This is a genomic window from Massilia agrisoli (genome assembly GCF_020831365.1).
GTDB classification, from domain to species: Bacteria; Pseudomonadota; Gammaproteobacteria; order Burkholderiales; family Burkholderiaceae_D; genus Telluria_A; species Telluria_A agrisoli.
In genome coordinates this window covers 1071139-1127564 of record NZ_JAJHPV010000013.1, presented here as the reverse complement: position 1 = coordinate 1127564, position 56426 = coordinate 1071139, and the positions used below count along the sequence as shown (strand labels likewise).

The following is a 56426-nucleotide window of genomic DNA, read 5'->3' as shown; positions in this document are numbered from 1 at the left end:
CACCGGGTGGATGCCGCCCTTCGAGCGGCCGCGCCCAGGCAGGGTGATGTCGATCGCTTCGGCGTTCAGGCGCGCTTCGAGCTGGGCGTTGGCGAGGGCGTCACGGCGCGCGGTCAGCGCGGTCTCGATCTGCACCTTGGCCGCATTGATCAGCGCGCCCTGGGCCTTCTTCTGTTCTGGCTCGAGCTTGCCAAGGCCCTTCATCAGCTCGGTGACCTGGCCGGTCTTGCCCAGGTATTTGGCTTTGGCGTTTTCAAGGGCGGCAGCGTCTTGGGCGGCGATAAAGTCAGCCTGCGCCGTGACGACGAGTTCTTCCAGGGAGTTCATGCGTTTTTGTTTTCCTGAGTCGTTCCACAATCAAAAACGGGGCACAGGTTTGCACCTTGCCCCGCTCTTTTCGCGCCGCCTGTGACAGCGGCGCTAGCTTGCATGCATCAAACGTTGCTTACGCAGCGATCTTTGCTTTAACAGCGGCGACAATCGCAGCGAACGCTGGCTTGTCCATCACTGCCATATCGGCCAGGACTTTACGGTCCAGTTCGATAGCTGCCTTCTTCAGGCCGTTCATGAATACGCTGTACGTCACGCCATGCTCACGGGAAGCGGCGTTGATACGGGCGATCCACAGGCGGCGGAAGACGCGCTTCTTGTTACGGCGGTCACGGTAGGCGTACTGGCCAGCGCGCATGACTGCTTGCTTGGCAATACGGTATACCTTGCTGCGGCGACCACGGTAGCCTTTAGCTTGTACAAGAATCTTTTTATGACGGGCACGAGCTGTAACCCCACGTTTTACTCTAGGCATAGTAACTCCTTAGTTGTGAGATTAAGCGGTTGGCATCATGCGCATGACGGACGTGACGTCGGACGCATTGATGTTACGGGTACCACGCAGTTGACGCTTGTTTTTGGTGGTCTTCTTGGTCAGGATGTGGCGCTTGAAAGCCATACCCGACTTAACGGTACCACCTGGACGCACGCGAAAACGTTTCTTCGCGGAGCTTTTGGTCTTCATTTTTGGCATGCTAGTTCTGCCTGTTCAGGGCAGCTCCAAATAAAAGGATTGCAGGTGGCAGCAACTCGCTGCGCTTAGATGCCTGCTTTCTCAGTTGTTTTCCCAACCCGGAGGCAGGAAACCGCAGATTCTAACACGAATCCACGTAGAAAAACACAGGGGCGGGTGAGGAAACCCCACCCGCCCCTGCGCTGTGCGCCGATACGACGCTTACTTCTTCTTTTTCGGCGACAGGATCATGATCATCTGGCGGCCTTCCATCTTCGGGAACTGCTCGACCTGGCCGTACGGCTCGAGGTCGGCTTTCAGGCGTTCCAGCATGCGGAAGCCGATATCCTGGTGGGCCATCTCACGGCCGCGGAAACGCAGCGTGATCTTGGTTTTGTCGCCCTCGTCGAGGAACTTGATCAGGTTACGCAGCTTGATATTGTAGTCACCATCATCGGTGCCCGGACGGAATTTAACTTCCTTCAGGACGATGATCTTCTGCTTCAATTTAGCTTCGTGGGCCTTCTTCTGCTCCGAATACTTGAACTTGCCGTAGTCCATCAGACGGCAAACCGGCGGCTGCGCCGTTGGCGCGATTTCCACCAGGTCTACGTTCGCTTCTTCGGCCAGGCGAAACGCCTCAGCCAGGCTCACAATGCCAAGCGGCTCGTTGTCAACCCCGGAGAGACGCATTTCGGGGGCTGTGATTTCGCCATTGATGCGATGCGACTTGTCAGTAGCTATGTTGTTTCCTTTTAAAATCGAATGGAGTGCTGTGCGGAATTAATCACTTCAAGCCTTGGATTCAATATCTTGCTTGAGGCGCTCGACCAGCGCATCGATGGACATGACGCCCAAATCGACATTGCCGCGTGCTCGCACAGCTACAGTATTGGCATCCCGCTCCTTGTCGCCGATCACGAGGATATATGGCAGTTTTTGGACGGAATGCTCGCGTATTTTATAGGTAATTTTCTCGTTGCGCAAATCAGCGTGAACGCGGAATCCCGATTTGCGCAAACGTGCCGCCAGTTCGGTTGCATACTCTGCTTGCGCGTCGGAAATATTCAATACCGCCACCTGTACCGGCGCCAGCCACATCGGCAAGGCGCCGGCATAGTTTTCGATCAGGATGCCGATAAAACGTTCCATCGAACCGACGATCGCGCGGTGCAGCATGACCGGCACCTTGCGGCTGTTGTCTTCCGCGACATATTCGGCGCCCAGGCGGCCCGGCATCGAGAAGTCGACCTGCATCGTGCCAACCTGCCATGGACGCGACAGGCTGTCCTTCAGGTGGTACTCGATCTTCGGTCCGTAGAACGCGCCCTCGCCCGGCAGCTCGGTCCATGTCACGCCGCAGGCGCGCAGGGCCGAACGCAGGGCTTCTTCAGCCGCGTCCCACACCTCGTCGGAGCCGATGCGGCTGTCCGGACGCAACGCCAGCTTGACGTCGATATTCGAGAAGCCAAAGTCGCCGTAGACCTCCATCGCCTGGGCGTGGAAGGCGGTCACTTCGGCTTCGATCTGCTCTTCGGTGCAGAAGATGTGGCCGTCGTCCTGGGTAAAGCCGCGCACGCGCATGATGCCGTGCAGCGCGCCCGACGATTCATTGCGGTGGCACTGGCCGAACTCGCCGTAGCGCAGCGGCAGGTCGCGGTAGCTCTTCATGCCGGCGTTGTAGATCTGCACGTGGCCCGGGCAGTTCATCGGCTTGAGCGCGTACGAACGGTTCTCCGACTCGGTCGTGAACATGTTTTCGCGGTAGTTGTCCCAATGGCCGGTCTTCTGCCACAGCGTGACGTCGAGGATCTGCGGCGCCTTGACTTCGCTGTAGCCGTTGAACTGGTACTTGTTGCGCATGTACTGCTCAACCTGCTGCCAGATGGTCCAGCCCTTCGGATGCCAGAAGATCAGGCCAGGCGCTTCGTCCTGGAAATGGAAGAAGTCGAGCTGCTTGCCGAGCTTGCGGTGGTCGCGCTTTTCCGCTTCTTCCAGGTTATGCAGGTACAGCTCCTGGTCTTCCTTCTTTGCCCAGGCGGTGCCGTAGACGCGCTGCAGCATCTCGTTCTTGGAGTCGCCGCGCCAGTAGGCGCCGGCCAGCTTCATCAGCTTGAACACTTTCAGCTTGCCGGTGGACGGCACGTGCGGGCCGCGGCACAAGTCGGTGAACTTGCCTTCGGCATACAGCGACACGTCTTCATTGGCCGGGATCGAGGCAATGATTTCAGCCTTGTAGTGCTCGCCAATCGACTTGAAGTAATCTACCGCCTCGTCGCGCGGCATCACCGTGCGCGTGACTTTCTCGTCGCGCTTGGCGATTTCCTGCATCTTTTTCTCGATCGCCGCCAGGTCTTCCGGCGTGAACGGACGCTTGTACGAGAAGTCGTAGTAGAAGCCGTTCTCGATCACCGGGCCGATGGTCACTTGCGCCTCCGGGAACAGCTCCTTGACCGCGTAGGCCAGCAGGTGGGCGGTGGAGTGGCGGATCACGTCCAGCCCTTCCGCGTCCTTGTCGGTGATGATGGCCAGCTCGGCATCCTGCTCGATCAGGAACGAGGTGTCGACGACCTTGCCGTCGACCTTGCCGGCCAGCGCGGCCTTGGCCAGGCCGGCGCCGATGCTTGCCGCGACGTCTGCTACGGTGACTGGGCCGTCAAACTGGCGCTGGGAACCATCTGGGAGTCGGACTGCGACCATGCTGCTCTCCTGAACTTTGAACTAAATGTGATAAACAAAAACGCGGACGAAAAAAAACGCGGACTAGCCGCGTTTTTCTTTTTTCAAGCCAAAGAAATCCCCACGCTGACTAGCGTCGCTCCCACAACTTGGTTGTAGTTCGCGGTGTCATAACCGTGGTGCCTTTCTCGCTCTTACTATGTGTTCTGGTGGGCGGTGAGGAATTCGAATCCCCGACCCCTTGGATGTCGACCAAGTATTCTAACCAGCTGAACTAACCGCCCGATGCCCAGCATTATAGAGAGGCGTTCCGCGAAAAACAAGGGCTATTTTGCGGGGAATTAGTTTTCTTTCAAAATTTCCATTTTGGGCTCCGCGCCCAACCCGGCTACACTGTCGCCTGCTTTCCCTTCTATTAATAACAAATGCAATCAACCCCGCCAGAACAATCCTCCGCCCACCTGCACGCCCACGGCGAAGGCGACGCCAAGCATGTCCACTCCATCGCCGGCCGCAGCCAGGCGATCCTTGGCTGGGCGCTCGGCCTGACCCTGGTATTCGCCGTCGTCGAAGTGGCCGCCGGTTTCCTGGCCAATTCGCTGGCGCTGATATCGGACGCCGGCCACATGGTCACCGACGCCGCCGCGCTTGGGCTTGCCCTGATGGCCCAGCTGATCGCAAGACGGCCGCCGTCGGCGCGCCACTCCTTCGGCTTCGTGCGCGCCGAAGCGCTGGCGGCATTTGTGAATGCGCTCGCCATGCTCGCGGTGGTCGGCTGGATCGTGTCGGAAGCGATCGGACGGTTTGCGGCGCCGGAACCGGTGCAGGGCAAAACCGTCATCATGGTTGCCGCCGTTGGCCTGGCAATCAACCTGGTGGTGGCATGGATCCTGTCGCGCGACAAGAACAGCCTGAACACCCGCGCCGCGCTGGTGCATGTGATGGGCGACATGCTCGGTTCGGTCGCCGCGATCATCGCCGGCGTGGTCATCGCGCTGACAGGGTGGATGCAGATCGACCCCTTGCTGTCGATGCTGGTGGCGGTGCTGATCCTTAAGTCAACCTTCGGTGTGCTGCGCGACTCCTACCACTTCCTGATGGAAGCGGTGCCCCATCACATCGATTACATCCGGGTTGGCGCCGACCTCGCCAAGGTGCCCGGCGTGCTGTCGGTGCACGACCTGCACGTGTGGGACATGTCGCCCGGCGAGCCGGCGCTGATCGGCCACCTGCAGATCCGCGACCTGAGCGAATGGCCGCAGGTGCTCGAGGCGGTCAAGGCCATGCTGCTGGAGCGCCACGGCATCGACCACATCACCCTCCAGCCTGAAACGCACTGATCAGTTGTAAGCCCGGTCTTACCAGCTTGCGGCGAAGCTGCCGATTGCCAGTCAATCGTGCGCTACCGATAATGGTTCAATGACCCCATCGAAAATCTACGACACCCTCATTATTGGCGGCGGCCCCGGCGGGTTGACGGCAGCGATTTACCTGCGCCGCTTCCGCCGCGACATTGTCGTTGTCGACAAGGGCAACAGCCGCCTGCAACTGATTCCGGTCACGCACAACTTCCCAGGATTTCCTGATGGCATCGGCGGCACCCAGCTGCTCGACAACCTGCGCAGCCAGCTGGGGCGCTACGGCGGCCATGTCACCGAGGGCGAGGTGACCAGCCTGACGCGCAATGATGAGTATTTCACGGCGGAATTCGAAGGCGGCCAGCTGCATGCCCGCACCGTGCTGGTTTCCACCGGCATCGCCGACGCCGGCATGCCGATCGAAAACTGGCACGAGGCGGTGACCAGCGGCGCGGTCCGGCTATGTCCTGTATGCGATGGTTTCGACGTCCTCGACAAGCGCATTGCCGTCATCGGCGCACCCGAAAACTGCGTCGGGCACTCCCTGTTCCTGCGCACCTTCTCGAACGACGTCACCCTGTTCGAGCGCGACACCAGCACCTGCCCGACCGGCAAGGACCAGCAGCGGCTGAAAGAAGCGAACATCAAACGGGTCGAATCGCCCTTACTCGGCGTCACGATGAGCGAAGACATGAAACCGGTCCTGCACACCGAGGACGGCGTCGACCATCATTTCGATGTGGTGTACCCGATGCTGGGGGAAACGGCGCGCTCGGACCTGGCCGTTGCCCTGGGCGCCGAGACGACCGACTGCGCGAAGCTGGTGGTGGATGAGTACCAGGCCACCTCGGTGCCCGGCCTGTACGCCGTGGGCGACGTGGTGCGCGGGCTCAACCAGATCAGCGTGGCTGCCGGGCAAGCAGCGGTGGCGGCAACGCGGATCCACAGCCGGCTGCCGCGCAAGTTCAGGGAGTAATCGTTTCACACGTCGTTCCCGCGCAGGCGGGAACCCATAACCCAGCCATTCACTGGACGCACAATTTATATCGCTTGCGCTTGCGGGGTATAGGTTCCCGCTGTTGCGGGAACGACGGTAGTGGTTCTATTTGGCGTGCGGGCGGACGAGGCAGGACAGGTCTTCCTTCATCTTGTTGCAGCAGTCGCCCAGGCCCGCCAGCCAGGTATCGGCATCGGCGCAGTCTTTCGCGAACTCGTCCGGTTCCGGGGTGCGGCCCGCAATTGCATCGGCGTAAATGCGCTTGGTCAGCTCCTTCAACTGCGTATGCTCGACGTTCATGGCGGCGAGGGTCTGGTCGAGCTTTGGCGTGTAGCAACGCACCAGCATCTTCAGTTCGCTCATCTCGGGCCCGGGCCGCCTGTGCTGGTCGACATAGGTGTCCACCCGCCCCATCCTGTTGCTCTTGAGGTTATAGATTTCACGTTGATAACCGTCGTACACCTGCTGGCACAGGGAATATGCGCGTTCGAGCTTTTCCAGCCGCAGCCTGGAGCGCGCCTGCGAGTGGCTCAGGCGGCTCTGGACGGCCGCGCCGATGACCGCGACAAGGCCGCCGGCCAGGATCTGCAAGGGATCTTTCAGCGCGGTGAGTATCTCAACAGTGGTGTCGGGCATGGGGCGTCAGCAAGTAGTGAAAACCGGGTGAAGTGTACCGACAGCGCGCACACATGTCCATCAAGCAACAAGGACAGCGGCGTATAATCAGGACGACTACTCCCGCGTTGATTGCGATGACCAAAATCACCGTTCTGCCACACCCCGAGTACGCTCCCGCCGGCACCGAGTTCGACGTCGCGCCCGGGACGACGATCTGCGACGCCCTGCTCGACCACGGCGTCGACATCGAGCATGCCTGCGGCAAGGTCGGCGCCTGCACCACCTGCCACGTAATCGTCCAGTCGGGCTTTGCCTCGCTCAACGAGGTCGACGACAATGAAGAAGATATGCTCGACCGCGCCTGGGGCCTGCAGCCGCATTCGCGCCTGTCGTGCCAGGCAATTGTCGCCGACGAAAACCTGGTGGTTGACATTCCGCGCTACTCGCTGAACCTGGCCAAGGAAGCCGGCTGATCCCAGTTAGAACTTGCGCATGAAGTAGCGAAAAAATCCGAACCATCACGCGCCGCTCAAGTCTGATCTATGTGGATCCCGAATGGCGCGCACGACCAGCATGCGCCGACTTTTACAGGAGAAAAACAATATGCTAAACCGTGTTGTCACAGTCGCCGCACTTGCTGTCGGCGGATACCTGCTGTCCAAACAGATGAAAAAAGGCGCCGGTCCGAGTCACGGATCAACGGTGGAAGAGTCGATTGAGGTAAATGTTCCTGTCAGCAGTGCCTACAACCAGTGGACGCAGTTCGAAGAGTTTCCAAGGTTTATGGACAGCGTCCATGAAGTCCGCCAGATCGATGACACGCACCTGCACTGGCGTGCCGATGTGGCCGGCAAGGAAAAGGAATGGGACGCCGAGATTACCGAGCAGATCCCTGACAAGCGCATTGCGTGGCGCAGCACAAGCGGCGTGCGCAACGGTGGCGTGGTCACCTTCCATAAGCTCAACGATACGACGACCAAGGTGATGCTGCAGATGGAGTACACACCCGAAGGCCCGGTCGAGAGCATTGGCGATGCGCTGGGCGCGGTGCGGATGGAAGCGCGCCGCAACCTGGAACGCTTCAAGGAGATGATCGAAGCGCGGGGCAGGGAAACCGGGGCGTGGCGCGGCGAGGTCACCCAGCATTAATCGACGGCGCGGCGAGCAATTGATCCAAGTTGCCCGTTCGGGCAGTGTTGCTGCACGCAGATCGGAACTTCGCCTCGCGTATTGAACAGCGGGCCGACCGCGTTACCCGATTGACGGCCATTTCGGTCGGGATAAGTGTGGTCCGCATCGGATTGCACGTTGTTATGCCGCACCTCAAAACTTGACCCAGGTTACGTTTTCTTGAGGGGATGCCGGAATGTTCCCAGTTGTCGCTGGTGGAACTGATGGCGCCGGAATAGGATGGTTCTGGCTTCTGGATGCAAGGCGGGGATGCAAGGCGGCGGGCTGACCGCCGTGCCGCGACGAGCGTCCGGAAGCAAACCTTGCTGCCCGATCCATCCTGACGCCATGGCAAAGAAATTTCCAATCAACCCGCCAAACCCCGAGCGCATCTGCTGGGGTTGCGACAAGTACTGCCCGACCGATTCCCTCGCCTGCGGCAACGGCTCGGACCGCACCCAGCACCCGATCGAATTTTTCGGCAGCGGCTGGCAATCGTGGGGGCTGGACGCCCAGCAAGACCCGGAGGACGCGCCGGCTACGGAGTCACCAGGCTGATGCGGCGCTGGAGGCGGTCGGCCTCGGCTGTGTCGCCGGCGGCGCGTGCGCGCTCGAGCGCAACGCCGAGCCACATCAGCAATGGCCTGCGCCAGCCCTGCCCCGACGCGGTCTCGGTCGCCAGTGCGATATCCGCCGGTCCGATGCGCCCCACCTGCATCAGCGCCCCGGCCGCGACCATGCGCGACAAGGGATCCCGGATCGCCGCCAGCACGCCCGTGGCCGCACCGGCGCTGCTGCGCACCACCGCCTGGTGCTGCTCCGGCAGCAGCGACGCATCCAGTCCCTGCCAGCGCCCGCCCAGGTAATCCGCATACGCGCGCTCGCCCGCGGTCGCGTCCTGCGCCAGCTTCGCAAAGCCCGGGCAGTCGTCATACTCCAAGCTGGCGACACGGCTCGCGCAGCGAACCAGTTCCGCCAGCGCGACCAGGTCCGGGCGGCCGGTGCTGGCGATTTCGCTGCGCGCGCGCGCGAACTCCGATTCGGCAATCGAGGTATTGCCCTTCAGGTAGGCGTCGCTGTAGCCCTTGAGCGCGTCAGCGGCATTGGATTTCCAGGCCGGCGGCGCGGGTTTGCTGGCGCAGCCGGCCAGTGCCAGCGCTACAACGAGGGTCAGTGCAGTCTTGGTCATGGCAGCTTCAGCTCCGGTTGGCGTGCAAATGGCCACTTGCGGTTGATTTCATCGATCATGCGCGTGACCTTGCGCAGGCTGGCGTCGACCTCGGCGCGCAGCGCGCCCAGGTCCTTGGTGGCGACCTTGGCGTTGGCGCCCACCTCCTGCGCCTCCGCCAGCACCGCGTCGAGCTTCTTGAGCGTATTGCTGGCGTCTTTCAGCACCACATTCATCTGGATGACGGCGGCCTGCGTATCGTCCATCAGGCCCTTCTTGCCGAACACGCGCTGGTCGGTCTTGGCGAGCAGCGCATTGACGCGGTCGAGGGTCACGATCAGCTTCTGGGCTTCGGCGTCGCTGCCCAGCGCGCCACCGAGCAGCCCATACTTGCCCGCGAAGCGCCCGGTCGCAGTTTCAAGATTGGCCAGGCTGTTATTGATGGCCGAATCGCTGCGCGTCATCGAATCAAGGTTTTCAAGCAGCGCGCGGGCGCTTGCCACCACGCGCGGAATCTCCGCACTGGTATCGCCGCGCAAGACGGTGCGCACGGCGCCTTCCGGCAGCGGCGCATCGTCCAGCATGCCGGTAAAAGCCTTGATGCGCGTTTCGCCGACCATGCTGCGTTCCAGGGTGAACACGCTGCTTACCTTGAGCCACCTGGCGTCCTTGCGCGGCACGTCCACCAGGATGCGCGCCTTGCCGTCCGGCGCCAGCTCGACACGCTGCACGCGCCCGATCGGGAATCCCGAGAACGTCATGTCCATGCCCGGGATGACGCCTTCCGAGTCGTCCGACACCAGCACCAGCCGCTGGGTGACCTCGAACACGCCGCGCGCATACATCACATACAGCAGGAAGGCCACGCTCAGGGCCGCCATCAGCAGGAGCAGCGCCACCGCCTTCGCCTCGACGTTGGCGACCGTTTCCACGGGCGCGGCGTCGGCGGCGGGGGCTACAGGTTCGGTCATGTCAGTCCTCTTAAATGTATTTGATGGCAAGCGAAGCCGCTTCGATCATCAGCAGCACGAACAGCAGGCGCACCGCGCCCGGCTGCACCGTCGATGACGAGCGCAGGCCGTAGCGATGCATTTCCAGGATCGCCGCCGTCGGGATTACCGCGACGGCCAGCCCGAACGATACGGTCTTGAAGATGAATCCAATGGTCACGGCCGGATTAAAAATGCGGCCGACGGTACGTGTGTAATCCGGCACGCCCCATGGCGACAGGCCGTAGACGTTGGCATACGCGAGCACCAGCACGATCACGCTGCTGACCATGGCGAGGCTGAGGACCGCGAACGCGTTGGCGATCACCTGCGGCACCAGCTCCTGGCGCAGGCGCGCCTGCGCGCGCTGGGAGGTGTCGGGCGACGCCGCTGCGGCAACGGCGAGCGCATCGCCGGCGTTGAAGGCCATGCTCGCCCTGAGCGCGACGAACATCGCGGCGGTGAGGGGAATAAGCTCAAGGACAAGCACCCGCACCACCATCTCCAGCGCGTACGACGACAACCCGTAACTGAGCGCGGTAACGACCACGATGCGGATGATGACAAGGCTGACCAGCGCCGCGAGCACCGTGAACCAGGGCAGTACCTGCCAGGTGCTGGCGTAGATGAAGCGCGACGCGACGATGCGGTTGGCGCGGCTGTAGGTCTTGAGCGACAGCGCCATCACAATGGCGATGGCGCCCAGGTGGATCATGTACCACCAGCTGCGCGCAATGCGCAAGATGACCATGCCCCAGTCGCGCGGCTGCGTGTAGAGGAAGGAATTAGGGCGCATTGGCTACTGGCGCCGTGCTTCCTGCACGCCATTCACCTCGCCGATTGCGGCGAGGGCCTTTTGCAGCTGCGCGGTCGAACCGATTTCCGCGGTAAAGGTCATGCGCGCCTGCCCCTTGGCGCTTTGCGTGTTCACCCCGATCACGTTGATCTTCTCGCGCGAGAAGACCTCCGAAATATCGCGCAGCAGGCCCTGCCTGTCGCCGGCGAGGATGAACAGGTCGACCGGGTAGACGGTGTCCTGCCCCGTCCTGCCCCATTCTGTATGGATCACCCGCTCCGGCGCCTTGGCACGCATCTCGGCAAAGTTCTTGCACGTGGCGCGGTGGATCGACACGCCCTTGCCGCGCGTGACAAAGCCGACGATGCCGTCCGGCGGCGCCGGCTTGCAGCACTTGGCCAGCGCGGTCATCAGGCCATCGGTGCCCACCACCAGCACGCCGGACTTGGCGCCCTGCTCCACGCTTGAGGCGCGGCTCTTGTTGAGGACCACCGCGTCTTCCGGCGCCGCCGCGGCTTCGCCGGTATCGTGCAGCGCGTGCTCGACGTGGCGCAGGCTGAATTCGTCCTTGCCGACCGCGATGAACATCTCCTCGACCTTGTTGAAGCCCAGCTTGTGCGCCAGCGCTTCCAGGTTGACGGCCGTCTTGCCTTCGCGCTGGAGCGTCTTTTCGATCTGCGCGCGGCCGTGCGACAGCGTCTCTTGCTGGTCGATCGCATGGAACCACGCGCGCACCTTGGCGCGGGTACGCGTGCTGACCGTGTAGCCGGGGCTGAGCCAGTCGCGCGACGGGCCAGCGCTGCCGGGCGCGCCCTTGGCGGTGATGATCTCGCAGGTCTGGCCGTTCTTCAGCGGGGTATTGAGCGGCACCATCACGCCGTCCACCCGCGCGCCGCGGCAGCGGTGTCCAACCTCGCTGTGCAGGTGGTAGGCGAAGTCGATCGGCGTGGCGCCGACCGGCAGCTCAAGCACGCGCGCCTGCGGCGTCAGCACGAAGATGCGGTCGTCCAGGGTGGTCGACTTGAGCTTCTCGACCCACTCGCGCTGGATCTCCTCTTCTTCGACGACGGCGTCGGCGACGTCGGTCTTCCACGCCAGCAGCTGGCGCAGCCATGCGATTTTTTCGTCGTACTTCTGGCCCTTGAAGTTGGACCCGCCTTCTTCCTTGTAGCGCCAGTGCGCGGCGATGCCGTACTCGGCGAAGTTGTGCATTTCCTGGGTGCGGATCTGCACTTCCAGCGGACGGCCGTCTTCCGCCGTGACCACCGTGTGCAGCGACTGGTAGCCGTTCGGCTTCGGCCGCGAAATGTAGTCGTCGAATTCTTTCGGGATCGGGGTCCAGATGTTGTGGACCACGCCCAGCACCGTGTAGCAGGTCTTGATGTCAGGGACGATCACGCGGAAGGCGCGCACGTCATACAGCTCGCTGAAATCGAGGTCCTTGCCGCGCATCTTGTTCCAGATGCTGTAGATATGTTTTGGCCGGCCGAATACTTCAGCCTTGATGCCGGCGGCCGCCAGCTCGTCCTGCAGGCGCACGATGGCCGAGTGCACGAAGCCCTCGCGCATCATGCGTTTTTCCTCTAGCATCTTGGCGATGCGCTTGTACGTGTCGGGCTCGATGAAGCGGAACGACAGGTCTTCCAGCTCCCACTTCAGCTGCCAGATGCCGAGGCGGTTGGCGAGCGGCGCGTACAGGTCCAGCGTCTCGCGGCCGTACGCGTGGGTCATGTCGTTAAACAGCTTCATGTCGGCGAAGTAGCGCAAGGTGGTCACGCACGACGCCAGCCGCACCAGCACCACGCGCATGTCGCTCGCCATCGCCAGCAGCATTTTGCGCAGCGTTTCCACCTGGGCCACCGCGCGCTGCGACGCGCCCTTGCCGCGCCCGGTCTCTTTCTGCCCCACGGTCATGTCGCGCAGGCGGATCAGCTGGCGCACGCCCGACACCAGGTCGGTCGCGTCCTTGCCCACGCGCGCTTCAAGGCCCGCTGCGGCGTCCGGATCGAGTATCGACAATTCGAACAGCAGCCCGGCGATCCGCGTTTCGGCGTCGCTGTTCAGGTAGGCCAGCGTACTGGCCACGCCGATCGAAAACTCCAGCGCGTTCTGGCCGGACGTGCAAACCTTGTCCTGGTAGGCGTCGCTGGCATAGGCCAGCGCCGCCTCCACGCGCGCGCAGTCCTCCGGGCCGAGGCCCTGGACGAGCTGCGTCGTTGCGCTGCCAAGCGCCGCAATAGCTACCATGACGATTTAGCGCTTGCCCGCGGTGACCACGATCTCGACCAGGCAGGCCGGGTTGGCCAGCTTCGCTTCAACGGTGGCGCGCGGCGGGGTGTGGCCCTGGGCCACCCATTCATCCCACACCTCGTTCATGCGCGGGAAGTTGGCCATGTCGGAGATGTAGATCTGGCACATCAGGATACAGGTCTTGTCGCTGCCCGCTTCGGTCAGCAGGCGGTCGACGTGGGCCAGCACTTCGCGGGTCTGGCCCACGATGTCGGCGCTGGTGTCGTCGGCGATCTGGCCTGCCAGGTAGACGGTGTCGTTATAAACAGCTACTTCGGAGAGGCGCTTGCCTACGTGCAGTCGTGTGATTTCCATGGTCTCTTTCAGAAGGTCGGCTGGGCCGATTAAAAATTGTTTTGCAATTGCGATCTGGTCGTCGTGCAGGAAGGTCGGCGCGTGGCCGACGTTTGGAATCTCGACCAGCGTGGCCTTCGGCCCGCGGCGCGTCATCTCCTGCGCCGTCTCGCGCGAGAGCAAGTCGGAATGCTCGCCCCGCACCAGCAAGGTCGGGCAGCGGATCGCATCATACGCCGCCCACAGCATGCGCTCGTCGGCCTTCACTGTCTCGGGGGTGCTTGACCTGAACGGCTGCGCCAGGCCCATGTCGTAATGGCGCACCCACTGGCCGCCCTCTTCTTCGCGCAGCACGTCGCTGGCCAGCTTGTGCCACTCGTCGTCGCTGTGCTCGCCGAACGACAGCGACACCTCGCGGACAAAGGAGGCGGCCTTGTCGAAGTCCGGGAAGCTGAGCTCCTGGCCGATGTAGTCGCCGATACGCTGCAGCGCCGCCGCATCGAGGCATGGCCCGATATCGTTGAGCACCAGTTTGCGGATCGGATTATGCGGCAGCGACGCGAGCGCCATGCCGATCAGGCCGCCCATCGAGGTGCCGAACCAGTCGATGCTGGTGTTGGGGACGGCGCTCACGCGCGCGACCAGGGTCACCATGTCGCTGACGTATTGCGGCACGCGGTACAGCTCGGGGTTGGCCAGCTTGCCGGAGCGGCCGCGCCCGACGACATCCGGGCACACCACGCGGTAGTGGCCGCACAGCGCGCGCGCCAGCTTGTCGAAGTCGTCGCTGACCCGCGTCACGCCGTGCACGCAGACCAGCACCTTCGGATTGTTCTCGTCGCCCCACTCCTTGTACGACATCTCGTGCAAGCCTGCGGGGGAAATGCACTGGACGGATTTTATTCTTGGTTCAACCATGCCGATTCCTATCTGGGCGGATATCCGTCGCCGTTTCTCAGTCTAACGACCTGACTTCTGGCAAAACTGACATTTTACCCGGCGTTGCGATTAGAATTCTACCAAGGTGTAGCGCGCAGCGCTGCCGATCCGTCTCCAGCCAACCATTCTCTCAGAGGACACAATGAATACAAGCATGTTAAGCGGCAAAACTGCACTTGTCACCGGCTCCACCTCCGGCATCGGGCTGGGCATTGCCCGCACCTTGGCCCAGCAAGGCGCTAACATTGTATTCAACGGTTTCGGCGACGCCCAGCAAATCGAAAAGCTGTACCGCGAAGTCGGGCAGGAGTTTGGGGTGCAGACTGCTTATCACAATGCCGACATGTCCAAGCCGTCCGAGATCGAAGCCATGATGAAGTTTGCCGAGGACAAATTTGGCGGCGTGGATATTCTCGTTAACAATGCTGGCATCCAGCATGTGTCGAACATCGAAGATTTTCCGATTGAAAAATGGGACGCGATCATCGCGATCAACCTGACCTCGGCCTTCCACACCACCCGCCTCGCGTTGCCGGGCATGAAGCAGAAGAACTGGGGCCGGATCATCAACCTGGCGTCGGTGCATGGACTGGTGGGGTCGGCGCAAAAGTCGGCATACGTCGCCTCCAAGCACGGACTGGTTGGATTCACCAAGGTGACGGCGCTGGAGACGGCGCACACGGGCGTGACTTGCAATGCGATCTGCCCGGGCTGGGTGTTGACCCCGCTGGTGCAAAAGCAGGTGGACGACCGCGCCGCGCGCGATGGCTTGAGCAATGATGCGGCCAAGAAAGCGCTGCTGGCAGAAAAGCAGCCGTCGGGCGAGTTTGTGACGCCGGAGGAACTGGGCGCGTTGGCGGTATTCTTCTGCAGCCCGGCGGGCGCGCAGGTGCGCGGCGTGGCGTGGAATATGGATGGGGGCTGGGTGGCGCAGTAAAGCGCAAGATCGCCGTCCCCGTCGACTCGCGCGGAGGCGCTACGCTTGTCCGCCCTACATTCATTAGTGTTCAACGGTCCGTAGGGCGGGCAAGCGAAGCGCCCCCGCCATGGGTCGCCTGTGTTCAACGGTCCTTAGGGCGGGCAAGCGAAGCGCCCCCGCCATGAGTCGCCTGTGTTCAACGATCCGTAGGGCGGGCAAGCGAAGCGCCCCCGCCGTGAGTCGCCTGTGTTCAACGGTCCGTAGGGCGGGCAAGCGAAGCGCCCCCGCCGTGAGTCGCCTGTGTTCAACGGTCCGTAGGGCGGGCAAGCGAAGCGCCCCCGCCGTGAGTCGCCTGTGTTCAACGGTCCGTAGGGCGGGCAAGCGAAGCGCCCCCGCCGTGAGTCGCCTGTGTTCAACGGTCCGTAGGGCGGGCAAGCGAAGCGCCCCCGCCATGAGTCGCCTGTGTTCAACGGTCCGTAGGGCGGGCAAGCGAAGCGCCCCCGCCATGAGTCGCCAGGAAACCAGTCTTACCGAATCCCGCTCGCCAGCCTCGGCGAGGACAGCAACTGCTTGAACGCGGCCCACTTCTGCGCCTTCGCCTTGGCAGGATCTTTGGACGTCACGTGCCGCTCGACGTACTTCGCGACCAGGTCCTTGCCCAGGTTGTAATTGATCACATACCCGCGCAGCCCATCGTAGAAGCTGATCCGCTGGCCCGCTTTTTCGGGCGGGTACAGCTGCACATTGACCAGCCAGTCAATGGCCTGTTCCCTGGTCCACTTCCCGTCCAGGTAATTCATCGCCGCGTCATTATCCGCATAGCTCAGCTTGCCAAGCAGCTTGCGCAGGTCCGCGTACTTGCCGGCCAGCTTGGGATCCAGCCCTGCCATCGGGAACAGCACATCACGTTCAAACGCCAGGCGCTCCGCTTCGCTGAACGCCATCTCGATGCCGTAGTTGGCGCTGCCCTCTGCGATCAGCGACATCGGCGAATACAGCGGATAAACGCTGAACTCCTGCCAGCCCTTGTCCTTCACCAGCGACTGTTCAAGCAGCGCGTTATACGCGTGATGCCCCGGATAACCTTCGTGGCAGCCAAGATCGACTGCGCGGTCGATATAGATCGGGAACTCGGTGTTGATCTGGATAAGGCTCTGCGCGTTGCCCTTGTACCAGTTGTAGCCGCTCCACGGCTTGTTCGATACGAACTCGAGCACGAAGTTCTCGTTGGCAGGCAAGTCGATATATTTGGCGCTGCGCGCGCGGCATTCCTTGATCGAGGCGTCAAACACCGGCTTCAGCTTGTCCTTCGGGATCACCATTTTCGCGCGGAAGGCGGCAAGGCGTTCGGGCACGGTGCCCTTGCCAGGCAGTAGCTTGTCGATCTCCGCAACCAGCTTCATGTAGTACGCGCGGTCATGATGCGGCGACACGGCGTCGTACAGGCGCGCAGTCTCGTCATCGAAGCTCAATTTCTTCCCGTTCAGCATATCGATGCGGGTCAGCATCGAGCTCAGCTGCTTGTTGAGGAATTCGATGCGAAGGGCTTCGTCGGCATTGGCCGCCTTCTGCGTCGCCAGGTCTTTCAGGGCGGCGTCGACTTCATCGCGGATCGCCGCGAGGCTTTTCTTGTCATCCGTTGCCTGCTTCTGCAGCTCCGGCGGCCCGTAGTAGGCGTCGACATAGGACGAGTCATGCACGCCCACAGCCAGGACCAGTTTCATGTAGCGGTCCGCAACATCCTGCACGGATGCCGCGAACGCCGAGCTTGCGACGAGCATCGCGACAGCGGCAACGATTTTCTTTTTCATTCTTTACCTGTGATGAATGGTTGTCCCGGGAAAATTATAGCCGGGATGCCGCGGCCGGTTGCAGATTCAATGGCCGAACTTTTCGCAAGTTTCCACACGATAGTGGATGGCCGCCGCATAAGTCCATGCTATCAGCAATATCCCAGGGCAATATCGGACATAAGCGCTGCGGATATCCACAATAGCTGGGTGTTCGCAACTGGTTAATCATGGCGAAACTCAAACTCCTTACAAGAGACATCGCCATGAAAAAGCCTTTCTACAAAGTACTGTATATACAGGTGCTGTTCGCCATTGCCTGTGGGATCGTGCTCGGTGTGTTCTACCCGAGCCTCGGCGTCGACATGAAGCCGCTTGGAGACGGCTTCATCAAACTGATCAAGATGATTATCGCGCCGGTGATTTTCTGCACCGTGGTGGCCGGTATCGCCGGCATGCAGGACATGAAGAAAATCGGCCGCGTCGGCGGCAAGGCGCTACTCTACTTTGAAGTGGTGTCGACCTTCGCGCTGGCCATCGGCCTGATCGTTGCCAACCTTGTGCGCCCAGGCGCGGGCTTCAATGCCGACCCGGCCACGCTCGACGCTTCCTCGATCGCCCAGTACACGGACAAGGCCAAGTCGCAAAGCACGGTGGACTTCGTGCTGAACATCATTCCCAATACGGTCGTCGACGCCTTCGCCAAGGGCGACATCCTGCAGGTGCTGCTGTTCGCGATCCTGTTCGGCTTTTCGCTGTCGATGCTTGGCGAGCGCGGCCGCCCGATTACCCGCGCCATCGACGAGCTGTCGCACGTCATCTTCGGCATCGTCAACATGGTGATGAAGCTGGCCCCGATCGGTGCGTTCGGCGCAATGGCCTTCACCATCGGCAAATACGGCCTTGCATCGCTGGTGCCGCTGGCAAAGCTGATGGGTTCGTTCTACCTGACCTGCGCGGTATTCGTGTTCGTCGTACTCGGCCTGATCGCCCGCATGACCGGGTTCTCGATCTTCAAGTTCATCGCCTACATCAAGGAAGAATTGCTGATTGTGCTCGGCACCAGCTCGTCGGAAAGCGCGCTGCCGGCCCTGATGCGCAAGCTGGAGAAACTCGGCTGCTCGAAGCCGGTCGTCGGCCTGGTCGTGCCGACTGGCTACTCGTTCAACCTGGACGGCACCAACATCTACATGACAATGGCGGCGCTGTTCGTCGCCCAGGCCACCAATACCGACCTGACCTTCACCCAGCAGATCACCATCCTCGGCGTTGCGATGCTGACTTCGAAAGGCGCGTCTGGCATTACCGGCGCAGGCTTCATTACGCTGGCGGCAACCCTGGCGGTAGTGCCGACCATTCCGGTCGCCGGCATGGCGCTGATCCTTGGCATCGACCGCTTCATGAGCGAGTGCCGCGCGCTGACCAACTTCGTCGGCAACGGCGTAGCAACGGTGGTCGTGTCGAAGTGGGAAAATGAGCTTGATGAAAACCGCCTCGCGGAAGAACTGGCCTCCCCATCGCACCACCGTCACGGCGATGAAGTGGCGGTCGTCCGCAAAGTTGCCTGAATCACTTCAGCCTGAAAATCAATAGCAACCGGTTGGGCCAGCTTGATGATGTCGATCGCAAGCAGGTCCTTCCGGTGCAGCCCCCCCCTTCTCTGCGCATGATCCAGCAGCGCAATCATTTCAGACAGATTTGTCTACATGATCCAGCTATTGCAGGTGGCGTGTAAATATCTGTAGACAACTCTGTCTAGACAGACTACTCTACGAATTACCGCGACTTGAAGGACCATCATGGCCAAGACCCCGACCGCCCCCAAACCGACCGCTGCCGAACTGGATTTGCTCCAGGTCCTGTGGCCGCTCGGCTCCGCCACCGCCAAACAAGTGCACCAGGAAATCCAGAAGCAGCGCCCCGAAGTGACCTACGCGACCGTGCTGCGGCTGATGCAGATCATGCACACCAAAGGGATCCTGATTCGCGACGAAAGCGAGCGATCCCACGTGTACGCGCCGGCGCAGGCGCAGGATTCCCTCCAGACCAACTTGCTCAAGGACCTGATCCAGAAAGCGTTTTCAGGATCGGCCAAGGCGCTGGTGCTGGCGGCGCTGCGCAGCGGCATCTCTAAAAAAGAACGTGAAGAAATCGAAAAGCTGCTGAAGGAGGAAGATAAATGAGCGCGCACGCATCAATGGTCGTCGGCGGCATCGGCTGGACGCTGGTCCATTTCCTGTGGCAAGGCCTGCTGCTCGGCTGCGCCACCGCCGTACTGCTGACCCTGATGCGCAACGCGCGGCCGGAACGCCGCTATACGGTGGCCTGCACTGCCCTGTTCCTGTGCCTTGCCTGGCCCGCGCTCGAGTTCTACCTGCGCATGCAGGATGCCGCGGCCGTGGTGGCGGCCGCAACGCCCGCCGGCGGCTGGGCCCATGCGCCGGGCAAACGCGCCGAAGGCTTCGCAAGCTATTTGCAGGGCAACCTGGCGTGGATCGTCGCGCTGTGGGCAGTATGCGCCAGTGTGCTCGCGGTCCGCATCGGGCTCGGCCTGCTGTGGGTGAAGCGCGCGGCGCGCCGCTACTCCGCCGAGGCCCACTGGGAGGGCCGGCTCGAGCGCATGGCGGTGCAGTTCGGGATCAGCCGCACGGTCCGCTTGCGCGTGGTTGACAACCTGGCCAGCCCGATTACCGCCGGATGGTGGCGCCCGGTGGTGCTGGTGCCAGCCTCCTTGGTGACCGGGATGCCGGCACACCTGCTCGAAGCGTTGCTGGCGCACGAACTGGCGCATGTGCGCCGCTTCGACTATTTGGTGAACCTCGGCCAGAACGTGGTCGAGACCCTGCTGTTCTATCACCCGGCCGTATGGTGGATTTCGGGCCGCATCCGTGAAGAACGCGAACAGATTGCAGACGATATCGCTGCAACACAACTGGGCGAACCGCGCAGGCTGGCGCTTGCCCTTTCCGAGCTGGAGCGCATCCAGTTCTCATCACATCACCTGGCCCAAGCAGCCAATGGAGGAGACCTCATGACACGTATCAAACGCCTGATCCGCCCTGAAACCCAGGCCCTGAACTGGAAGGCCGCCATTCCCGTGCTGGGGCTCGCGGCGGCATGCCTGAGCGTGTTTGCGAACGCGGCGCCGGGAGCAGACAAGGCAGAAAAGACCCACGCAGTGGCCGACTTCAAGTCTTGTGCGAAGCCGGTGTGGCCGGCGGAATCATTGAAGAACGAAAACCAGGGAACGGTCACCTTGTCTTTCCTCATTGGGGTCGACGGCAAGGTCAAGGATTCGGCCATTAAAAAGAGCAGCGGATTTGCCCCGCTCGATGAGGCCGCGCGCATCGGCATTGCGAAGTGCAGCTTCAAGCCAGCCACTGTCGCCGGCCAGCCAGTGGAAGATTGGATGATAATGAAGTATATGTGGACGTTGAAGTAAGTCGTTCACTAAAAAAAACGGGGTGCAATCTTGCACCCCGTTTTCTTGCCCGTCATTCCCGCGCAAAGCGGGAATCCATGCTGAGCCGGCATTACACCGCGCTGGTGTCCAGCTTCGCCTGCGTTGCCTCGACAACCTGTTCCTTGGTCACGCCTGGCGCCAGTTCAACCAGCTTCAGCCCGCCCTCGGTCACTTCGATGACGCCCAGGTCGGTGATGATCAGGTCCACCACGCCCACGCCGGTCAGCGGCAGGTCGCACTTGTGCAGGATCTTTGGCGCGGTCGAGCCGTCCTTGGCAGTGGCCACATGCTCCATCACCACGACGACGCGCTTGACGCCGGCGACCAGGTCCATCGCGCCGCCCATGCCCTTGACCATTTTGCCCGGAATCATCCAGTTGGCCAGGTCGCCCTGTTCCGACACCTGCATCGCACCCAGGATTGCCAGGTTGATCTTGCCACCGCGGATCATGCCGAAGGAATCGGCCGAGCTGAAGTAGGCCGAGCCTGGCAGAGCGGTCACGGTCTGCTTGCCTGCATTGATCAGGTCGGCATCGACTTCCGCTTCGGTCGGGAACGGGCCGATACCCAGCAGGCCGTTTTCCGATTGCAGGAATACTTCGATATCTTTCGGCACGTAGTTGGCGACCAAGGTCGGCAAGCCGATGCCCAGGTTGACGTAAAAGCCGTCTTTCAGTTCTTTCGCCGCGCGCGCGGCCATTTCATCACGAGTCCAAGCCATGTTCTTCTCCGAATGCTGTCTTAGTTAGGACGCACGGTGCGCTGTTCGATGCGCTTTTCCGGCGTTGGGTTGACGACGATGCGGTGCACGAAGATGCTCGGCAGGTGCACCTGGTCCGGATCGATCTCACCCACTTCGACCAGCTTTTCGACTTCGACGACGGTGATCTTGCCCGCCTGCGCCACGTTCGGGTTGAAATTGCGCGCGGTCTTGCGGAACACCAGGTTGCCCGCGCGGTCGGCCATATAGGCCTTGACCAGCGAGACGTCGGCGACCAGGCTGCGCTCCATGACGTACTGTTCGCCGTCGAATTCGCGTACTTCCTTGCCTTCGGCAACGATGGTGCCCACGCCGGTTTTGGTGAAGAATGCCGGGATGCCGGCGCCGCCTGCGCGCAGCTTCTCAGCCAGCGTGCCTTGCGGGGTGAATTCCAGTTCGAGTTCGCCGGCCAGGTACTGGCGCGCGAATTCCTTGTTTTCTCCGACGTACGACGAGATCATCTTCTTGATCTGGCGCGTGGTCAGCAATTGCCCGAGGCCGAAGTCATCGACGCCGGCGTTGTTCGAGATGGCGGTCAGGCCGGTGACGCCCGAATCGCGCAGCGCCAGGATCAGCGCTTCCGGAATCCCGCACAAACCGAAGCCGCCGACCGCGATGGTCTGGCCGTCTTTGACGATGCCCGCCAGCGCAGACGCCGCATCAGGATAAACTTTATTCATTCCTGTGTCCCTTATTATGGTTAACTGCTGAGTAGATTCTCAGCATAAAATACGCAAGCTAAAAGCACAATACCGTAGAAATACTCGGAACCCACAACCACGCCGCGCCTTACTTTTTATCAGATGACCGTATCCTACGCTATTGATTACGAAACGATTTTCAAGCACGCGCCAGTCGGCATGTGCATCTCGGTCAACCGCGTAATCCAGTCGTGCAACGAGGCGCTGACATCGATGTTTGGCTATGGCCATGGGGACCTCGACGGCAAGTCATTCCAGGTGCTCTATCCGACGATGGACGAGTTCCTGCGCACCGGCGACCGCATTATTCCTATTATGAATACAAAGGGCCGATATTCGGACGAACGTATCATGAGGAGGAACAATGGCGAGCTGTTCTGGTGCCACGTGAGCGGCCGCGCGCTCGATCCGAAAGACCCGCTCGGCCCTGGCGTGTGGACGTTCGAAGATGTCAGCGAGAAGCGCCCCGTGACAGCCGAGCTGACTCCACGCGAGCGCGAGATCGCCGCGCTGCTGGTCGAGGGAAAGACCAGCAAGATCATCGCCCGCGATACCGGCCTGAGCCCCCGCACGGTCGAGATGCACCGCGCCAAGCTGATGCGCAAGTTCAGCGCCGCGACTTCCTCCGAGCTGGTGCACAAGCTGGTCGGCGTGTCGCGCTGAGCGGCATGAAGTTCGATATCTACGGGCGGTTCCAGCTTGAGGTGCGGCGCGAGAACGATGCCTGGGAGGTTTACCACCTCGAACCCGGCAAGCGCGCCAAGGTCAGCGAGTTAGTCATTCCGCCGGAACTCGATGCGGACGAGATCGCGACCTACCTGGACGATATTTTCCATGAGCTGGCGGGCCTTGGGCAAAACGTCGAATCGATTTCCTGACTTGTAGGGCGTCATCCGCCGATCACGCTCGCAGGAGGCAGCAACTCGCGCAACTCATCCGGCAACGGCGCCGACTTCTCCGCCGGGAAATTAACCCACACCACCTTCGCGCCGCCTTCGGAGTGCAGCACACCAGCCTGCCCGTCCGCGCCAACCAGCCTGATCTCGTGATACATCTCGAAGCTCGACCGCCCCGGCGGCCCCACCAGGGTGGTCACCTCGATCTCGCCCGGATACTTGAGCTGCTTGATGAACGAACAGTGCGCGTTGACGATCACCGGCCCCTCGCCCTCCGGGTTCGGCGTGCACGCAATGTCGTCGAACCAGGAAATGCGCGCCTGCTCGATATAGCGGAAATAGACGGTGTTATTGACATGGCCCATCGCATCCATGTCGCCCCAGCGGATCGGCATCCGCATCGTGTGAACCAGCTTCTTCGTCATTGGGCCATCATGCCATCGTCGGCGGTGATGATCGCGCCATTGATAAAGTGGGATTCTTCCGCCGCCAGCAACAGCAGCAGGCCGTCGAGGTCTTCCGGCTTGCCCGGGCGCTTGCGCGGCAGCATGTCGATCAGCTTCTTGCCCTGTTCGGTCGCGAAATATTCTTCGTTGATTTCGGTCGAGATATAACCCGGGCAGATCGCGTTCACATTGATGTTGTACTTGCCCCACTCCACCGCCATCGCCTTGGTCATCTGGACGACGCCGGCCTTGCTCATGCAATACACGCCGATCTGCGGCAGCACGCGCAGGCCCGCCACAGAGGCGATGTTGATGATGCGGTGCTGCTTGCGCGGGTCGCCCTTGGCGCGCTGGATCATGCGCTTGGCGGCCTGCTGGGCGACGAAGAACGATCCGCGCAAATTGGTGTCCATCACATAGGAATAATCTTCGGGCGTGACGTCGAGCAGGCGCTGGGTGGTCGAGACACCGGAATTATTGACGAGGATATCGATCGGGCCGGCTTCCGTTTCCGCATGCGCCAGCGCCGACTTGATGCTCGCGAGGTCGGTCACATCGAGGGTCACAACGTGGGCGGCCCCGCCATCGGCTTCGATCTCGGCGCGCAGTTCCTTGAGGCGGTCGACCCGGCGCGAGGCCAGCACGACCTGCGCGCCGGCGCCGGCCAGGGCCTTCGCGAAGCGCGCTCCCAGGCCGCTCGAGGCGCCGGTGACAAGTGCAATTTTTCCTTCAAAATTTACTTCGATGCCCACGACTCGCTCCCTGTCGGATGTTCTTTTGAAAGCATAATCATTACACAAATTATCAGTAATAGATTACTGCGTCTAATAAACCCCGTAAAATGCGGCCAAAGTTGCAATCTCCGCTAAAAAGCCGCACACTCGTGCTTAAATTTTTTCTACCATTGATCAGACCATGACAGAGCCTATCAACCTTATCGAACAATACGGCCCGCGCGAAGCGATGGAATACGACGTCGTGATCGTCGGCGGCGGCCCCGCAGGCTTGTCTGCAGCAATCAAAATCAAACAGCTCGCCGCCGAGCAAGGCAAGGAAGTCGGTGTCTGCGTGCTGGAAAAAGGCGGCGAACTCGGCGCGCACATCCTGTCGGGCGCCGTGATGGACCCGCGCGCGCTGACCGAGCTTATCCCGAACTGGAAAGAGCTGGGCGCGCCTTTGAACACCGAAGTGACCGAAGACCGCGTGCTGTTCCTGACCGAAAAGAAGGCCTACCAGACCCCTGGTTTCATGGTGCCTGCCTGTTTCGAAAACCACGGCAACTACGTCATCTCGCTCGGTAACGTCGTGCGCTGGCTGGGCCAGCAGGCCGAATCGCTGGGCGTCGAGATCTTCCCGGGCTTCCCTGCCGCCGAAATCCTGTACAACGACGATGGCTCGGTCAAGGGCGTCGCCACCGGGAACATGGGCGTGGACCACCACGGCAACCCGAAGGCCGACTTCCAGCTCGGCATGGAACTGCATGCCAAGTACACGCTGTTCGCGGAAGGTTCGCGCGGCCACCTGGGCAAGCAGCTGATCGCAAAGTACAAGCTGGACGAAGGCAAGGACCCGCAGTCGTACAGCATCGGCATCAAGGAACTGTGGGAGATCGACCCGGCCAAGCACAAGCCAGGCCTCGTCATCCACACCACCGGCTGGCCGCTCAAGAACGACACCTACGGCGGCTCCTTCCTGTACCACATGGAGAACAACCAGGTCGTGGTCGGCTACGTGATCGGCCTGTCGTACGAGAACCCGTACCTGTCGCCTTACGAAGAATTCCAGCGCTACAAAACGCACCCTGAGATCCGGACCTTCTTCGAAGGCGCCAAGCGCATCTCGTATGGCGCGCGCGCGATCACCGCGGGCGGCCTGCAGTCGCTGCCGAAGCTGGTATTCCCGGGCGGCGCGCTGATCGGCTGCGACGCCGGCTTCCTGAACATGAGCCGCATCAAGGGCAGCCACGCCGCCATCAAGACCGGCATGCTGGCCGCCGAATCGGTGTTCGCCGCGCTGGGCGAACAGCGCCAGTACGACGAATTGGCCAGCTACCCGGCGGCGTTCGAAAAATCGTGGCTGCACGACGAGCTGCACGTGGCGCGCAACGTCAAGCCGTGGCTGTCGAAAGGCCTGGTCCTCGGCTCGATCATGACCGGCATCGACCAGATGCTCCTGCGCGGCAAAGCGCCGTGGACCCTGCACCGCAACTACGCCGACCACGAGTGCCTGAAGCCGGCCGCGAACTACCAGCCGATCGTGTACCCGAAGCCGGACAACAAGCTGACCTTCGACCGCCTGTCGTCAGTGTTCATCTCGAACACCAACCACGCTGAAGACCAGCCGGTGCACCTGACCCTGAAGAACGCGGATATCCCGGTCAACGTCAACCTGGCGCAGTATGCCGGGCCGGAAGCGCGCTACTGCCCTGCTGGCGTCTATGAGTTCGTCAAGACCGACGAAGGCCAGGACCGCCTGCAGATCAATGCGCAGAACTGCGTGCACTGCAAGACCTGCGATATCAAGGATCCGACGCAGAACATCGTGTGGGTGACGCCGGAAGGCGGCGGCGGGCCGAACTACCCGAATATGTAAGCGGGCGGCGATGGCGAAGTTCTTTGCGCGCCGCTTGTTGCCGACGCTGATTATCTGCGTGTGCGCCGTCCCGGTCCAGGCGGCCGACGACGGCTGGCGCGCCGCAATCCTCCTCGACCACGGCTGGGACGTGCATGCCGGCCAGACCTATGCAAGCGCCAGCGGGCGTGACCTGAAGCTGGATCTGTACATGCCTTCGGCCAGGCCGGCTCCCGCGCTGCCGGTGGTAATTAACATCCACGGCGGCGGCTGGGTGTTCGGATCGCGCGAAGGCGCGTCCCTGACTGCCCTGCCTTACATGCAGATGGGTTTTGCCGTCGTTAACATCGAATACCGGCTGGCCAGGACTGCACTGGCGCCGGCTGCGGTTGAAGATGCCCTGTGCGTGCTGCAGTGGGTAGGGCGAAATGCCAAGCGTTACAACTTCGATCTCGGCAAAGTGGTCGTGACAGGGAATTCAGCGGGCGGCCACCTGGCGTTGACAACAGCGTTAATCGCGCCCGATTCGGAAATGACAAACCAGTGCGCGGCGAACGAGCCGGCGTGGAGCGGTCCGTATGTCAATGCTGCGCCCAAAGTGGCTGCCGTGGTGAACTGGTATGGCATTACGGATGTGGCGGACATGCTGCAAGGCCAGAATATCCGTTCGTACGCGGTGGCTTGGTTTGGCAGCATGCCGGGGCGAATGGCGCTGGCGGCGCAGATTTCGCCTTTGACGCATGTGCGCCCGGGGAGCCCTGCGGTGCTGACCGTTCATGGCGATGCTGATCCGATGGTCCCGTATGCGCATGCCACGCGCTTGCACAAGGCGCTCGATAAGGCGGGAGTGAAGAACGAACTCGTGACGATCAAGGGCGGCGGGCACGGCGGGTTTAGCGCCGAGCAGCAAGTGGGCGCGTACGAGAAGGTCCGCAGCTTCCTCGTTGGGTTGGGAATTGTGACGAAACAGTAGTGCGCGCATGCGGCGGATGACGGGCTACGCCCTCTTCCGCCCTACCAACCCGCGCTGACGTCGTAGGGCGGAAGAGCGCAGCGTCATCCGCCGATTTTTTTAATCGACTCCCGCGCCATCACCTCGAACTCCGCAGCCGGCATCGGGTGCGCAAACACATATCCCTGCGCGTAATCGCATCCCGCATCGAGCAGCAGCTGCCGCTGCCCCTGCGTTTCCACGCCCTCTGCAACCACCTTCAGCCCCAGCTTGTGCGCCATCACGATGATCGCCTCGCACAGCGCCAGGTCGCCCTGGTCTGTCTCGAGCTGCGATACAAACGACTGGTCGATCTTCACATAGTCGATATCGAAGCGCTTCAGGTGCGACAGGGATGAATACCCGGTCCCGAAATCGTCCAGCGCCACCTGCAGCCCCATCGCGCGGTAGTGCTTGAGCCGCTCCAGCACCTGGTCGGCGCCCTGCATCAGGATGCTCTCGGTGATCTCGATGACGATGCTCTGGCGCGGCAGCCCCAGCTCTTCGAGGTAGGCAAACCAGCCTTCATACATGTCGGCGTCGCGGCGGAACTGCACCGGCGACTTGTTGACACTGACCTGGAACGACGGGTCGATAGTGGCCTGCCACGCGTGCGCCTGGCGCGCCGCCTCGCGGAAGACCCAGTCGCCAATTTCGACGATCAGGCCATTCGATTCGGCGAACGGGATGAACTCCGCCGGCCCGAGCAGCCCGCGCGTCGGGTGGCGCCAGCGCAGCAGCGCTTCGGCCTTGTACACCGCGCCTGAATGGAGCGAGATGATCGGCTGGTACACAATCTCGAACTGCTGCGCCTTGATCGCGGCGCGCATGTCGGCGCCCATGTTCTGGCGTGCCCTGGCCGCCTCTTGCAGGTCCGGCGTGAAGTAGCTGAAGCGGTTGCGGCCGCCGTTCTTGGACGAGTACATCGCCTGGTCGGCGCGCGCCACCAGTTCGTCGAGGTCGCGCGCGTCCGGCGGGTACAGCGCGATGCCGATACTGGCCGAGATGAAGATGCGCTGCCCGCCGAACTCGAAGGCCTGTGACAGCGCCGCGATCATCGCCTGCGCAATCCGCTCGACGCTGCCCACATGGTCAAGCCCGGCCAGGATCACCGTGAACTCGTCGCCGCCCAGCCGCGCCAGCGTGTCGGTCGAGCGCACGCAGGCTGCGATGCGGCGCGCCGCCTCCACCAGCACCGTGTCGCCAACCGCGTGGCCGTAGTGGTCGTTGACTTCCTTGAAGTGGTCGAGGTCGATGAACAGCAGCGCCAGGAAGGCGGCGTTGCGGTCGGCCTTGCGCGTTTCCTGGCTTAGCCGGTCCATGAACATGTGCCGGTTCGGCAGGCCGGTCAGCTGGTCGAAGTTCGCCTGCTGCCAGATCAATTCGGTGGAGGCCTTGCGGTCGGTGATGTCGGTGACCAGCGCCAGCGCACCGAGGTAGACGCCGCTGGCGTCGAAGATCGGGTTGGTGGCCATCGTGGTCCAGACGTCATGCCCGTCCTTGCGCAAAAACTTGAACTCATGGCGTTCCGCGATGCCCTGCTGGCGCCGCGCGATGTTCCGTTCAAGGATCTTGCGCCCTTCGGCATCCATGAAGTCGACCAGCGGCAGGTCCAGCATCTCCTCGATGGAATAGCCGAGCATGGCGGCCATCTTGGGATTGACGAAGGTGGTGACCGATTCCGCGTCGATCTCCCAGATGCCTTCTTCCGCGCTGTGCACGATGCGGCGGAAACGCTCCTCGCTGCGTTCGAGGGCGGCCAGCTTGCCTTCCGCGCGTTCCACCACCACCCGGCAGGCCTGGCCGCTGCCGTCCGCGCTGGCCAGCAGCGTGACCTGTACCAGCTCGCCCGCGCCGTGGCCGAGCTGGAGCCGGCACTGGATCGGGGTGCTGCTGTTGATGGCGCTGCTGAAGAAGTGGTCGAAGTCGGACAGGTAGGCGGGGCTGACGAAGGTGCGCAGCCGGTGCTCGCGGGGATTGGCGCGCGCGATCCCGAGCATTTCTGCGCCCACCAGGTTGGCCTGCAAAATCGTCTGGTCGAAGGCGACGACAAAGTAGCCGACGGGGGCCAGCAGGTAAAGCTCGTTGTAGTAGCCCTGCTCTTCTTCATAGCGCAGGCGGTCGACTGTCACGCCGCTGACGTCGACCACCGGCTCGAGGGGATAGTGCGGGTCGGGGTCCACGAACAGCATGCCGGCGCGCGCGGCGTACGGCGCGGCGGCGAAGGAGCGGTCCGTGCTGCGGACCGGCGCGCGTTCGCCGCGGACATCAGGGGACCGGTCGCTTGCCTCGGTCGCGGAATCGTTGTCGTTATCCATCTCACCTCGCATGGCCACATCAAGCGGTGTTGCTGCAAAGGTTAGACTAGCATGCGCGCGCGCAACCTGTCGAGCACGCGCTCATTGATACAGCTTGTAGGTTTTGGCAATTAATGTGCGCGGTTGAGGCGGCGCTCGGCACGCCGCTGCAGTGCTTCGAACGCCAGGCTCAGGCACCAGTAAATACCGGCTGCGGCCATATAGAGCGGCAGCGGCTGGAAGGTCGTGGCGATAACTTCCTTGGTGGCAAGCATCAGCTCGGACACGGTGATGACGGAGACCAGGGAGGTATCCTTGATCAGGCTGATCAAGGTATTGCTCATCGATGGCACCGCCACCCGCAAGGCCTGCGGCATCACGATGTGGTGCAGGGTCTGCCAGTAGCCGAGCCCGAGGCTGAAGCTGGCGCGCCACTGGCCCTGGCTGATGCTCTGTATCGCGCCGCGCAAGCTTTCCGACAGATAAGCGCCGGAATTGAGCGACAGCGCCAGCACGCCCGCGGTCACCGGGTCGAACTCGATGCCCACGCTCGGCAGGCCGTAGTAAATGACGAAGATCTGCACCAGCAGCGGCGTGCCGCGCATCATGCTGACGTACAGCGAGGCCGGCCAGCGCACCAAGGCCAGCGACGACATGCGTATCACGGCAACGGGGAAGCCGATTGCCAGGCCGCCGATCATCGCCGCCATCGCGAACACCAGCGTGTAGCCGGCGCCCGCCAGCATCACGGGCGCGGCTTCGCGCAGCAGCTCGAACAATTCCGTCACGGTTTATTTCGCCGGGCGCGACACGTCGCTGCCAAACCACTTCATCGAAACCTGCTTCAGGCTGCCGTCGGCCGTCGCCTCCTGCAATGCCTTGTTGACTGCCGCCTTGAACTGCGGGTTACCTTTTTTGAATGGAATGGCCATGCGTTCGGCCTGGCCCACCCGCGCGCCGGCCTTGATCGGCAGCTTTGAGTTGCTCAGCAAATAGGCCACCATCAGGCTGTCGTTGAGCGCCGCGTCGATGCGGCCCACCGCGAGGTCTTGCAGGTTCTCCGGCGCGGCCGGATAGCTCTTGACCTCGATGCCAGGCACGGCCTTGGCCTGCTGTTCGTAAACGCTGCCCTGCCCCACGCCAAGCTTCTTGCCTTTCAGGTCGGCGAGGCTGGCGTAATTGGCCTTGTCGTTCTTGCGGACGATGAGCTGCGGGTTGGAATAGGTGTACGGCTCCGAAAAATCGAATACTTCCTGGCGCTTGGCGGTCAGGCCAACCTGGCTGACGATGGCGTCGTATTTACCGGCGCCAAGCCCGGCGAGGATCGCGCTCCATTCGGTGGTGATGAACTCAGGCTTCAGGCCCATCCTGGACGCGACCAGCCTGGCCACATCGACGTCGTAGCCGGCCAGCTGCCCCGTCTTTGGGTCCTTGAAATTAAACGGCGGATAAGTGCCCTCCATCGCGATGCGCAGGGTGCCACGCGCCTTGACCGTGTCGAGCAAGTCGGCGGCATGGGCCGGCAGCGCCAGCGTGGCAGCAATCAGGATGGCGGGAAGGAGCAGTGCGCGGCGGCGGGTCGGGATCATGGGTTCACCATTGTCTAATCAATTGCTGAGTTTGGCTTTATAACCGAAAAAACGTTCATGTGCACAGAAGCAATGATCAGGCGAAGCCCATCTTGCGGTTGCGCGAGCCAAAATAATGGCCGACCACCAGGGTCGTGCTGGCGACCAGGCAGGACAGGCCAATGATCAGCTGGACCAGTTTGTCGTCCGGCAGCACCCAGAGCTGGGACTGCGGTTCGTCGGTACGGGTGGCGGCGACGATCAGCGGCGCGACCCAGCGCGCATCCTGGTCGACGTCGAGGATGATGGCGTCGGCGCCCGTGTGCATGTAGATGTTGCCGCCTTCGGCCAGGGTGAAGCACACGCCGTAGCCGGTTTCCTGCGGGCCGATGTTTTCTTGCAGGCTCTGGTTATGCTCCTCGATCCAGAGCTCGACATCCTGCGGCGTTTCCAGGTGAACCCACGGGCGCGGACGAAAACGCGGCTTGGCCTCGGCGTCGGGCGGGGCGGTCTGTGGGTCTGGCTTCATTGCATCCTGAAAATAAACAACAACGGCCCGTATGCTACGGCATTTCACCGTTGCCGTATATGCCGAACTTGCTGACCTTTCCGCCAGTCGAATCCAGGGATGGAAAGGAGGATGCCATGCAAACCCACACGCACAAACGACGCCATCTCACCGGCCCCGGCGAGTACGTCTCCGAATTCGAGCAGTTCCTGGACAACTATCTCGCCCGGCACCCTGGCGTCGAGGAAGACCAGATGCGCGGCTGGTACATCTGGTGGGACCACAAGCAAGACATCGCCGAGCGCGACAAGGAGCGGCGCGACAGCGTGGCGGTCAAGCCTTACTCGTACGAGTGAGGGCCGGGCGGCATGGGCGCGCTCTGGCTGCCGCGCCCATGCCCCTGCGCCCGGTCAGGCGCTACTGCTGGGCAGGGGCCGCCTGGCGGCGATCTTGGCTGCCATGTAGATGCCGTACAGCGCCGCCACCCCGACCAGGGCATAGACCAGGCGCGTCAGCGGTGTCTGGTCGCCAAACAGTGCTGCCACAAGGTTGTAGTCGAAAGCGCCGACCAGCCCCCAGTTCAGACCGCCGACAATCATCAGGATGGTTGCGGCCCAGTCCAGCGCGTTCATGGTGCTGCCGCGCGCTGCAGCCGCCGTGCTGCGCCGCTCGGGGATATGGCGGCGCTCCATGGTTGGTGCGTTCATCGTTGCCATTGTTGCCTCCTGTTGGTAGCCACCCACGCGGTGGCCTACTGCTACGACAGCAAACAAGGGCACAAGGTTTCGACAATCGGCGCTTAGCCCTTCCAGCTTCGCTTGACGCCGGTATCGGCATGGATCCAGCCGCCACTGGCGCTCGACCGGTAGTAGAACCCGACGCCGCCCTGGCGGAAGCTACGCACCAGCTCGCCCAGCACTTCCGGGTTCAGGCTGGCGATGCGCACGTCAGCCGCCTTGCCGTGCATGTGCAGCGACTGGCGCGCGGCCGGGATGCCCTGCTCGATCAGGCGCGCATTCGACTTGGCAGTGCGGTAGCCGGACAGGATCTCGAGCGGCTGGAACATGCCGTAGCGCTCGATAAAGGCCTGCGCACCCCACAGCGTTTCAAACAGCTTGGGATCGATCGGCGCGGTTTCCTTGCCGTTCACGTCGCGCATCAGGTGGCACAGCTCCTGATAGGCCGCATCGATGATCTCGCCGTCTTTCCAGTACAGCAATTTGGCTTTTTCGCCGCTGGCCGGGCGGGTCACGTTCAACACCCGCGGGCGCAGCCAGAAATCGATGTCAAGCGCCTGGGCGTCGAACAGGTCGGGAGGCGGCGCGATATCGGTCGCCGGCGTCGCCGCCTTGGCGCCAGCCGCGCCGACCAGGGGCGCCGCCAGGGCGCCGGCAGCCGCGAGGCCGCGATGAAGGAAGTCTCTGCGTGTGAGCATTGGTATTATTAGTATTCGTTTTATTGGGCGTTACAGCCACAGAAGCGCTTGCGCGCGCCGTCGGATGTGTCGGTAACGGGTTCGTTCAGGTTCTTCCAGAAGAAATCGCATTCGATACCGAAGCAGGACATTTCCTTGCCGCCGTTAATGTAGCCATTGCGCGCGTAAAAGTCGCGCGCGCTGACCGTGCTCTTCAGCTTGACGACGCTGATGCCCCAGCTACGGGCCTGCTCTTCCAGCCCGCACAGCAAGGCTTTGCCGACGCCGCGGTGCATCACCTCGGGCAATACGTAACAGAGGGAGATTTTTCCGGCCTGGGTCAGCAAGGCAACGCCGACCACCTCGCCTTCGCTGAGGGCGACCAGGGTGAAGTTGCTTGGCGTGGTGAACCAGGTGGCAACGGTCTCGGGCGTCTTGTTGCCCAGCCACGAAGCCAGGATGGCAGGACAATGCTGGTGGTCGTCCGCGCAGCATTCGGTAATCGACCGGCGCAGGACCGCACACACGGCAGTGGCGTCATCCGGTACAGCAGTGCGAATCTCAATACCCATATGCATTCAAAAAAAGTAATCCCGGGCAAAATACATTGCCGCCATTCAAACCGCATAGGCGCGACTATACATTGAAACCCGCGCCAAAGCGTTGCGATGAAGCGACCAGCCGGTAGGCATAGCACCAGTCCACGCTCTGCCATCTAAGCATATGACGAAAGAATACTTCCGTTTTCGCTGCGAATTTTAGACTATGCAGTTCTGTTTCCACAATAGAGGCACATTGTAATCATGCATACCAAAAACAACGCACACGTCCGCCGCGGAATCCTCGCCCTCGCGCTCTCCGCCCTGGCCCTCCCGTTCAGCGCCAGTGCCGCTGAAGTCGAGCTGTTGAATGTTTCGTATGATGTCGCCCGTGAGCTGTACAAGGAAATCAACCCGGCTTTCATCGCCGAGTACAAGAAGACCACGGGTGAAGACGTCAGCATCAAGCAGTCGCATGGCGGCTCCAGCAAGCAGGCCCGCTCGGTCGCCGACGGCCTGGAAGCGTCGGTCGTCACGATGAACCAGGCCAACGACATCGACATGCTGGCCGATCGCGGCCTGGTCGCCAAGGACTGGGCCAAGAAGTTCCCTAACAACGCTGCGCCTTACTATTCGACCATGGTGTTCCTGGTCCGCAAGGGCAACCCGAAAGGCATCAAGAACTGGGACGACCTGGCCAAGCCGGGCGTCAAAGTCGTGATCCCGAACCCCAAGACGGCTGGCAATGGCCGCTATACCTACCTGGCGGCATGGGGCTCGGTCATCAAGAAAGGCGGCACCGAAGCCCAGGCGCGCGACCTGGTGACGCGCATCTTCAAGAATGTGCCGATCCTCGACGCCGGCGGGCGTGCCGCGACCACCACCTTCACCCAGCGCCAGATCGGCGACGCGCTGGTGACCTTCGAGAATGAAGTGCAAATGGTGCGCAGCGAATTTGGCGACAACTTTGAACTGGTCTATCCAGCCATGTCGATCCTGGCCGAATCGCCGGTTGCGGTTGTCGACAAGGTGGTCGACCGCCGCGGCGTTCGTAAGCAGGCCACCGCCTACCTGAACTTCCTGTACTCCGAACAAGGCCAGACGATCGGCGCGAAGCACTACCTGCGTCCGCGTTCGCAAACGGTCTACAAGAAGTTCGAAAAGAACTACAAGCCGATCGCGCTGTTCTCGGTGGATGAAGTATTCGGCGGCTGGAAAGCGGCGCAGAAGAAGCACTTCGACGACGGCGGCGAGTTCGACAAGATCTACCAGACCAAGTAAGCCCTTCGTCCGCCCCCGTCATTCCCGCGCAAGCGGGAATCCATAACCAGTGTGCCCAAAGGCACGGAATGGATTCCCGCCTGCGCGGGAATGACGCCGTTTACAAGCAGGCCCTGTACTGACACCGCTTGCCCTTCCATCATCTTAGCCTTTGTCTAAGAGAAATTAACCACACCAAATATACTGTTCAGGCCGGATTTGGTTTGTGCGCCATAGACACCGCTCATCCTTGGTGATATCTTCGCCCTTAGAGTAGTTGCTCCACAGCTATACGCGTTATTCCCGTGCGCATCCCCCGCGCTCCGACGCCCACTCACTACTTATCGCGAAGAACAAGCACAAACAATGATCAAAAAAATTCTCGCCAGCGTACTGATGTCCGTCTCGGCAGCCGCGTTCGCGGTGCCATTCGGATCGCAATCGGTGCTCGTCATTGAAGACGGCACCGGCAAGGTACTGCTCGAAAAAAATGCCGACCGCGTCGTCTCGATCGCCTCGCTGACCAAGCTGATGACGGCCATGGTGGTCCTCGACGCCCACCAGGACATGGATGAAATGATCGCGATTAACCAGCGCGACGTCGACACCCTCAAGCACAGCACCTCGCGCGTTCCGGTCGGCGCGAAGATCAGCCGCCGCGACGTGCTGCAGCTGGCGCTGATGTCGTCCGATAACCGCGCCGCCGCCTCGCTGGCGCGCACCTTCGAAGGCGGCACGGTCGGTTTCAAGGCGGCGGTACGCGCCAAGATCAAGGCGCTGGGCATGACGCAAACCGTGATTGAAGAACCGACCGGCCTGTCGCCGGCGAACAAGTCGACCGCCGGGGACCTGGTCAAGATGGCCGCGGCCGCGGCCACCTACCCGACCATCGTCGAGATGACCACCGACGCCAAGGACATGATCCGCATTAACGGCCGCCGCGTGGAATACCGCAATACCAACCGCCTGGTAGGCGCCAAGGGCTGGGACATTGGCCTGTCGAAGACCGGCTACACCGAAGAAGCGGGCCGCTGCCTGATCATGCGCATCACCACCGCCGGCAAGAACGCCACCCTGGTGATGCTGAATGCGAAATCGAGCTCGTCGCGCGTGCTCGACGCCCTCAACATCCGGCGCTTCATCAACGGCGGCGAATCGCCGGTGATGGCAAAGGCGACAGTGCGCAAGCCTTCGCTGCGCAAGCGCGCCAAGGTAGCGTCGAACAAAAAGCGCCGCCGCCGCTAGACGGCAAGGACAAAAAAAACCGGGACGCGTCCCGGTTTTTTTATGCCCGCGCGATCAACTCACGCAATCCGCTGGCGCGCTGGGTCTTGCGCAAAATCGCCTCGCCCAGCACGGCGCTCGCCGGCGAGACCAGCGTGAACCTTTCGCTGGCGCGCGTGATCCCTGTGTAGACAAGCTCGCGAGCGATCATCTTGCCGTCACGCGGCAGCGCCATCACGGTATGCCGGAACTCGGATCCCTGCGATTTATGCACCGTCATCGCATACGCCGTCTCCACGTTGCGCAAGCGGGTGGCAAGTACGCTGCGTACCTTGTCGCCTTCGAGGAAGTACACGCGCAATGAACCCGGCCGCACCGGATCGTTCAGGGTCAGCCCGATATCGCCATTGAACACGCCGGTGCCGTAATCATTGCGCGTCACCATCACCGGGCGCCCCACATACCACTCGCCGCGGCGCCGGATCAGCCCCGCGCCTTCCAGCTTCTGTTCGATCGCGCCATTGAGTCCTTCGACGCCCCACTCGCCTTCGCGCACCGCGCACAGGATGCGGAACGCCTCGAAACGGTGCAGCACGCCGCGCACCCAGGCCTCGTCGCCCGCGCCGCCGCCCTCCCCAATCGCAGCCAGGCAAGGCGTGTAGCCGTCGATGGCCAGTTGCACGACATGCTGCTGTTGCGCGTGCTCGATCCACTCGACATCGCCGCCGCCAGCCCGCAGCACCTCATGGGCGCGCTCGACGTCGCCGGCGTTGACCGCCAGCGCAAGCTGCCCGATCGGGCCGCCGAAACGGCGGCTGTGCCGCAGCATCACGGTCTGCTGCGCCAGCGGGCCGCCGGTGCCGGTGTATTCAGCGGGTATCGCCTCGCCGCTGGCGGCCAGCGCATAGTCCAGCGTCGCCTGCGTGTAGTTGCCCGCCTGCGCGTCGTGGCAAAGGTCGCCCAGCACCGCGCCCGCCTCCACCGACGCCAGCTGGTCCTTGTCGCCAAGGAGGACCAGGGTCGCATGCGGCGGCAACGCGTCCAGCAGGCTGGCCATCATCTCCAGGTGCACCATCGACGCTTCATCGACGATCAGCACGTCGACATCGAGCGGGTTGCCCTTGTTGTGCGCGAACGAGCGCGTGTCGGGGCGCGCGCCCAGCAGGCTATGGAGAGTGCGGGCGGCGCCCATGCGTCCTGCCAGTTCCTTGAGCTTCAATTCACCGGCCTTGCCGGACAGTTCGTCCAGTGCCTTGTCGATGGACTGCTTCAGCCGCGCCGCAGCCTTGCCGGTTGGCGCCGCAAGCGCAATGCGCAGGTGGTCGGCATCGTGGGCTGTCGCGAACAGCAGCGCAATCAGGCGCGCCACGGTGTAGGTCTTGCCGGTACCAGGACCGCCGGTGATGATCGATACCGAGCCTCGCAGCGCAATCGTACTGGCCAGCTTCTGCCAGTCGGGCGTCTCGCCTTTGCGCTCAGACGCAAAAAGGGCAGCCACCTTCGCTTTGACGGTCGCGGCGTCGACTTCACGCACCTGCGCCGCGCGCGCGCGGATGGTCTCCGCCACCAGCGTCTCGTCGCGCCAGTAGCGGCGCAGGTAGAGGCGGTTTCCATCGAGGACCAGCGGCTGGTCGAAATCGAAGTCGCCCACATGCCATACCTGCTCGGCGGAGGTCAGCTGCTCGCTCCATCCCTTGACGTTGCGCGGCAGCGTACCGGCGGCGGCGGCCAGTTCATTCCACTGCTCGGCAGTCCAGCCAAGCAGCCCATACGGTCCGGCGGCAAGCTCGTCCAGCACCAGGCAACTGTGGCCGCGCCCTTCCAGCTCGGACAGCACCAGGCAGGCGACCATCAGCGCGGGCGAGTCGCTGCCGAGCGAGGCGACAAAGCGCGCGAACGCGCCCGACAGGCGGCGCATTTCGCCCGCTTCGGTCAGCAGCGCGACCTGGTCCCACAGCACCTCGTTCGTCATGCACCCTCCCCCGCGCCAAGCAAGGCGTCGATCCCGTCGAGCAGCCCGATATCGGGTTCGATCAGGTAGCAGCCGCGCGTCTTCTCATTGGCGATACCGCGCAGGAAAAGGAAGATCGCGCCGCCAAGCTGGTGCGACGGGTCATAGTCGCCGCCCAGGCGGCTCTTTAACAGCCGGTGCAGCGCAAGCATGTAGATCGCTCCCTGGATATCGTAGCGGTGCGCCGCCATCCCTGCCGCCATCGCAGCACGCGTGTAGGCCGCGTCGCCAGGCCCCAGCGCATTCGATTTGTAGTCGAGCACCCAGTAGCGGCCATCGTGTTCGAACACCAGGTCGGCAAAGCCCTTCAGCATGCCGTGCAGCTGGCGCTCGGGCAGGACTGGCCGCGCGGTATCGCCAAGCAGGCGCATGCGGCACAGCCGGTCAAGCTCGCCGGAACGCAGGTGCTCGCTGGGGAACCAGAACTCCATCTCGGGCAGCACGCCTTCCAGCGCGGACAGCGGCACGCCGAGATGCGGTAGCGGTGTGCTGGCCACCGCACGCAGCCAGGCGATGGCGTCGTCCTGCCGGTTGGCCCAGCCCGCGCGTTCGCAGCGTTGTGCAAGCCGCGCCTCGAAACCTGCGTCGTCGACGATGGCAAAGCCTTCCTGCCCCATCCACTCAAGCTGCTCGTGCAGGAAGTTGCCCGGTACCGAGCCGCGCGGGAAGCGGTGCCACGGCGCGTCTTCGGTGCGTACCAGAGGCGCCGCATCGGCTTCTTCAAGCAGTGTTTCTTCTTGCGCGCGCATTGGCGCGGCGCTGGTCTGGCGCGTCAGCGAGGTGAATGACCCCACCGACCAGTCGCGCTCGAATTCGCCGTCGAATGGCGCGGCGTCGACAAGCGCCGGGCGCACGTCGTCGCGGTCGAGCATGGTCACGCCTTCCGGCGCGTCAAGCGTGCGCAAGTCGATCGCTTCCACATCGCCGCGCAGCCGTTCCCAGTGCGCCTGCAGGTCCGCGGCCGCAATCGGGTTGCCGCCGCCCAGCAGGTAGCCAAGCGCCGAGTCGTGCAGGCGGTTGGTTCCGCCCTTGGGCGCCGCCACGGCGGCAACGCCCAGCCACAGGAAGTGGCGCGCGCGGGTGAGCGCCACATACAGCAGGCGCAGGTCTTCCTCGATGCGGGCACGGTCGACCGCGCTCAAGGCCTCGTCAGACAGCGCCAGGTCGATGCGGCGCACGCCGTCGCTGGCCACGAACTCGAAGAAGCTGCGGTTGCGGCGGTCGGTCTTGCGCGCGGTGACTGCAAACGGCAGGTACACCAGCGGATACTCCAGGCCTTTCGACTTGTGCACGGTGACCACCTTGACCAGGTCGGCGTCGCTTTCAAGTCGCAGCACGCGCTCGTCGCTGCTCTCACCCTGCCCTGCCACCTGCTCGGCGAACCAGCGGATCAGCGCCTGTTCGCCATCGAGCTGGCTGCTGGCCGACTGCAGCAGCTCGGCCAGGTGCAGCAGGTTGGTCAGCCTGCGTTCGCCGCCCGCTTCGCGCAACAATGCCGAAGGCAGGCCCAGTTCGTGGATGAAACGGCGCAGCATGGCCAGGACGCCCTGGCGCTGCCACACGGTGTGCAGCGCCTTGAGCTGTTCGACCCGCACTTCCCATTCCAGCTCGTCGGCCGACAGGCGCGCCAGTTCAGCCAGCGGCAGGCCGGCGGTGCGGGTCGCAAACGCCGCGCGCGCAAGCGAGCCGTCGAGCGGATTGGCCACCGCATGCAGCCAGCGCAGCACGTCGGCCGCCTCGTCGCTGTCGAGCACCGAGTCCTTGTCGGACAAGTAGACGCTGGCCACTTTGCGCTGGGCCAGCGCATTGCGGATTGCCGCCGCCTCGCGCCGGTCGCGCACCAGGATGGCGATATTGGCCGGCACCAGCCGGGTGAATTTGCCGTCCTCGTCGAACCCGGCCTTCGGGTCGTTCAGCACGCCGACGATATGCTCAGCGCAGTGGTGGGCGAAGAACTCGCGGTAGTCGTCGGCGCGCAGGTCGTCCCGGTCGCTGCAGCACACGGCCAGCGCCTGGTAGGGCCCATCGACGCCGACCAGCTTCTCCGCCTTCGCGGTTGCGCCGACAGCCTCGAACGGCAGCGGGTTGATGTCGCCCTTGCGGAAGCGGAAAGCGCCGGCGGCATAGCCACAGTTGTCGCCATGCCCTTCCGCATGCAGGAACAGGCGGTTGACCGCCTCCACCAGGGCCGCCGTCGACCTGTAGTTGGTACCGAGCTGGTAGTGGCGCCCCTCGGTGGCGGTGCGCGCGGACAGGTAGCTGTGGATGTCGGCGCCGCGGAAGCCATAGATCGACTGCTTGGGGTCGCCGATCAGGAACAGGCCGTGGCTGCTGTCGTTGTCGGCCACCCGGTACAGCAGGTTGAAGATGCGGTACTGGTCGGGCGAGGTATCCTGGAACTCGTCGACCATCGCCACCGGGAACTGGTCCGTGATGCGCTTGCGCAGCGCTTCGCCATTGGGGCCTTCCAGCGCCGCCTTCAGGCGGTCGAGCATGTCGGCAAAGCCGAACTGGCGGGCGCGCCGCTTCAGCTCCGCCATGCGCCGGGCGATGCTGGCGGCCGCATGGCGGTACAAGCCGTGCGACAGCGGATCGATCGCCTTCAATGCGTCCCACAGGTCGGTGGTGAATTCAAAACAGGCTGGGACCTCCGCCACGAAGCCTTTGCTGCACGCATCGATGATGCCGTCGGGCGTCAGGCGATGCCACGCGGTGTCGGTCATGTCCGGCATCAGCATCACGGGGTCGAGCGCCCAGGCGCGCAGCGCGTCGAACCACTTGACCAGCGACTCGGCGCGCAGCTTGTTACCGTTGAAGCACTTGGGAGCGATGTCGCGCTGGCCCGCGATCCAGCGCTCCATCTCGCCGGCCCGCTCGAACCAACCGTGCTTTAGCTGCTCAAGCTTTGCCCGCTGCTCGTCCTGTACCCGCGCGATCAAAGTGTCGAGCGGCTCGTCGGGCGCGGGACCCAGCACATCGACCCGCCGCACCAGGTCGCGCACCGACTGCTTCAGCGCGCCGACGTCGGGCCAGCATTCGAGCAGGCTTGTCAGCGCACCGCTCCTGAGCGGATAAACATTCTGGCGCCAGTAATCGTGCGCCGCGTCCTCGAACAGCGCGTGCTCGTCGCTGACCAGTTCCTCGTCAAACAGGCTGCCGCTGTCGAACGCGTGCTCACGCAGCATGCGCTGGCACCAGGCGTCAATGGTGAAGATCGCCGCTTCGTCCATGGTCTCGGCGGCCAGCACCAGCCGGTGCGCGGCGAGTTGCCGGCCGCCGTTGGCGTCGCAGTCTTCGGCCAGGCTGGCCAGGAAAGGATCGTTCAGCTCACGCTCGCCGCGGAAAAAGGCGGCCGCTTCCACCAGGCGCTCGCGCACCCGGTTCGACAGCTCGCGCGTGGCGGCGCGGGTGAACGTCATCACCAGTATCTCGGACGGCAGCAGCGGCCGCGCAAAACCGTCGGCGCCGCCGTGCCCGAGCACCAGCCGCAGGTAAAGCGCGGCGATGGTCCAGGTTTTGCCGGTGCCGGCGCTGGCTTCGATCAGGCGCGAGCCGTGTAAGGGAAAAGTGAGTGCGTCCAGTTTCATGCGTCATCCAGCTCCAGCACGATAAGCTCGACGTGCTGTTCGATCCATTCGGCCAACGGTCCGTACATCGCCTTGGCGCAGTCGAACCATTCGGGGTCGGCGGCAAGCGCGGCAAAGTCGGGCCACAGGCGCGCCAGGCATTCGTCGGCGACTTCACCCGTCAGTTCAAAGCCGCCGTTGTACGTTGCACGCGGGTCGCCGCCCTGCACCAGCGCAAGCGCGGTCTTGCAGGCCACCGGCAGCGGCCGGTCAAGGTTGCGGCGCCACAGCGATACCAGGACGCCCAGCTGGGCTTGCGCCAGCGAGCGGTCCAGCGGCGCCATGGTAAGGATGGCGTCGCGCGCGACCAGGTAGCCGGTGACTTCGACGCCTGACGCCGCCGCGGCAAGCTGGCGCAGCCAAGGGACAATCAGCTTGTCGGCGCGCAGCCCGCCTTTTTTCTTGTCCAGCACCCGCGAAGACATCTGCAACAGCCACACGGTCCCGCCGCCGCCCGAGCGCAGCTTGTCGATCCAGTCGTCCAGGTGGATGCCATCGAAGTCGAGGCTCAATGCCAGCTTGGGCGCGTCGTCCTTGAAACGCGCGCACAAAGCCAGCCACGCGCTGCGCACCGGCACCAGTTCCTTGACCAGCTGGTCCTGCCAAAGCTCGCCGACCAGGCCGATCGGCAGCACGCCCTCGCGCGCAAGGCGCTGGGCGCGCGCGGCCAGCACCGCCTGCACTTCGTCGCGCGCTTCCTGTTCGCTGCCATCGTCCAGCAGGCTGTCCTCGAGGAAGTAGCGTTCGAGCGCGTCGAGCGAGAACGGCTCTTCGTCCTCGCCCAGCAGGTCAGGTTCGGCAAACGACACGCCCAGGCGGCGGCGGAAGAAGTGGCGCGCCGGCTGGCGCAGGAAGTCGGCCAGCTCGCGCAGCTTCAGGCGGTAGTCCGGTTCCAGCTCGTATGGCGGCAGGTCCTTCGCAGCGCCGGCCGCCTCAATCCCGTGGGCGGCGCGCCATTCGCCCGCATAGGTCAGCAAGCCGCCTTCCTCGAAATAGCGGCGGCTGAACGGCTGCAGCGCGTGCACGGTGGTGAGCGCATCGAGGTCGACTTCCCAGCCCGCCGCGAGGTAGTCGCGCAGCTGCGACACCAGCACCGATGCCGGCTGCTCGCTGTTGTCGCGCACATTGCGCCCGACCCAGCTGATATACAGCTTGTCGCGCGCGGCCAGCACGGCTTCAAGCATCAGGTAGCGGTCGTCGTCGCGGCGCGAGCGGTCGCCCGGCCGCGCCATGCCGGGCAGCGCCAGCAGGTCGAAGTCGGCCTGGCGCGCGCGGCGCGGGAAGTCGCCGTCGTTCATCCCCAGCAGGCAGACCACGCGGAACGGCACCGCGCGCATCGGCATCAGGGTGCAGAAGGTGACGCCGCCGGACACGAACTGGTGGTTCAGGGTCGGCTCGTCGAGCGCGCCGAGCCAGGCTTCGCGCAGCACCGCCAGCGGCACTTCCTCGTCGTAGCCCGCGTTGTCGACCGTCTCCAGCCAGCCTTGCAGCGCATCGTTCAATTGCGCGACTGTCAGCTTGTCGCCTTCATCTTCCGGTTTGAAGAACGCGGCAAGCATGGCGCGCGCCTGTGCGCCCCATTCCTGCGGCGTGCGCGATGACGACAGCGTCGCGCGCCATTCCAGCAGCGTTACGATCAGCTGGGCCAGCGATCCGGCCAGTGCGGCGTCGAGGCCGCCGACTTCCGGGTAGGGTTCGATGTCGCGGAAGTTGGCGCCGGCGCCGCTGGCATAGCCAAGCAGCATGCGGCGCACGCCGAAAATCCACGCATTCTGTTCGCCCGCCGAACCAAGCCCGAGCCCGTCGCGGTGGTCCTGGTCGAGGCCCCAGCGGACGCTGGCACCTTCGATCCACTGTCCCAGCGTCGGCAGGTCTTCCGCATCGAGGCCAAAACGGGCCGCCACCGCCGGCACGTCGAGCAGGTCGCGCACTTCGCTCTGGCGGCAGCGCTGCTGCGGCAAGCGCAGCAGCCATTCCACCGCCACCAGCAGCGGGTTGACGCTGCGGTCCTTGACGTCGCCGATCTCGAATGGGATATAGCGCGGGTCGCTGCGCTTGTGCTGGTCGAACACCGCGTGGATCGCGGCCGAGAAGGTGTCGATGTCCGGCACCATCACCACCACGTCGCGCGGGCGCAGCGTGGGGTCGCGTTCGAACCACGACAGCAGCTGGTCGTGCAGGACTTCGACTTCGCGCTGCACGCTGTGCGCGATCGCGAACTCGATCGAGCGGTCGCCTGCATCCGGTTGGGTGCGAAGGTGGTCCCGGACCGGCGCCATGTCGCGCACGGCGGCCTGCACCTGGGCCAGCAAATCGCCGCCTTCGCCTTCGCTGAACAGGTCGATGCGCACGTTGTCGAAGCGTTCCTGCTCGCCGCTGTCGAATTCATCGAGCATGCGCACGAAGTCGCGGCCCTGGCGCCCCCAGCTTGCCAGCAAGGGGTGGCTGTGCGCGTGCATTTCCTCCAGCGGGATGGCCGACAGGTCGACGCCCCCGCGTGCGCCCTGGCGCTTGCGCGCGGAGGTCAACAGGTCGCGTCCTTCGATGATGTCGCCCCAGTAGAACTGGCACGGGTTGGGCACCGCCAGCAGCACCTGCGTGTAGCGCGACAGCGCCGCCACCGCCTGCAAGGTCTGGTACGGCAGCGCCGATATGCCAAACAGCACAACGCGGCGCGGCAGCCGGCCGGCGGGCGCCAGGCCCGCGTCGCTGGCTTGCACGAACTGTTCGTGGATGGTCGCGCGGCCGGTGCCGCGCGCATGTTCGGGCACGCTGTCGATGACCGCCCGCCAGAGCTGGCCCTGCCAGCGCTGGTCCGGCGGCAGCGGCGCCGCCTCGCCACGCGCATTGCGCAGCTGGTCACGCCCGGCGGCCCAGTCGGACAGCCAGTCGGCGCGGTACACCTGGTATTGGTCGAACAGGTCGGACAGGCGCTCGGCCAACTGCAGCCGGCGCTCAGGGTCGCCGTCGCCCAGGAAGTGGCGCAGCGGCTGGAACACGGGGTCGGACAGCAGCGCCGGCAGCAGGCGCATCAGGCGCCAGGTCAGCGGCCCCTTGTCGAAGGGCGACTGGCTCGGCACGCGCTCGCGCCCCAGCATGCCGCGGTAAGCCTCCCACAGGAAGCGCGCGGGCAGCGCCACGCGCGTGGCCGCGCACACGCCCAGTTCCTCCGCCAGCGCGATCTTCAGCCACTCGGCCACCCCGTTCGACTGCACCAGGATGGTTTCCGGCTCCAGCGGGGCGAGCGGATTGTTACGCAGCCATCCGAATACGGCGGCGCGCAGTTGTTCCATCTGGTTGCCGTGCAAAATGAGCAGGCCGGGCGTGACGGGTGAAGGCATGTTGGGGAGAATGATACCGTACGGACGGGACCGCACAGGATACTCTTTTTACCCCGCCGGCGACAAGTTCGCCCGCCCTGCTACACGCCGCCTTCTTGTTGCACGGTGAGTTCCTGCGCGATGTGCTGTTCCAGGTCGCGGAGCAGCGCATGCATGCGCGCCACCAGCTCGCGCGCCTGCGCCTGGTCGAAGTTCCCGCGCATGTTTTCCAGCGCCAGGCACATCTGCCCGAAGCTGGTGGCGCCAACCGCCCGCGCCGACGACTTGATCCGGTGCCCCAGGTCCGACACGCGTTCGCGGTCGCCGCGGTCGAGCGCCTGCCCCAGCTCCGCCAGGCCGTCGCGCGCGGAGTCGAGGAACATGAAGGCGTATTTGCGCATCTTGGCCGGGTTGCCGCCGAAAGTCGTCGACAGCGCCACCATGTCGAGCATGGCCGGATCGCTGGACGCCAGCGGCGCTGCCGTCATGCGCGTGGCCGCCTGCGCAGCTGGCTGCGGGGTGCGGCGGCGGCCCAGGCGGCGCGGCCGCGAAGCCAGGCAGCGGGCGATGGTTTCAAACAGCACATTGGGGGCAATCGGCTTGGTCACGAATTCGTCCATGCCCGCTTCGATGCAGCGCTCGCGGTCTTCCTTGCCGGCGTTGGCCGTCATGGCGATCACCAGCGAGTCGGCCATGCGCGGGTCGGAGCGGATCATGCGCGTCGCCTCGAAACCATCCATCACCGGCATCTGCACGTCCATCAGCACGCAGTCGAATGCCTCCTTGAGCATCATGTCGAGCGCCTCGCTGCCGTTGTTGGCGATGACGACCGTCGCGTGCACGTCCTCCAGCAGCTCCTTCCCTACCTGCTGGCTGAAGATATTGTCCTCGACCAGCAGGATGTACGCGCCGTCGATCTCGTCGAGCACCGACTGCTGCACCTGCTGCGGGCCGCTGGGCAGGAAGGTCGAGCACTTACCCAGCCGCGCGGTGAACCAGAAGGTGCTGCCCTTGCCACGCTCGCTTTCGGCGCCGACGTCGCCGCCCATCAGTTCCGCCAGTTGCTTGCTGATGACCAGGCCGAGGCCGGTGCCGCCATATTTACGCGTGGTCGACGGGTCGGCCTGGTGGAAGGACTGGAACAGGTCGGCCAGCTCATCCCGGCTCATGCCGATGCCCTTGTCGCGCACTTCGAAACGGACCAGCACCCCTGATTCGGTCTCCTCCAGGCAGTGGGCGCCGATCCGCACGGCGCCGTTTTCGGAGAACTTGATGGCGTTGCTGGTGAAGTTGAGGAGCACCTGCTCAAGCCGCAGCGGATCGCCGCGCAGCTGGTGCGACAGGCCGGGCGCAATGTCGAACTCCAGCGCCAGCCCCTTGTGCGCGGCGACGTCGCCCAGCTGCGCGGCGATGTTCTGCATCAGCGTGTCGATGTCGAAGTCGAGCACCTCCAGGTCCAGCTTGCCCGCCTCGATCTTGGAGAAGTCGAGGATGTCGTTGATGATGCCCAGCAGGTGCTGGCTTGAATGGAAGATCTTCTCGAGGTAGTCGCGCTGCTTCGGATGCGTGACGGTTTTGAGCGCAAGGTGCGACATGCCGATGATGCTGTTCATCGGCGTGCGGATCTCGTGGCTCATGTTGGACAGGAAGTTGCTTTTGGCCTTGTTCGCCGCATCGGCCTGCGCCTTCAGTGCATGCAACTCGGTGACGTCGGTGGACAGGCCGATGACGGCGGCAACCTGGCCGTCCACCCGCACCGGCACCTTGACCGTCCACAGGTGGCGCACCTCGCCGTCAGGCAGCACAAACTCGCCCTGGCCGGCCTGGCGCATGCCGTGCTCGAAGACTTGCTGGTCCTGTTCCCAGAACATGTCCGCGATGTGCTTGCCCATCAGGTCCGAGTCCAGCTGGCCGATGATCTCTTCGGCGGGACGGCCCATTACCTCGGCGGTCCGGGCGTTGACGTAGATGTAGCGGCGCTCGCGGTCCTTCATGTACACATGCGCGTCGACGCTGTTGAGCACCGAGTCGAGCAGCGCGCGGTGTTCCACTGCGCTGCGGCGCGATGAATACAGCGTGAAGAACAAAGCGTAAATCAGCATGGTGCCCGCAAAGCCGGTCACCATCGCCACCTGCGGGAAATAGCGGTCGAAGGTGGTGTACAGGTCGTTCTTCCTGACCCTGAACTGGGCTTTCCATCTGAGGCCGCTGGATTCCACCGGCAGCACCGTCTCGATGTACTGCGCGCGCTCCTCGGCGCTGATGGTGCTCCTGTCGAGCGTGCCGTCCTCGTTGAACAGCAGGGTGTCGCCGGGTTCAACCTCCATTGTGCCAGCGCCGGGCGTTGTATCGGTGTACAGCGACAGCTCGACGCCGGAAACCGGCAGCTCGTTCAGCGCGCCGCGTACCAGCGCCGGCACCGAAAAGCTGATGCCCACCGAACCAAGGTAGGCGCGGCGCCGCTCCTCTAGGCTGGCTAGCGGCGCGCCGGTGCGATACACCGGCATGCGCATGCCCAGGCTGATGTGCGGGGTCGGAAGCCTGACCAGGATCCCCTGTCCCGACGCGCCCAGCCGGCCAGTGTCGCGCGACAGTCCAAGCACCCGGTCCACCGCCGGCTTTGCCGACATGTCGGCGCCGAACTGCGGGCCTCCGAATGGCATCGGCGCCAGGTAGGTCAGTACCGTGTAATAGGGCCGCCGGCCGGCCGGATTGATGTCGAACTCGGGGTGGCCGCCCGGCGCCAGGCTGCGGTCTGCGCGCACCGAGGCGATAAATGCGTCGCGCTCATTGTCGCGCAAGTACACGGCGAAGTTGGCGTTTTCGATCGCCGGGTAGTTGGTGGCAAGGTCGAGGGCGTCGATGTATTCGTGGAACTGGCGGCGGCTTAAGGTCGCATCCTGCGTGCGGAACACCGCCTGCATGCCGCGCACGACGTCGGCATAGGTCTTGACCCGCGCCGACAGGCTGTACTGCGCACTGCGCGCCACGCCGTCGAAGCGCATGCGGGCGTCGGTGTCGGAAGTGCGCAGCGCGCCCATATACAGCAAGGCGCCAACGATCATCGACAGGACCAGCCCGGCGCCGAGCAGCAGCGCGCGCGATGCGGCGCCACCCGTCACCGGATTGCGTAAGCTGCGCGGAATCGCTTCGTTCATTGACCGTCCTGGCAGGCGGGCGCAGGGCGCGCCCGTTCGTCTATATCTGGTATCCAGCATACTTTAATGTCGTGCTGAAACAAAATCCGCTTGTAGCAAATCTGCACGCGCGCGGGATTGACTGCGCTGGCTGCCCGGTGCATATTGCCAAATCGAAAAAATCAAAAACTTGAAAGAATGACCATGAAGAAAGTGGCAAGCGGGCTCTTGCTGGGACTGGCCGCGCTGGCCGGCGTGCGCGCGCAAACGCCCGGCGCGCCGGCCGACAAATACCTGTGGCTCGAAGAAGTCGACGGCGCCGACGCGCTGGCCTGGGTAGCACAGCGCAATGCGGCCGCACGCAAGGAACTGGAGGCGGGCGAACGGTTTCCAGCGCTGCACGCGCGCCTGAAAACCATCCTCAACGCCAAGGAGCGCATTCCCTTCGTGACGATGCATGGCGCGTATGTCTACAATTTCTGGCGCGACGCCACCCATGTGCGCGGGATCTGGCGCCGCACTACCCTGGCTTCGTTCCAGCACAGCGAGCCGGCATGGGAAACGGTCATCGACGTCGACCGCCTGGCCAGGGACGAAAACGAAAACTGGGTGTGGGCCGGCGCATCCTGCCTCAAGCCGGACGGCGAGCGCTGCCTGGTGTCGCTGTCGCGCGGCGGCGGCGACGCCCATGTGGTGCGCGAATACGACCTGGCGGCGCGCAACTTCGTCAAGGACGGCTTCGTGCTGCCCGAAGCGAAAGGCGGCGCCAGCTGGATCGACCGCGACACCGTGTTTGTCAATACGGACTTCGGCCCGGGCTCGATGACCAGCTCCGGCTACCCGCGCATGGTCAAGGAATGGAAGCGCGGCGCGCCGCTGGGGCAAGCGCGCCTGGTGTACGAAGCCGGGGAAGGCGACCTCGCGGCCAGCGGCTGGAAGGACTTCACGCCTGGCCACGAAAATGAATTCGTCGAACGCCAGGTGACCTTCTACACCAGCGAGATGTTCGTGCGCGAAGGCGGCCAGCTGGTGCGCGTGCCCAAGCCGGACGACGCCAACGCCTACACCGTGCGCGACCAGCTGGTGCTGGAACTGCGCTCGGACTGGACGGTCGGCGCCACCACCTATCCGCAAGGTGCGCTGCTGGCGACCGGCTTCAAGGACTTCATGCAAGGCGGCCGCGCGTTCGACGTGCTGTTCGCGCCCTCGCCAACCCGCTCGCTGGACGGCGTGGCCGTGACGCGCAGCGCGCTGCTGGTCAATGAGCTCGACAAGGTGCGCAACCGCCTGGTCGAACTGCGCCGGGTCGACGGCAAATGGCAGCGCCGCGCGGTCGATGCGCCGGCGTTCGGCGCGCTGGGCGTATCGGCGGTCGATTCGATCGGCTCGGACCAGTACTTCCTGACCGTCACCGACTTTCTGACCCCGACCACGCTCTACCTGGGCCAGGTGGGCGAGGACCGCCGCGCGCTGCTCAAGCAGATGCCGGGCTTTTTCGATGCGGCGCCCTACACCGTGCGCCAGTTCGAGGCGAAGTCGAAGGACGGCGCTATGGTGCCCTACTTCGTCGTGATGCGTAAAGACGCGAAGATGAACGGCAAAAACCCGGCCGTCCTGTATGGCTATGGCGGCTTCGAAGTGTCGCTCAAGCCGTCCTACAGCGCGGTGGCGGGCCAAGCATGGCTGGCGCAGGGCGGCGTGTATGTGCTGGCAAACATCCGCGGCGGCGGCGAGTTCGGCCCGCGCTGGCACCAGGCAGCCCTCAAGGACCAGCGCCAGCGCGCCTTCGACGACTTCATCTCGGTGGCCCAGGATCTGATCCGCCGCAAGGTGACCAGCCCGCGCCACCTGGGCATCATGGGCGGCAGTAACGGCGGCCTGCTGGTCGGCGCGGCCATGACGCAGCGCCCCGACCTGTTCAACGCGGTGGTGTCGCAGGTGCCGCTGCTGGACATGCAGCGCTACCACAAGCTGCTGGCTGGCGCGTCGTGGATGGGCGAGTACGGCGATCCGGACGATCCGGCGCAGTGGGCGTATATCTCGCGCTATTCGCCGTACCATAATGTATTCGCCGACAAGCGCTATCCGCGCGTGCTGTTTACCACCTCGACCCGCGACGACCGGGTCCACCCGGGCCACGCGCGCAAGATGGTGGCGAAGATGCAGGAACAAGGCCACGATGTGCTGTATTGGGAGAACACGGAAGGCGGCCACGCCGGCGCAGCCAACAACGACCAGCAGGCGCAAATGTGGGCGCTGACCTATTCCTTCTTGCTTAACCAATTGAAGTAGGCGTATTCCCCATTTTTAAATCAGAAGCCGCCTACCTCCGCGTTCAGCCATCCACTGTGGCCGCAACAGCCACGCAAGGCCCCGCCGCCGCCCGCCTTCCCCTCTGGCGCGCGGCGGCGCCCGCCGACCTGCCGCACATGGCGCAATCTCAAGCTAATATTTCTATCAGGTAGCCACCGCCAAGTCCGGCGGCTGTAATGCAGCTTCCCCATTGGAAGCTGCCTATGCCTGACCTCGCGTTCATCCATCCGCTCCTCGTCAAAAACCCGCTGCCCCACGATGCCCTGCATGCCGCGGTGCGCCAGGTGGCAACCGCCGGCGCCCAGCTCGACACCCGGCTGCGCGCCGTGCTGCCGCGCGACCGTGGCATGGCCAGCCTGGCCGCCGCATGGCTGGCCACCGTGCGCCCGGCGCTGTACGGCGGCATCGACGACGTCGCCGCGTTCGCCGACCGCCTGCGATCGAGCCTGCCGCCGCTGTGCGCCGCCGGGCCGTATGCCGCCACCGATACCGGCGCCTGCAAGACCGTCAACGACGGCCTGCAGGTGCTCAGGCTGGCCGCCGTCGCCCACGCGGCCGCGGCGCTCGACGGCACGGCGGCGCTGGCCAGGCTGGAGCGCTTCATCTGCGCCGGCGAACAGGACCCGGCCTGCGCGGCCTGCGTTGACGGCTGGCAGGCGATGCTGTCGGCGCAGCGCGCAATGGAGCGCGCCTGGCATGGCGTGGTGTGCGGGTTCAACGCGCTGCTCGGGCAGATGGCCGGCGCCACGCTCAACAGCGCCCTGCTGGTGGCCCGGCTCGATGTTGCCCACGCCGGATGGAGCGACCTGGCGGCGCACCTGCGCGCGCCATCGAGCGCGCCGCGCGCGCCGCATTCAGCGCGCGGCGCCGCGCAAGACGCATGCGCGGCAGGGCCGAAAAGCGTCTCCGCCTTCCGCCACAACGGCATCGGCGACGGCGCCGATGCGGTGGCCGCCGTGATTGGCCTGCTCGATTCGCTCGCCGCCGGGATCGCCCAGCTGCCCTCGCCCGGCGCCCACTGCGCACCACTGGTAGGCCGCCATATCGACGCGGTACGCGCGCTGGCGCAGGCATGGCCCGGGCGCCTGCGCCCGGAAGTACTGGCATCGATGGCCGCGCTCAAGCACTTCGGCGAACAGTTCGTCGAAATCGAGGCGCCGCGCCTGCAGGCTTCCCTTGGCCGCATGCGGCGCCAGGACCTCGATGAACGCGGACAGGCCGCAGCGCTGGTGACGGACGTCGGCGGCCGGCTGGGCGCGCTGGCAAAGGGCTTCGACGCCGTCGCGCCTTATATCGGCGAATACCTGTCGTCGATGGCGCGCGCCGCGCTCGACCTGGAAACCGACACCGCCGCAGTGGCCCGGCGGCTGCAGGCCGGCCAGGCGCGCGCCGAGGCGCTGGCTTGCCTGGCCAGCCGCCTGCGGATGCGCCTGCACACGCACGCCAGCCGGCGCTGGCTGACCCGGCTGCTGGAATGCCTGCCCGGAATGGGCCGCCGTTCCCCCGGCGCCAGGCTGGTCGCCGTGGCGCATGAACTCGATTCGCTGCGCAGCGCGCAGGCCTGCACCATGCAGGATGCCGCCAGCCTGCAAAGCCTGCTTCCCGCCCTGTCGTCCTACCTGGCGGCGATCGACCGCCTGGGGGCTGGCGTGGCGGCGGCGCTGGCCGGCACCTCTGGCTTGCAGGGGCAACTGGCCGAACTGCATGGCGTCCTGCTGGCCGATCCCGCCAGCGGCGCCATTGCCGGCGCCCAGCTGCGCGCCGCGCTGGCCGACTGGCGCACCATCGCGCGCCGCATCGGCCGCCTGCCGCCCGTCGACCCGGGCGCCTTCAGGACGCCAGCCGGCGCCGCTCGGACATCGCTTCATGGGTAGCGGCGACATCGACGTACAGCGCCACCGCGGTTTCGATCCCGATCGCCAGGGGCGCCCCGAAACGCCGGGTGACAACGCCGGCGCGGCGCAGCATGCGCTCGATGGCGGTGGTGGTCACGGTCACGTACTGGTCGATGCCGGCATGGTAACCGTACGAGATCACCTCGGCGATCGACTCCATCGTAATCTCCGAAAACCCGAACGGGCCGCTATTTTCGGTTTCGATCGCAAAGCGGCTCAGTTCCCAGATGCGCGGGTGCTGCGGCGCGTCCTGGCCATGCAGCAGCTGCGAGAACGAGTCCTTCAGCATGTACGGGCCTTCTGTGGGGAGCAGGCGCCAGCAGCCGCGCAGCGGCCCGCCTGCATCGCGGATCATCATGTACATCGGCTCGAGTGCATCGTAGCCGTCGATTTCCATCCCGCTCAGGACCGGCACTTCCCAGCCGAGCCGGTCCTTGAAGACCTTGGCCCGCAGGGTATGCATTTCCCACAGGTCCCTGGATTTGAAATCACGCCTTGCCGCTATACGAATTTGCAGTGCCATGTGTCACCTCGCTATCGAAGATTTATGCAGCTCGCATAAAAGAATCATGCAGATTCGATAATTAGATAACTAGCAGGGTTGCTAGGTGGCTAGGCTCGCCTGAGGTGGAATACTGCCTTTTTCAGACAAAGGACGACAGATGAACCAGGATTTCACGTATCAGGAACTGGACATGGACCAGCGCACCGTTTCCGACGACAGCAGTAGTGAATCCGGTGGCCTGCATAGCAGCGAGCTGAAGCGGTTCCGCATCAGCAAGCGCGAGAGCCAGGAAAAGTTTTGGGGACGTTTCGGCGTCACCCAGTCGAGCGGCAGCCGCTTTGAAACCGGCCTGGGGATCCCCGCGCCGGTGGCGATTCTGGTCAAGCTCTACCTCAACGGCAAGCTCAGCGATGGTGATCTTCCGGGGTAAGGATGCCCATGCCGATGGCCTTCACCAGGGCCTGCTGGCGGGTGCTGACGCCGAATTTCTGGCGTACGTTACCAATATGAAAGTTAACGGTCGCTTCCGAGCAATTGGTGATCTTGGAGATCTCCCACGAGGACTTGCCGACCATCACCCAGTTGAGCACTTCCAGCTCGCGCCGCGTCAGGCGCGGGCGTTCCTGCGCCGGCGCCGGCCGGATAAATTTCAGCGAGGATTCGAACGCGTAATCGCGGATCAGCGACAGGCTGGCTATTGCCTGGACCGTGTCGCGCGGCCCGGGCGGCGCGTCGGACGCAAAGCTGACCACGCCGAACTCCCCGCTGGGCCCGTGGATCGGAAAGGTGATCCCGGAACGGATGCCGTGCCCGCAGGCTTCCTCATAGAACTCGCGCTGGCGCGGGCCGTCGAAGGTGTCAGGCTCCCACACGATGGGTAGCGAACTGGCCAGGCAATGGGTCACGGTCGGGTCGACATAATGCAGGCGGTCGGCATCGTAGCGGTCACGCCAGCTGCTCGAATAATTACTCTGCAAGAAGGCCGATTCCAGCTTCTCCTGGCGCGAGGCCACCACGCCATACAGCACCTGGTCGAAACCCTGCCGCCTGGCCAGCAAAAACAAGGCGTCGCGCCAGGCCGCCTCGTCCTTGCAGTCCAACAACTGCGTCAGATGTCCCATGTCAACCATTACCCCTCCAGATTCCTACCGCCCATACAGCTAGTCTCATGATGCTAGACCAAGCATAACTAAAACTCAATGTCCAATAACTTCCTCATCAGCGAAATCGCCGGCTGATCACGCGCGTTCCCAAGGACGCACAGATTGCTCAAAAGTACAAGTCGTAGATTTTGCATAGCCAGTTTAATGTATTTACCTTAACCCGTGGTTTTCACGCAACTTCGCCTCCACGAATCGTGCGTCGAGGAAATTTTGTTTCGTGTAGGCTATTAAATCTTAGTATGTTATTTCACATGTGAAATTGTTAAACTAGGTGTTCATGGCATACTCTTGTTTACAGTGCGTCCTCTTGACGGAAAGGCGTGCTGGAGTATTGTTCGACCCTGCAGCGAAGTGACAACTCCATTTCTTACAGGTCCAGTCTGGCGTGCAGATTCCGAAAGTTTTATTGGTCAACGATGACGCGGCGAGCCTTTTCGCGCTCGAAAGCCTGTTGACGCCTGCGGAATCGAACCCCTACGAGCTGGTCACGGCGACGTCGGGCAAGGAAGCGTTGCGCCGCGTGCTGACCCACGAATTCGCGGTCATCCTGCTCGATGTGAACATGCCCGGCATGGACGGCTTCGAGACCGCCGAAGCGATCCATTCGCATCCGCGCAGCAGTTCGGTGCCGATCATCTTCATCACCGCCTACTACGCCGACGAGATGCACCGGCTCAAGGCCTACCAGTCGGGCGCGGCCGACTATCTGTTTACACCGGTGATCCCGCAGGTGCTGCAGACTAAGGTCGCGGTGTTCGTCGACCTGACCCGCAAAAACCTCGAACTGCGCGCCAAGACGGCCGAACTGTCGCAGCTCTACCAGGACCTGCGCGTGCAGCGCATGCAGGACCTCGAGCGCATCAACGCCGAACTGGAACAGGAAGTCGCCGAGCGCAAACTGGCCGAGCAGCGCGCCCATGACCTGTCGATCCGCGACGCTTTGACCGGGCTGGTCAACCGCCGCTCGCTGATCCAGCAACTCGAACACGCGGTGGCCACCTGCGACCGCCACCGGGGCGAATGCGCACTGCTGTTCCTTGACCTCGACCGCTTCAAGCAGGTCAACGACACCCTGGGCCACCACCTGGGCGACGAACTGCTGCGCCAGGTGGCGGCGCGCCTGCTGGCGTCGGTGCGGGTGTCGGACGTGGTGGCGCGCCTTGGCGGCGACGAATTCGTGGTCCTGCTGGAAGGGAAAGGCGCGGCCGCCAACGCGGCGCGGGTCGCGCGCAAGATCAGCCAGGCACACGCGCGCCCGTTCGAGATCGACGGCCACGGGGTCCACACCGGCACCAGCATCGGGATCGCCCTGTACCCGCAGGACGCCGACAATGCCGCAGCCCTGATGCGCAACGCCGACCGCGCCATGTACCACGCCAAGCAGAACAAGCGCGGCGGCATCGAGTTCTTCCGCGAAGAGCTCAATGCGCGCGAGAGCGAACGCGCGCTGTCGGCCAGGGAACTCAAGCACGCGCTCGACAACGAAGAATTCGACCTGTACTTCCAGCCGCGCGCGGGCGTGGCCGAAGGCGAACTGCGCGGCGTCGAGGCGCAACTGTACTGGCGCCATCCGCGCCACGGCCTGGTCGAGGCGCGCCAGTACATCAGCGACGTACCCGACCGCGCCCTGCTCGAGCGGGTCGACGACTGGACCGTTGGCGAGGCCTGCGCGCAGGCCTCGCAATGGCGCGACTCGGCCACCCCGCTGCCGGCGCTGCCGATGTCGGTCAGGCTGGTGTCGCCCGGGGTCGGCGCTTCGCTGGCCGACAAGGTGCTGGGCCACGTCCGCGCCTGCAAGCTGCCGGTCAAGGCGCTTGAACTGCAGGTCACCGAGCAGATGCTCGCCGGCCAGCGCGACGCCGACCCCGCGCTGCACGAACTGCACGGGGGCGGCGTTACCCTGGTGGTCGACGATTTCGGCAGCGCCGGCCCTGGCCTCGGCCTGCTGCGCACCCTGCCCTTTGCCGCGTTGCGCATCGACCCCTCATTCGTCCAGGCGCTGGGCGAGCCTGGCGGGGCCGACATGCTGGCGGCGCTGGTGCACCTGGCGCGCGCGCTTGGGCTGGGCGTACTGGCCAAGGGCGTCCAGACCAGCGAGCAATTATCCGTTTTACATTCGCTTGGATGCGACGAGTATCATGGCGAATTCCTGAGTCACGCACTGCAAGCGGCGCCGATGCTCGCGCTCCTTGAACAAGCGGGCTCCATGCTTCCTTTAGAAATGCACCGGGACTCTCCCCGGGCCAACCTTTCCACTCCCAAAAGACGAGGACAAAGTCGATGAACAACATGACCGAAATGGAAGAAGAGCTTGATGCAAAGCTTTTGCTAGCCACGCTGATGGCGCTGAAAAAAGGCGACTTCTCCGTGCGCATGCCATCCGACTGGACGGGAGTGTCCGGCAAGATCGCCGATACCCTCAACGAGATCATCGAGACCAAGGAAAAAATGGTCAAGACGGTCACCGAGGTGTCGCGCGTGGTGGGCCGCGAAGGCCGCCTGACGCAGCGCGCCGCGGTGCCGAACATGGTCGGCGGCTGGGCCACGATCATCAGCTCCGTCAACACCCTGATCGACGACCTTGTGCGCCCGACCACGGAAATGGCGCGCGTCATCGGCGCGGTGGCGAAAGGCGACCTGTCGCAGACGATGGCGCTGGAAGTGGACGGCCATCCGCTGAAGGGCCAGTACCTGCGCGCGGCGATGACCGCGAACACCATGGTGGAACAGCTGTCCTCGTTCTCCTCCGAGGTAACGCGCGTGGCGCGCGAGGTGGGTACCGAAGGGAAGCTGGGCGGCCAGGCGCAGG

General features: G+C 63.7%; 50 protein-coding genes, 1 tRNA gene and 1 pseudogene (2 of these 52 only partly in view). 21 read left to right on the top strand and 31 right to left on the bottom strand.

Translation table 11 applies throughout. The features are described 5' to 3' along the window. From pheS to LMJ30_RS14180, 6 genes are all read right to left on the bottom strand, one after another. Positions 1 to 327, bottom strand: the 5' portion of a protein-coding gene (gene pheS / locus LMJ30_RS14205) for a phenylalanine--tRNA ligase subunit alpha (protein ID WP_229432966.1). Its footprint begins 690 nt before the window's first position; the window shows 327 of its 1017 coding nt (coding positions 1-327); its start codon is at positions 325 to 327; the stop codon falls past the left edge of the window. Between the two features lie 118 nt (positions 328 to 445). Beyond that, positions 446 to 805, bottom strand: coding sequence for a 50S ribosomal protein L20 (gene rplT / locus LMJ30_RS14200; RefSeq protein WP_229432965.1), 360 nt, complete (start codon positions 803 to 805; stop codon positions 446 to 448). Between the two features lie 21 nt (positions 806 to 826). Further along, on the bottom strand, positions 827 to 1024 hold the full coding sequence (gene rpmI, locus LMJ30_RS14195; RefSeq protein WP_008449407.1) for a 50S ribosomal protein L35: 198 nt from the start codon (positions 1022 to 1024) through the stop codon (positions 827 to 829). Positions 1025 to 1225: 201 nt separating this feature from the next. Next, positions 1226 to 1765, bottom strand: coding sequence for a translation initiation factor IF-3 (infC, locus tag LMJ30_RS14190; protein ID WP_371873019.1), 540 nt, complete (start codon positions 1763 to 1765; stop codon positions 1226 to 1228). Between the two features lie 30 nt (positions 1766 to 1795). After that, the gene (gene thrS, locus LMJ30_RS14185) at positions 1796 to 3703 is read right to left on the bottom strand and encodes a threonine--tRNA ligase (RefSeq protein WP_229432963.1); all 1908 of its coding nucleotides are present in this window, start codon (positions 3701 to 3703) and stop codon (positions 1796 to 1798) included. 186 nt (positions 3704 to 3889) lie between these two features. Beyond that, positions 3890 to 3966 (bottom strand) — tRNA-Val (locus tag LMJ30_RS14180). A gap of 141 nt (positions 3967 to 4107) precedes the next feature. Here LMJ30_RS14180 and LMJ30_RS14175 point away from each other — a divergent pair. Continuing rightward, on the top strand, positions 4108 to 5022 hold the full coding sequence (locus tag LMJ30_RS14175) for a cation diffusion facilitator family transporter (RefSeq protein WP_229432962.1): 915 nt from the start codon (positions 4108 to 4110) through the stop codon (positions 5020 to 5022). 79 nt (positions 5023 to 5101) lie between these two features. After that, positions 5102 to 6016: an NAD(P)/FAD-dependent oxidoreductase gene (locus tag LMJ30_RS14170; protein ID WP_229432961.1), complete on the top strand. Its 915-nt coding sequence runs from the start codon at positions 5102 to 5104 to the stop codon at positions 6014 to 6016. Between the two features lie 126 nt (positions 6017 to 6142). Here LMJ30_RS14170 and LMJ30_RS14165 read toward each other — a convergent pair whose 3' ends face one another. Continuing rightward, the gene (locus LMJ30_RS14165; RefSeq protein ID WP_229432960.1) at positions 6143 to 6673 is read right to left on the bottom strand and encodes a hypothetical protein; all 531 of its coding nucleotides are present in this window, start codon (positions 6671 to 6673) and stop codon (positions 6143 to 6145) included. A gap of 116 nt (positions 6674 to 6789) precedes the next feature. Between LMJ30_RS14165 and fdx the strand changes: the two genes are divergently transcribed. The 3 genes from fdx to LMJ30_RS14150 all read left to right on the top strand — a co-directional run bounded on the left by fdx (position 6790) and on the right by LMJ30_RS14150 (position 8383). Next, the gene (gene fdx, locus LMJ30_RS14160) at positions 6790 to 7128 is read left to right on the top strand and encodes an ISC system 2Fe-2S type ferredoxin (protein ID WP_229432959.1); all 339 of its coding nucleotides are present in this window, start codon (positions 6790 to 6792) and stop codon (positions 7126 to 7128) included. Positions 7129 to 7210: 82 nt separating this feature from the next. After that, complete coding sequence (locus LMJ30_RS14155) at positions 7211 to 7804, top strand: SRPBCC family protein (RefSeq protein ID WP_229432958.1); 594 nt, start codon at positions 7211 to 7213, stop codon at positions 7802 to 7804. Between the two features lie 369 nt (positions 7805 to 8173). Beyond that, on the top strand, positions 8174 to 8383 hold the full coding sequence (locus tag LMJ30_RS14150; RefSeq protein ID WP_229432957.1) for a DUF3079 domain-containing protein: 210 nt from the start codon (positions 8174 to 8176) through the stop codon (positions 8381 to 8383). Here the strand turns inward: LMJ30_RS14150 and LMJ30_RS14145 are convergent. The 6 genes and pseudogenes from LMJ30_RS14145 to LMJ30_RS14120 all read right to left on the bottom strand — a co-directional run. Beyond that, positions 8364 to 9014, bottom strand: coding sequence for a hypothetical protein (locus tag LMJ30_RS14145; RefSeq protein ID WP_229432956.1), 651 nt, complete (start codon positions 9012 to 9014; stop codon positions 8364 to 8366). The genes LMJ30_RS14150 and LMJ30_RS14145 overlap by 20 nt on opposite strands. Continuing rightward, positions 9011 to 9964, bottom strand: a complete 954-nt coding sequence (locus LMJ30_RS14140; RefSeq protein WP_229432955.1) for an MlaD family protein — start codon at positions 9962 to 9964, stop codon at positions 9011 to 9013. The genes LMJ30_RS14145 and LMJ30_RS14140 overlap by 4 nt, the downstream gene beginning before the upstream one ends. 10 nt (positions 9965 to 9974) lie before the next feature. Beyond that, positions 9975 to 10778, bottom strand: a complete 804-nt coding sequence (locus LMJ30_RS14135; RefSeq protein ID WP_229432954.1) for an MlaE family ABC transporter permease — start codon at positions 10776 to 10778, stop codon at positions 9975 to 9977. A 3-nt stretch (positions 10779 to 10781) separates the two neighbouring features. Next, on the bottom strand, positions 10782 to 13025 hold the full coding sequence (locus LMJ30_RS14130; protein WP_229432953.1) for a RelA/SpoT family protein: 2244 nt from the start codon (positions 13023 to 13025) through the stop codon (positions 10782 to 10784). A gap of 6 nt (positions 13026 to 13031) precedes the next feature. Continuing rightward, positions 13032 to 13382, bottom strand: a complete 351-nt coding sequence (locus tag LMJ30_RS14125; RefSeq protein WP_229433026.1) for a RidA family protein — start codon at positions 13380 to 13382, stop codon at positions 13032 to 13034. A 24-nt stretch (positions 13383 to 13406) separates the two neighbouring features. After that, positions 13407 to 14279, bottom strand: a pseudogene (locus tag LMJ30_RS14120) (alpha/beta fold hydrolase); the annotation flags it as partial. 175 nt (positions 14280 to 14454) lie between these two features. Here LMJ30_RS14120 and LMJ30_RS14115 point away from each other — a divergent pair. Next, positions 14455 to 15237, top strand: a complete 783-nt coding sequence (locus tag LMJ30_RS14115) for a 3-hydroxybutyrate dehydrogenase (protein ID WP_229432952.1) — start codon at positions 14455 to 14457, stop codon at positions 15235 to 15237. A gap of 509 nt (positions 15238 to 15746) precedes the next feature. On the opposite strand, the gene LMJ30_RS14110 is transcribed toward LMJ30_RS14115, so the two are convergent. Beyond that, positions 15747 to 17030 (bottom strand): DUF885 domain-containing protein, encoded by a 1284-nt coding sequence (locus LMJ30_RS14110; RefSeq protein WP_229432951.1) that lies wholly within the window; start codon positions 17028 to 17030, stop codon positions 15747 to 15749. 245 nt (positions 17031 to 17275) lie between these two features. On the opposite strand from LMJ30_RS14110, the gene LMJ30_RS14105 reads away from it, so the two are divergent. The 3 genes from LMJ30_RS14105 (at position 17276) to LMJ30_RS14095 (ending at position 20451) form a co-directional block, all read left to right on the top strand. Then, entirely contained in the window at positions 17276 to 18577 is a 1302-nt protein-coding gene (locus tag LMJ30_RS14105; RefSeq protein WP_229432950.1) for a dicarboxylate/amino acid:cation symporter, read from the top strand. A 231-nt stretch (positions 18578 to 18808) separates the two neighbouring features. Further along, on the top strand, positions 18809 to 19192 hold the full coding sequence (locus tag LMJ30_RS14100; protein ID WP_229432949.1) for a BlaI/MecI/CopY family transcriptional regulator: 384 nt from the start codon (positions 18809 to 18811) through the stop codon (positions 19190 to 19192). After that, complete coding sequence (locus LMJ30_RS14095) at positions 19189 to 20451, top strand: M56 family metallopeptidase (RefSeq protein WP_229432948.1); 1263 nt, start codon at positions 19189 to 19191, stop codon at positions 20449 to 20451. The genes LMJ30_RS14100 and LMJ30_RS14095 overlap by 4 nt, the downstream gene beginning before the upstream one ends. A 91-nt stretch (positions 20452 to 20542) precedes the next feature. Here LMJ30_RS14095 and LMJ30_RS14090 read toward each other — a convergent pair whose 3' ends face one another. Both LMJ30_RS14090 and LMJ30_RS14085 read right to left on the bottom strand, forming a co-directional pair. After that, positions 20543 to 21193, bottom strand: coding sequence for a 3-oxoacid CoA-transferase subunit B (locus LMJ30_RS14090; RefSeq protein WP_229432947.1), 651 nt, complete (start codon positions 21191 to 21193; stop codon positions 20543 to 20545). A gap of 20 nt (positions 21194 to 21213) precedes the next feature. After that, complete coding sequence (locus tag LMJ30_RS14085; protein ID WP_229432946.1) at positions 21214 to 21912, bottom strand: CoA transferase subunit A; 699 nt, start codon at positions 21910 to 21912, stop codon at positions 21214 to 21216. 123 nt (positions 21913 to 22035) lie between these two features. On the opposite strand from LMJ30_RS14085, the gene LMJ30_RS14080 reads away from it, so the two are divergent. Both LMJ30_RS14080 and LMJ30_RS14075 read left to right on the top strand, forming a co-directional pair. After that, positions 22036 to 22596 (top strand): LuxR C-terminal-related transcriptional regulator, encoded by a 561-nt coding sequence (locus LMJ30_RS14080; protein ID WP_229432945.1) that lies wholly within the window; start codon positions 22036 to 22038, stop codon positions 22594 to 22596. 5 nt (positions 22597 to 22601) lie between these two features. Then, positions 22602 to 22811, top strand: coding sequence for a DUF7661 family protein (locus LMJ30_RS14075; RefSeq protein ID WP_229432944.1), 210 nt, complete (start codon positions 22602 to 22604; stop codon positions 22809 to 22811). A gap of 11 nt (positions 22812 to 22822) precedes the next feature. Here the strand turns inward: LMJ30_RS14075 and LMJ30_RS14070 are convergent, their stop codons facing one another. Beyond that, positions 22823 to 23254: an acyl-CoA thioesterase gene (locus LMJ30_RS14070; RefSeq protein ID WP_229432943.1), complete on the bottom strand. Its 432-nt coding sequence runs from the start codon at positions 23252 to 23254 to the stop codon at positions 22823 to 22825. Then, entirely contained in the window at positions 23251 to 24027 is a 777-nt protein-coding gene (locus LMJ30_RS14065) for an SDR family oxidoreductase (RefSeq protein ID WP_229432942.1), read from the bottom strand. Before LMJ30_RS14065 ends, LMJ30_RS14070 begins: the two co-directional genes overlap by 4 nt. Positions 24028 to 24190: 163 nt before the next feature. On the opposite strand from LMJ30_RS14065, the gene LMJ30_RS14060 reads away from it, so the two are divergent. Both LMJ30_RS14060 and LMJ30_RS14055 read left to right on the top strand, forming a co-directional pair. Then, positions 24191 to 25867 carry an electron transfer flavoprotein-ubiquinone oxidoreductase gene (locus LMJ30_RS14060; RefSeq protein WP_229432941.1) on the top strand — a complete coding sequence of 559 codons (1677 nt, stop codon included), beginning with the start codon at positions 24191 to 24193 and terminating at the stop codon, positions 25865 to 25867. Positions 25868 to 25901: 34 nt separating this feature from the next. After that, positions 25902 to 26819, top strand: coding sequence for an alpha/beta hydrolase (locus LMJ30_RS14055; protein ID WP_229432940.1), 918 nt, complete (start codon positions 25902 to 25904; stop codon positions 26817 to 26819). An 83-nt stretch (positions 26820 to 26902) separates the two neighbouring features. Here LMJ30_RS14055 and LMJ30_RS14050 read toward each other — a convergent pair whose 3' ends face one another. The 4 genes from LMJ30_RS14050 to LMJ30_RS14035 all read right to left on the bottom strand — a co-directional run bounded on the left by LMJ30_RS14050 (position 26903) and on the right by LMJ30_RS14035 (position 31231). Further along, positions 26903 to 29155, bottom strand: a complete 2253-nt coding sequence (locus LMJ30_RS14050; protein WP_229432939.1) for a putative bifunctional diguanylate cyclase/phosphodiesterase — start codon at positions 29153 to 29155, stop codon at positions 26903 to 26905. Between the two features lie 110 nt (positions 29156 to 29265). Beyond that, entirely contained in the window at positions 29266 to 29880 is a 615-nt protein-coding gene (locus LMJ30_RS14045) for an amino acid ABC transporter permease (protein WP_229433025.1), read from the bottom strand. Between the two features lie 45 nt (positions 29881 to 29925). Beyond that, on the bottom strand, positions 29926 to 30723 hold the full coding sequence (locus tag LMJ30_RS14040; RefSeq protein ID WP_229432938.1) for a transporter substrate-binding domain-containing protein: 798 nt from the start codon (positions 30721 to 30723) through the stop codon (positions 29926 to 29928). A 76-nt stretch (positions 30724 to 30799) separates the two neighbouring features. Next, positions 30800 to 31231: a hypothetical protein gene (locus LMJ30_RS14035; protein WP_229432937.1), complete on the bottom strand. Its 432-nt coding sequence runs from the start codon at positions 31229 to 31231 to the stop codon at positions 30800 to 30802. 116 nt (positions 31232 to 31347) lie between these two features. On the opposite strand from LMJ30_RS14035, the gene LMJ30_RS14030 reads away from it, so the two are divergent. Further along, positions 31348 to 31566, top strand: coding sequence for a DUF3460 family protein (locus tag LMJ30_RS14030; RefSeq protein WP_229432936.1), 219 nt, complete (start codon positions 31348 to 31350; stop codon positions 31564 to 31566). A 54-nt stretch (positions 31567 to 31620) separates the two neighbouring features. On the opposite strand, the gene LMJ30_RS14025 is transcribed toward LMJ30_RS14030, so the two are convergent. The 3 genes from LMJ30_RS14025 to LMJ30_RS14015 all read right to left on the bottom strand — a co-directional run bounded on the left by LMJ30_RS14025 (position 31621) and on the right by LMJ30_RS14015 (position 33196). After that, on the bottom strand, positions 31621 to 31926 hold the full coding sequence (locus LMJ30_RS14025) for a DUF378 domain-containing protein (RefSeq protein ID WP_229432935.1): 306 nt from the start codon (positions 31924 to 31926) through the stop codon (positions 31621 to 31623). A gap of 83 nt (positions 31927 to 32009) precedes the next feature. Next, positions 32010 to 32645, bottom strand: a complete 636-nt coding sequence (locus tag LMJ30_RS14020) for a YcbK family protein (RefSeq protein ID WP_229432934.1) — start codon at positions 32643 to 32645, stop codon at positions 32010 to 32012. Positions 32646 to 32665: 20 nt separating this feature from the next. Further along, positions 32666 to 33196: a GNAT family N-acetyltransferase gene (locus LMJ30_RS14015; protein ID WP_229432933.1), complete on the bottom strand. Its 531-nt coding sequence runs from the start codon at positions 33194 to 33196 to the stop codon at positions 32666 to 32668. Between the two features lie 231 nt (positions 33197 to 33427). Between LMJ30_RS14015 and LMJ30_RS14010 the strand changes: the two genes are divergently transcribed. Together LMJ30_RS14010 and LMJ30_RS14005 are read left to right on the top strand one after the other, a co-directional pair. After that, positions 33428 to 34444 carry a sulfate ABC transporter substrate-binding protein gene (locus LMJ30_RS14010; protein ID WP_229432932.1) on the top strand — a complete coding sequence of 339 codons (1017 nt, stop codon included), beginning with the start codon at positions 33428 to 33430 and terminating at the stop codon, positions 34442 to 34444. Between the two features lie 345 nt (positions 34445 to 34789). Beyond that, positions 34790 to 35668, top strand: a complete 879-nt coding sequence (locus LMJ30_RS14005; RefSeq protein WP_229432931.1) for a serine hydrolase — start codon at positions 34790 to 34792, stop codon at positions 35666 to 35668. Between the two features lie 40 nt (positions 35669 to 35708). Here LMJ30_RS14005 and recD read toward each other — a convergent pair whose 3' ends face one another. The 4 genes from recD to LMJ30_RS13985 all read right to left on the bottom strand — a co-directional run bounded on the left by recD (position 35709) and on the right by LMJ30_RS13985 (position 47762). Next, positions 35709 to 37619: an exodeoxyribonuclease V subunit alpha gene (gene recD, locus LMJ30_RS14000; protein ID WP_229432930.1), complete on the bottom strand. Its 1911-nt coding sequence runs from the start codon at positions 37617 to 37619 to the stop codon at positions 35709 to 35711. Continuing rightward, on the bottom strand, positions 37616 to 41245 hold the full coding sequence (gene recB, locus LMJ30_RS13995) for an exodeoxyribonuclease V subunit beta (RefSeq protein ID WP_229432929.1): 3630 nt from the start codon (positions 41243 to 41245) through the stop codon (positions 37616 to 37618). The genes recD and recB overlap by 4 nt, the downstream gene beginning before the upstream one ends. Continuing rightward, positions 41242 to 44625 carry an exodeoxyribonuclease V subunit gamma gene (gene recC / locus LMJ30_RS13990; protein ID WP_229432928.1) on the bottom strand — a complete coding sequence of 1128 codons (3384 nt, stop codon included), beginning with the start codon at positions 44623 to 44625 and terminating at the stop codon, positions 41242 to 41244. The genes recB and recC overlap by 4 nt, the downstream gene beginning before the upstream one ends. 80 nt (positions 44626 to 44705) lie before the next feature. Further along, entirely contained in the window at positions 44706 to 47762 is a 3057-nt protein-coding gene (locus tag LMJ30_RS13985) for a CHASE domain-containing hybrid sensor histidine kinase/response regulator family protein (protein WP_229432927.1), read from the bottom strand. A 183-nt stretch (positions 47763 to 47945) separates the two neighbouring features. Here LMJ30_RS13985 and LMJ30_RS13980 point away from each other — a divergent pair, with 183 nt between their 5' ends. Then, a complete protein-coding gene (locus tag LMJ30_RS13980; protein ID WP_229432926.1) occupies positions 47946 to 50033 on the top strand; it encodes a prolyl oligopeptidase family serine peptidase in 2088 nt (695 codons plus the stop codon). Positions 50034 to 50257: 224 nt separating this feature from the next. Next, the gene (locus tag LMJ30_RS13975; RefSeq protein ID WP_229432925.1) at positions 50258 to 51928 is read left to right on the top strand and encodes a hypothetical protein; all 1671 of its coding nucleotides are present in this window, start codon (positions 50258 to 50260) and stop codon (positions 51926 to 51928) included. On the opposite strand, the gene LMJ30_RS13970 is transcribed toward LMJ30_RS13975, so the two are convergent. Beyond that, on the bottom strand, positions 51885 to 52472 hold the full coding sequence (locus tag LMJ30_RS13970; RefSeq protein ID WP_307729306.1) for an acyl-homoserine-lactone synthase: 588 nt from the start codon (positions 52470 to 52472) through the stop codon (positions 51885 to 51887). The two genes, LMJ30_RS13975 and LMJ30_RS13970, sit on opposite strands and share 44 nt — an antisense overlap. Before the next feature lie 172 nt (positions 52473 to 52644). Between LMJ30_RS13970 and LMJ30_RS13965 the strand changes: the two genes are divergently transcribed. Beyond that, positions 52645 to 52884: a helix-turn-helix domain-containing protein gene (locus LMJ30_RS13965; RefSeq protein WP_229433023.1), complete on the top strand. Its 240-nt coding sequence runs from the start codon at positions 52645 to 52647 to the stop codon at positions 52882 to 52884. Here the strand turns inward: LMJ30_RS13965 and LMJ30_RS13960 are convergent. Further along, the gene (locus LMJ30_RS13960) at positions 52859 to 53584 is read right to left on the bottom strand and encodes a helix-turn-helix transcriptional regulator (protein WP_229432924.1); all 726 of its coding nucleotides are present in this window, start codon (positions 53582 to 53584) and stop codon (positions 52859 to 52861) included. The genes LMJ30_RS13965 and LMJ30_RS13960 overlap by 26 nt on opposite strands. A 418-nt stretch (positions 53585 to 54002) precedes the next feature. On the opposite strand from LMJ30_RS13960, the gene LMJ30_RS13955 reads away from it, so the two are divergent. Further along, entirely contained in the window at positions 54003 to 55901 is a 1899-nt protein-coding gene (locus LMJ30_RS13955; protein WP_229432923.1) for a putative bifunctional diguanylate cyclase/phosphodiesterase, read from the top strand. Beyond that, positions 55898 to 56426, top strand: the 5' end (the start) of a protein-coding gene (locus LMJ30_RS13950) for a response regulator (RefSeq protein ID WP_229432922.1). The gene runs 4361 nt beyond the window's last position; the window shows 529 of its 4890 coding nt (coding positions 1-529); it begins with the start codon at positions 55898 to 55900; its stop codon lies beyond the right edge, outside the window. Before LMJ30_RS13955 ends, LMJ30_RS13950 begins: the two co-directional genes overlap by 4 nt.

Excerpts from the sequence above, each read along its gene's own strand:
- LMJ30_RS14060 (WP_229432941.1), top strand. The coding sequence starts at position 24,191 with ATGACAGAGCCTATCAACCTTATCGAACAATACGGCCCGCGCGAAGCG.
- rplT (WP_229432965.1), bottom strand. The coding sequence starts at position 805 with ATGCCTAGAGTAAAACGTGGGGTTACAGCTCGTGCCCGTCATAAAAAG.
- LMJ30_RS14175 (WP_229432962.1), top strand. The coding sequence starts at position 4,108 with ATGCAATCAACCCCGCCAGAACAATCCTCCGCCCACCTGCACGCCCAC.
- LMJ30_RS14140 (WP_229432955.1), bottom strand. The coding sequence starts at position 9,964 with ATGACCGAACCTGTAGCCCCCGCCGCCGACGCCGCGCCCGTGGAAACG.
- LMJ30_RS14040 (WP_229432938.1), bottom strand. The coding sequence starts at position 30,723 with ATGATCCCGACCCGCCGCCGCGCACTGCTCCTTCCCGCCATCCTGATT.
- LMJ30_RS14050 (WP_229432939.1), bottom strand. The coding sequence starts at position 29,155 with ATGGATAACGACAACGATTCCGCGACCGAGGCAAGCGACCGGTCCCCT.
- LMJ30_RS14115 (WP_229432952.1), top strand. The coding sequence starts at position 14,455 with ATGTTAAGCGGCAAAACTGCACTTGTCACCGGCTCCACCTCCGGCATC.
- LMJ30_RS13975 (WP_229432925.1), top strand. The coding sequence starts at position 50,258 with ATGCCTGACCTCGCGTTCATCCATCCGCTCCTCGTCAAAAACCCGCTG.
- LMJ30_RS14030 (WP_229432936.1), top strand. The coding sequence starts at position 31,348 with ATGCAAACCCACACGCACAAACGACGCCATCTCACCGGCCCCGGCGAG.
- LMJ30_RS14105 (WP_229432950.1), top strand. The coding sequence starts at position 17,276 with ATGAAAAAGCCTTTCTACAAAGTACTGTATATACAGGTGCTGTTCGCC.
- recC (WP_229432928.1), bottom strand. The coding sequence starts at position 44,625 with ATGCCTTCACCCGTCACGCCCGGCCTGCTCATTTTGCACGGCAACCAG.
- LMJ30_RS14035 (WP_229432937.1), bottom strand. The coding sequence starts at position 31,231 with ATGAAGCCAGACCCACAGACCGCCCCGCCCGACGCCGAGGCCAAGCCG.
- LMJ30_RS14100 (WP_229432949.1), top strand. The coding sequence starts at position 18,809 with ATGGCCAAGACCCCGACCGCCCCCAAACCGACCGCTGCCGAACTGGAT.
- recD (WP_229432930.1), bottom strand. The coding sequence starts at position 37,619 with ATGACGAACGAGGTGCTGTGGGACCAGGTCGCGCTGCTGACCGAAGCG.
- LMJ30_RS14020 (WP_229432934.1), bottom strand. The coding sequence starts at position 32,645 with ATGCTCACACGCAGAGACTTCCTTCATCGCGGCCTCGCGGCTGCCGGC.
- fdx (WP_229432959.1), top strand. The coding sequence starts at position 6,790 with ATGACCAAAATCACCGTTCTGCCACACCCCGAGTACGCTCCCGCCGGC.
- LMJ30_RS13965 (WP_229433023.1), top strand. The coding sequence starts at position 52,645 with ATGGACCAGCGCACCGTTTCCGACGACAGCAGTAGTGAATCCGGTGGC.
- LMJ30_RS13970 (WP_307729306.1), bottom strand. The coding sequence starts at position 52,472 with ATGGCACTGCAAATTCGTATAGCGGCAAGGCGTGATTTCAAATCCAGG.
- LMJ30_RS14075 (WP_229432944.1), top strand. The coding sequence starts at position 22,602 with ATGAAGTTCGATATCTACGGGCGGTTCCAGCTTGAGGTGCGGCGCGAG.
- recB (WP_229432929.1), bottom strand. The coding sequence starts at position 41,245 with ATGAAACTGGACGCACTCACTTTTCCCTTACACGGCTCGCGCCTGATC.
- LMJ30_RS14095 (WP_229432948.1), top strand. The coding sequence starts at position 19,189 with ATGAGCGCGCACGCATCAATGGTCGTCGGCGGCATCGGCTGGACGCTG.
- LMJ30_RS14045 (WP_229433025.1), bottom strand. The coding sequence starts at position 29,880 with ATGCTGGCGGGCGCCGGCTACACGCTGGTGTTCGCGATGGCGGCGATG.
- rpmI (WP_008449407.1), bottom strand. The coding sequence starts at position 1,024 with ATGCCAAAAATGAAGACCAAAAGCTCCGCGAAGAAACGTTTTCGCGTG.
- LMJ30_RS14150 (WP_229432957.1), top strand. The coding sequence starts at position 8,174 with ATGGCAAAGAAATTTCCAATCAACCCGCCAAACCCCGAGCGCATCTGC.
- LMJ30_RS14145 (WP_229432956.1), bottom strand. The coding sequence starts at position 9,014 with ATGACCAAGACTGCACTGACCCTCGTTGTAGCGCTGGCACTGGCCGGC.
- LMJ30_RS14155 (WP_229432958.1), top strand. The coding sequence starts at position 7,211 with ATGGCGCGCACGACCAGCATGCGCCGACTTTTACAGGAGAAAAACAAT.
- LMJ30_RS14085 (WP_229432946.1), bottom strand. The coding sequence starts at position 21,912 with ATGAATAAAGTTTATCCTGATGCGGCGTCTGCGCTGGCGGGCATCGTC.
- LMJ30_RS14005 (WP_229432931.1), top strand. The coding sequence starts at position 34,790 with ATGATCAAAAAAATTCTCGCCAGCGTACTGATGTCCGTCTCGGCAGCC.
- LMJ30_RS14070 (WP_229432943.1), bottom strand. The coding sequence starts at position 23,254 with ATGACGAAGAAGCTGGTTCACACGATGCGGATGCCGATCCGCTGGGGC.
- LMJ30_RS14015 (WP_229432933.1), bottom strand. The coding sequence starts at position 33,196 with ATGGGTATTGAGATTCGCACTGCTGTACCGGATGACGCCACTGCCGTG.
- LMJ30_RS14110 (WP_229432951.1), bottom strand. The coding sequence starts at position 17,030 with ATGAAAAAGAAAATCGTTGCCGCTGTCGCGATGCTCGTCGCAAGCTCG.
- thrS (WP_229432963.1), bottom strand. The coding sequence starts at position 3,703 with ATGGTCGCAGTCCGACTCCCAGATGGTTCCCAGCGCCAGTTTGACGGC.
- LMJ30_RS14130 (WP_229432953.1), bottom strand. The coding sequence starts at position 13,025 with ATGGTAGCTATTGCGGCGCTTGGCAGCGCAACGACGCAGCTCGTCCAG.
- LMJ30_RS14025 (WP_229432935.1), bottom strand. The coding sequence starts at position 31,926 with ATGGCAACGATGAACGCACCAACCATGGAGCGCCGCCATATCCCCGAG.
- LMJ30_RS14165 (WP_229432960.1), bottom strand. The coding sequence starts at position 6,673 with ATGCCCGACACCACTGTTGAGATACTCACCGCGCTGAAAGATCCCTTG.
- LMJ30_RS14080 (WP_229432945.1), top strand. The coding sequence starts at position 22,036 with ATGACCGTATCCTACGCTATTGATTACGAAACGATTTTCAAGCACGCG.
- LMJ30_RS14010 (WP_229432932.1), top strand. The coding sequence starts at position 33,428 with ATGCATACCAAAAACAACGCACACGTCCGCCGCGGAATCCTCGCCCTC.
- LMJ30_RS14125 (WP_229433026.1), bottom strand. The coding sequence starts at position 13,382 with ATGGAAATCACACGACTGCACGTAGGCAAGCGCCTCTCCGAAGTAGCT.
- LMJ30_RS14090 (WP_229432947.1), bottom strand. The coding sequence starts at position 21,193 with ATGGCTTGGACTCGTGATGAAATGGCCGCGCGCGCGGCGAAAGAACTG.
- LMJ30_RS14135 (WP_229432954.1), bottom strand. The coding sequence starts at position 10,778 with ATGCGCCCTAATTCCTTCCTCTACACGCAGCCGCGCGACTGGGGCATG.
- LMJ30_RS14170 (WP_229432961.1), top strand. The coding sequence starts at position 5,102 with ATGACCCCATCGAAAATCTACGACACCCTCATTATTGGCGGCGGCCCC.
- LMJ30_RS13980 (WP_229432926.1), top strand. The coding sequence starts at position 47,946 with ATGAAGAAAGTGGCAAGCGGGCTCTTGCTGGGACTGGCCGCGCTGGCC.
- LMJ30_RS13960 (WP_229432924.1), bottom strand. The coding sequence starts at position 53,584 with ATGGTTGACATGGGACATCTGACGCAGTTGTTGGACTGCAAGGACGAG.
- LMJ30_RS13985 (WP_229432927.1), bottom strand. The coding sequence starts at position 47,762 with ATGAACGAAGCGATTCCGCGCAGCTTACGCAATCCGGTGACGGGTGGC.